At 64.7% G+C, this 54,464-nt stretch carries 60 protein-coding genes (1 of these 60 running past the window's edge); 34 read left to right on the forward strand and 26 right to left on the reverse strand.

What is annotated here, in order from left to right; all coding sequences use genetic code 11:
• Nucleotides 1-290 precede the first annotated feature (290 nt).
• Nucleotides 291-443: a hypothetical protein gene (locus YU3_RS40830; protein ID WP_198021726.1), complete on the forward strand. Its 153-nt coding sequence runs from the start codon at nt 291-293 to the stop codon at nt 441-443.
• 74 nt (nt 444-517) lie between these two features.
• Entirely contained in the window at nt 518-1,927 is a 1,410-nt protein-coding gene (gene leuC, locus YU3_RS0126635; protein ID WP_027169064.1) for a 3-isopropylmalate dehydratase large subunit, read from the forward strand.
• Between the two features lie 61 nt (nt 1,928-1,988).
• Here the strand turns inward: leuC and YU3_RS0126640 are convergent, their stop codons facing one another.
• Nucleotides 1,989-2,294 (reverse strand): hypothetical protein, encoded by a 306-nt coding sequence (locus YU3_RS0126640; protein ID WP_027169065.1) that lies wholly within the window; start codon nt 2,292-2,294, stop codon nt 1,989-1,991.
• 148 nt (nt 2,295-2,442) lie between these two features.
• On the opposite strand from YU3_RS0126640, the gene YU3_RS0126645 reads away from it, so the two are divergent.
• Nucleotides 2,443-3,639, forward strand: a complete 1,197-nt coding sequence (locus YU3_RS0126645; protein ID WP_027169066.1) for a diguanylate cyclase — start codon at nt 2,443-2,445, stop codon at nt 3,637-3,639.
• Nucleotides 3,640-3,726: 87 nt separating this feature from the next.
• The gene (locus YU3_RS0126650; protein WP_027169067.1) at nt 3,727-4,929 is read left to right on the forward strand and encodes a GGDEF domain-containing protein; all 1,203 of its coding nucleotides are present in this window, start codon (nt 3,727-3,729) and stop codon (nt 4,927-4,929) included.
• Here YU3_RS0126650 and YU3_RS0126655 read toward each other — a convergent pair.
• Nucleotides 4,913-5,269, reverse strand: coding sequence for a hypothetical protein (locus YU3_RS0126655; RefSeq protein ID WP_027169068.1), 357 nt, complete (start codon nt 5,267-5,269; stop codon nt 4,913-4,915). The genes YU3_RS0126650 and YU3_RS0126655 overlap by 17 nt on opposite strands.
• Nucleotides 5,270-5,646: 377 nt before the next feature.
• Here YU3_RS0126655 and YU3_RS0126660 point away from each other — a divergent pair, with 377 nt between their 5' ends.
• From YU3_RS0126660 to YU3_RS0126690, 7 genes are all read left to right on the forward strand, one after another.
• Nucleotides 5,647-6,132, forward strand: coding sequence for a hypothetical protein (locus tag YU3_RS0126660; RefSeq protein ID WP_027169069.1), 486 nt, complete (start codon nt 5,647-5,649; stop codon nt 6,130-6,132).
• 226 nt (nt 6,133-6,358) lie between these two features.
• The gene (sdhC, locus tag YU3_RS0126665; protein WP_027169070.1) at nt 6,359-6,784 is read left to right on the forward strand and encodes a succinate dehydrogenase, cytochrome b556 subunit; all 426 of its coding nucleotides are present in this window, start codon (nt 6,359-6,361) and stop codon (nt 6,782-6,784) included.
• Entirely contained in the window at nt 6,781-7,176 is a 396-nt protein-coding gene (gene sdhD / locus YU3_RS0126670; RefSeq protein ID WP_027169071.1) for a succinate dehydrogenase, hydrophobic membrane anchor protein, read from the forward strand. Before sdhC ends, sdhD begins: the two co-directional genes overlap by 4 nt.
• A gap of 4 nt (nt 7,177-7,180) precedes the next feature.
• On the forward strand, nt 7,181-9,016 hold the full coding sequence (gene sdhA, locus YU3_RS0126675; RefSeq protein ID WP_027169072.1) for a succinate dehydrogenase flavoprotein subunit: 1,836 nt from the start codon (nt 7,181-7,183) through the stop codon (nt 9,014-9,016).
• A 2-nt stretch (nt 9,017-9,018) separates the two neighbouring features.
• Nucleotides 9,019-9,453 carry a DUF3052 family protein gene (locus tag YU3_RS0126680; protein WP_027169073.1) on the forward strand — a complete coding sequence of 145 codons (435 nt, stop codon included), beginning with the start codon at nt 9,019-9,021 and terminating at the stop codon, nt 9,451-9,453.
• On the forward strand, nt 9,453-10,232 hold the full coding sequence (locus YU3_RS0126685; RefSeq protein ID WP_027169074.1) for a succinate dehydrogenase iron-sulfur subunit: 780 nt from the start codon (nt 9,453-9,455) through the stop codon (nt 10,230-10,232). Before YU3_RS0126680 ends, YU3_RS0126685 begins: the two co-directional genes overlap by 1 nt.
• A 344-nt stretch (nt 10,233-10,576) precedes the next feature.
• The gene (locus YU3_RS0126690; RefSeq protein WP_027169075.1) at nt 10,577-11,206 is read left to right on the forward strand and encodes a DUF480 domain-containing protein; all 630 of its coding nucleotides are present in this window, start codon (nt 10,577-10,579) and stop codon (nt 11,204-11,206) included.
• 204 nt (nt 11,207-11,410) lie between these two features.
• On the opposite strand, the gene YU3_RS0126695 is transcribed toward YU3_RS0126690, so the two are convergent.
• Nucleotides 11,411-11,836 (reverse strand): OsmC family protein, encoded by a 426-nt coding sequence (locus YU3_RS0126695; protein ID WP_027169076.1) that lies wholly within the window; start codon nt 11,834-11,836, stop codon nt 11,411-11,413.
• 216 nt (nt 11,837-12,052) lie between these two features.
• Here YU3_RS0126695 and YU3_RS0126700 point away from each other — a divergent pair, with 216 nt between their 5' ends.
• From YU3_RS0126700 to YU3_RS0126710, 3 genes are all read left to right on the forward strand, one after another.
• The gene (locus YU3_RS0126700) at nt 12,053-12,271 is read left to right on the forward strand and encodes a hypothetical protein (RefSeq protein WP_027169077.1); all 219 of its coding nucleotides are present in this window, start codon (nt 12,053-12,055) and stop codon (nt 12,269-12,271) included.
• Nucleotides 12,268-12,624, forward strand: a complete 357-nt coding sequence (locus tag YU3_RS0126705) for a YciI family protein (protein ID WP_027169078.1) — start codon at nt 12,268-12,270, stop codon at nt 12,622-12,624. The genes YU3_RS0126700 and YU3_RS0126705 overlap by 4 nt, the downstream gene beginning before the upstream one ends.
• 143 nt (nt 12,625-12,767) lie before the next feature.
• Complete coding sequence (locus YU3_RS0126710) at nt 12,768-13,298, forward strand: hypothetical protein (protein ID WP_027169079.1); 531 nt, start codon at nt 12,768-12,770, stop codon at nt 13,296-13,298.
• Nucleotides 13,299-13,507: 209 nt separating this feature from the next.
• Here YU3_RS0126710 and YU3_RS0126715 read toward each other — a convergent pair whose 3' ends face one another.
• Nucleotides 13,508-14,785, reverse strand: a complete 1,278-nt coding sequence (locus YU3_RS0126715) for a ubiquinone biosynthesis hydroxylase (RefSeq protein WP_027169080.1) — start codon at nt 14,783-14,785, stop codon at nt 13,508-13,510.
• A 103-nt stretch (nt 14,786-14,888) separates the two neighbouring features.
• Between YU3_RS0126715 and tesB the strand changes: the two genes are divergently transcribed.
• From tesB to xth, 7 genes are all read left to right on the forward strand, one after another.
• Nucleotides 14,889-15,752 (forward strand): acyl-CoA thioesterase II, encoded by an 864-nt coding sequence (tesB, locus tag YU3_RS0126720; RefSeq protein ID WP_027169081.1) that lies wholly within the window; start codon nt 14,889-14,891, stop codon nt 15,750-15,752.
• Between the two features lie 249 nt (nt 15,753-16,001).
• Nucleotides 16,002-16,340, forward strand: coding sequence for a P-II family nitrogen regulator (locus YU3_RS0126725; protein ID WP_027169082.1), 339 nt, complete (start codon nt 16,002-16,004; stop codon nt 16,338-16,340).
• Nucleotides 16,341-16,389: 49 nt separating this feature from the next.
• Nucleotides 16,390-17,715, forward strand: coding sequence for an ammonium transporter (locus tag YU3_RS0126730; protein WP_198021723.1), 1,326 nt, complete (start codon nt 16,390-16,392; stop codon nt 17,713-17,715).
• A 372-nt stretch (nt 17,716-18,087) separates the two neighbouring features.
• Nucleotides 18,088-18,366: a hypothetical protein gene (locus YU3_RS0126735; RefSeq protein ID WP_027169084.1), complete on the forward strand. Its 279-nt coding sequence runs from the start codon at nt 18,088-18,090 to the stop codon at nt 18,364-18,366.
• A 209-nt stretch (nt 18,367-18,575) separates the two neighbouring features.
• The gene (locus YU3_RS0126740) at nt 18,576-21,254 is read left to right on the forward strand and encodes a DNA translocase FtsK (RefSeq protein WP_027169085.1); all 2,679 of its coding nucleotides are present in this window, start codon (nt 18,576-18,578) and stop codon (nt 21,252-21,254) included.
• Nucleotides 21,255-21,444: 190 nt separating this feature from the next.
• On the forward strand, nt 21,445-22,113 hold the full coding sequence (locus YU3_RS0126745; RefSeq protein ID WP_027169086.1) for an outer membrane lipoprotein carrier protein LolA: 669 nt from the start codon (nt 21,445-21,447) through the stop codon (nt 22,111-22,113).
• Between the two features lie 121 nt (nt 22,114-22,234).
• Entirely contained in the window at nt 22,235-23,041 is an 807-nt protein-coding gene (gene xth / locus YU3_RS0126750; RefSeq protein ID WP_027169087.1) for an exodeoxyribonuclease III, read from the forward strand.
• Here the strand turns inward: xth and YU3_RS0126755 are convergent.
• Both YU3_RS0126755 and YU3_RS0126760 read right to left on the reverse strand, forming a co-directional pair.
• A complete protein-coding gene (locus tag YU3_RS0126755; RefSeq protein WP_027169088.1) occupies nt 23,038-23,493 on the reverse strand; it encodes a cyclic nucleotide-binding domain-containing protein in 456 nt (151 codons plus the stop codon). The two genes, xth and YU3_RS0126755, sit on opposite strands and share 4 nt — an antisense overlap.
• Nucleotides 23,494-23,767: 274 nt before the next feature.
• Nucleotides 23,768-24,451, reverse strand: coding sequence for a response regulator transcription factor (locus YU3_RS0126760; RefSeq protein ID WP_027169089.1), 684 nt, complete (start codon nt 24,449-24,451; stop codon nt 23,768-23,770).
• Nucleotides 24,452-24,625: 174 nt separating this feature from the next.
• Between YU3_RS0126760 and YU3_RS0126765 the strand changes: the two genes are divergently transcribed.
• Entirely contained in the window at nt 24,626-25,132 is a 507-nt protein-coding gene (locus tag YU3_RS0126765) for a L,D-transpeptidase (RefSeq protein ID WP_245273672.1), read from the forward strand.
• A gap of 54 nt (nt 25,133-25,186) precedes the next feature.
• Here the strand turns inward: YU3_RS0126765 and YU3_RS0126770 are convergent, their stop codons facing one another.
• Nucleotides 25,187-25,447 carry a hypothetical protein gene (locus YU3_RS0126770; RefSeq protein ID WP_027169091.1) on the reverse strand — a complete coding sequence of 87 codons (261 nt, stop codon included), beginning with the start codon at nt 25,445-25,447 and terminating at the stop codon, nt 25,187-25,189.
• A 130-nt stretch (nt 25,448-25,577) separates the two neighbouring features.
• Here YU3_RS0126770 and gcvA point away from each other — a divergent pair, with 130 nt between their 5' ends.
• Nucleotides 25,578-26,504, forward strand: coding sequence for a transcriptional regulator GcvA (gene gcvA, locus YU3_RS0126775; RefSeq protein ID WP_027169092.1), 927 nt, complete (start codon nt 25,578-25,580; stop codon nt 26,502-26,504).
• Between the two features lie 14 nt (nt 26,505-26,518).
• Here gcvA and YU3_RS0126780 read toward each other — a convergent pair whose 3' ends face one another.
• The 6 genes from YU3_RS0126780 to tsaD all read right to left on the reverse strand — a co-directional run bounded on the left by YU3_RS0126780 (nt 26,519) and on the right by tsaD (nt 30,593).
• Nucleotides 26,519-26,944 carry a DUF1761 domain-containing protein gene (locus YU3_RS0126780; protein WP_027169093.1) on the reverse strand — a complete coding sequence of 142 codons (426 nt, stop codon included), beginning with the start codon at nt 26,942-26,944 and terminating at the stop codon, nt 26,519-26,521.
• Nucleotides 26,945-26,995: 51 nt separating this feature from the next.
• Nucleotides 26,996-27,694: a methyltransferase gene (locus YU3_RS0126785; protein ID WP_198021722.1), complete on the reverse strand. Its 699-nt coding sequence runs from the start codon at nt 27,692-27,694 to the stop codon at nt 26,996-26,998.
• Entirely contained in the window at nt 27,649-28,074 is a 426-nt protein-coding gene (locus tag YU3_RS0126790) for an EVE domain-containing protein (protein ID WP_027169095.1), read from the reverse strand. Before YU3_RS0126790 ends, YU3_RS0126785 begins: the two co-directional genes overlap by 46 nt.
• A 96-nt stretch (nt 28,075-28,170) precedes the next feature.
• Nucleotides 28,171-28,467: a YciI-like protein gene (locus YU3_RS0126795; RefSeq protein WP_027169096.1), complete on the reverse strand. Its 297-nt coding sequence runs from the start codon at nt 28,465-28,467 to the stop codon at nt 28,171-28,173.
• Between the two features lie 18 nt (nt 28,468-28,485).
• Complete coding sequence (locus YU3_RS0126800) at nt 28,486-29,511, reverse strand: NAD(P)H-dependent glycerol-3-phosphate dehydrogenase (RefSeq protein WP_027169097.1); 1,026 nt, start codon at nt 29,509-29,511, stop codon at nt 28,486-28,488.
• Nucleotides 29,508-30,593, reverse strand: a complete 1,086-nt coding sequence (tsaD, locus tag YU3_RS0126805) for a tRNA (adenosine(37)-N6)-threonylcarbamoyltransferase complex transferase subunit TsaD (protein ID WP_198021724.1) — start codon at nt 30,591-30,593, stop codon at nt 29,508-29,510. The genes YU3_RS0126800 and tsaD overlap by 4 nt, the downstream gene beginning before the upstream one ends.
• Before the next feature lie 103 nt (nt 30,594-30,696).
• Here tsaD and hemC point away from each other — a divergent pair, with 103 nt between their 5' ends.
• The 6 genes from hemC to YU3_RS0126835 all read left to right on the forward strand — a co-directional run bounded on the left by hemC (nt 30,697) and on the right by YU3_RS0126835 (nt 36,765).
• Nucleotides 30,697-31,620, forward strand: a complete 924-nt coding sequence (gene hemC / locus YU3_RS0126810) for a hydroxymethylbilane synthase (protein WP_027169099.1) — start codon at nt 30,697-30,699, stop codon at nt 31,618-31,620.
• Nucleotide 31,621: 1 nt separating this feature from the next.
• A complete protein-coding gene (locus YU3_RS0126815; RefSeq protein ID WP_027169100.1) occupies nt 31,622-32,335 on the forward strand; it encodes a uroporphyrinogen-III synthase in 714 nt (237 codons plus the stop codon).
• Between the two features lie 99 nt (nt 32,336-32,434).
• Nucleotides 32,435-33,925, forward strand: a complete 1,491-nt coding sequence (locus tag YU3_RS0126820; RefSeq protein ID WP_027169101.1) for a COG4223 family protein — start codon at nt 32,435-32,437, stop codon at nt 33,923-33,925.
• Between the two features lie 10 nt (nt 33,926-33,935).
• On the forward strand, nt 33,936-35,504 hold the full coding sequence (locus YU3_RS0126825) for a heme biosynthesis protein HemY (protein ID WP_027169102.1): 1,569 nt from the start codon (nt 33,936-33,938) through the stop codon (nt 35,502-35,504).
• Nucleotides 35,505-35,550: 46 nt separating this feature from the next.
• Entirely contained in the window at nt 35,551-36,030 is a 480-nt protein-coding gene (locus YU3_RS0126830) for a TerB family tellurite resistance protein (RefSeq protein WP_027169103.1), read from the forward strand.
• 18 nt (nt 36,031-36,048) lie between these two features.
• Nucleotides 36,049-36,765 (forward strand): glutamine amidotransferase, encoded by a 717-nt coding sequence (locus tag YU3_RS0126835; RefSeq protein ID WP_027169104.1) that lies wholly within the window; start codon nt 36,049-36,051, stop codon nt 36,763-36,765.
• Nucleotides 36,766-36,779: 14 nt separating this feature from the next.
• On the opposite strand, the gene YU3_RS0126840 is transcribed toward YU3_RS0126835, so the two are convergent.
• Nucleotides 36,780-37,046, reverse strand: coding sequence for a hypothetical protein (locus YU3_RS0126840; RefSeq protein WP_156913610.1), 267 nt, complete (start codon nt 37,044-37,046; stop codon nt 36,780-36,782).
• 187 nt (nt 37,047-37,233) lie between these two features.
• On the opposite strand from YU3_RS0126840, the gene YU3_RS0126845 reads away from it, so the two are divergent.
• Nucleotides 37,234-37,464, forward strand: coding sequence for a hypothetical protein (locus YU3_RS0126845; protein ID WP_027169106.1), 231 nt, complete (start codon nt 37,234-37,236; stop codon nt 37,462-37,464).
• 82 nt (nt 37,465-37,546) lie between these two features.
• Here the strand turns inward: YU3_RS0126845 and YU3_RS0126850 are convergent, their stop codons facing one another.
• The 7 genes from YU3_RS0126850 to YU3_RS0126885 all read right to left on the reverse strand — a co-directional run bounded on the left by YU3_RS0126850 (nt 37,547) and on the right by YU3_RS0126885 (nt 46,415).
• A complete protein-coding gene (locus YU3_RS0126850) occupies nt 37,547-38,785 on the reverse strand; it encodes an MFS transporter (RefSeq protein WP_027169107.1) in 1,239 nt (412 codons plus the stop codon).
• A 156-nt stretch (nt 38,786-38,941) separates the two neighbouring features.
• Entirely contained in the window at nt 38,942-40,042 is a 1,101-nt protein-coding gene (locus YU3_RS0126855) for an aminotransferase class I/II-fold pyridoxal phosphate-dependent enzyme (RefSeq protein ID WP_027169108.1), read from the reverse strand.
• Between the two features lie 111 nt (nt 40,043-40,153).
• Entirely contained in the window at nt 40,154-40,615 is a 462-nt protein-coding gene (locus tag YU3_RS0126860) for a MucR family transcriptional regulator (RefSeq protein WP_027169109.1), read from the reverse strand.
• A gap of 210 nt (nt 40,616-40,825) precedes the next feature.
• Nucleotides 40,826-41,548 carry an ROK family protein gene (locus YU3_RS0126870; protein WP_027169110.1) on the reverse strand — a complete coding sequence of 241 codons (723 nt, stop codon included), beginning with the start codon at nt 41,546-41,548 and terminating at the stop codon, nt 40,826-40,828.
• A 15-nt stretch (nt 41,549-41,563) separates the two neighbouring features.
• Nucleotides 41,564-42,940, reverse strand: a complete 1,377-nt coding sequence (gene zwf / locus YU3_RS0126875) for a glucose-6-phosphate dehydrogenase (protein WP_027169111.1) — start codon at nt 42,938-42,940, stop codon at nt 41,564-41,566.
• 13 nt (nt 42,941-42,953) lie between these two features.
• Nucleotides 42,954-43,964, reverse strand: a complete 1,011-nt coding sequence (gene gnd / locus YU3_RS0126880) for a phosphogluconate dehydrogenase (NAD(+)-dependent, decarboxylating) (protein ID WP_027169112.1) — start codon at nt 43,962-43,964, stop codon at nt 42,954-42,956.
• Between the two features lie 33 nt (nt 43,965-43,997).
• Nucleotides 43,998-46,415, reverse strand: coding sequence for a glucan 1,4-alpha-glucosidase (locus YU3_RS0126885; protein ID WP_027169113.1), 2,418 nt, complete (start codon nt 46,413-46,415; stop codon nt 43,998-44,000).
• A 198-nt stretch (nt 46,416-46,613) separates the two neighbouring features.
• Between YU3_RS0126885 and YU3_RS0126890 the strand changes: the two genes are divergently transcribed.
• From YU3_RS0126890 to YU3_RS0126905, 4 genes are read left to right on the forward strand one after another with little or no spacing between them, the layout of a single operon-like run.
• Nucleotides 46,614-47,630, forward strand: a complete 1,017-nt coding sequence (locus YU3_RS0126890; protein WP_027169114.1) for an ABC transporter substrate-binding protein — start codon at nt 46,614-46,616, stop codon at nt 47,628-47,630.
• Between the two features lie 47 nt (nt 47,631-47,677).
• On the forward strand, nt 47,678-49,141 hold the full coding sequence (locus YU3_RS0126895; protein ID WP_027169115.1) for a sugar ABC transporter ATP-binding protein: 1,464 nt from the start codon (nt 47,678-47,680) through the stop codon (nt 49,139-49,141).
• Between the two features lies 1 nt (nt 49,142).
• Nucleotides 49,143-50,120, forward strand: a complete 978-nt coding sequence (locus YU3_RS0126900) for an ABC transporter permease (RefSeq protein ID WP_027169116.1) — start codon at nt 49,143-49,145, stop codon at nt 50,118-50,120.
• 2 nt (nt 50,121-50,122) lie between these two features.
• Nucleotides 50,123-51,070, forward strand: coding sequence for an ABC transporter permease (locus YU3_RS0126905; RefSeq protein ID WP_027169117.1), 948 nt, complete (start codon nt 50,123-50,125; stop codon nt 51,068-51,070).
• A 125-nt stretch (nt 51,071-51,195) separates the two neighbouring features.
• Here the strand turns inward: YU3_RS0126905 and ppa are convergent, their stop codons facing one another.
• The 5 genes from ppa to YU3_RS0126930 all read right to left on the reverse strand — a co-directional run.
• Nucleotides 51,196-51,729 carry an inorganic diphosphatase gene (gene ppa / locus YU3_RS0126910; RefSeq protein ID WP_027169118.1) on the reverse strand — a complete coding sequence of 178 codons (534 nt, stop codon included), beginning with the start codon at nt 51,727-51,729 and terminating at the stop codon, nt 51,196-51,198.
• A gap of 140 nt (nt 51,730-51,869) precedes the next feature.
• The gene (locus YU3_RS0126915) at nt 51,870-52,376 is read right to left on the reverse strand and encodes a GNAT family N-acetyltransferase (RefSeq protein ID WP_027169119.1); all 507 of its coding nucleotides are present in this window, start codon (nt 52,374-52,376) and stop codon (nt 51,870-51,872) included.
• Between the two features lie 98 nt (nt 52,377-52,474).
• Entirely contained in the window at nt 52,475-53,113 is a 639-nt protein-coding gene (locus YU3_RS0126920; RefSeq protein WP_027169120.1) for a TPM domain-containing protein, read from the reverse strand.
• Between the two features lie 6 nt (nt 53,114-53,119).
• Nucleotides 53,120-53,911 carry a YgcG family protein gene (locus YU3_RS0126925; protein ID WP_245273677.1) on the reverse strand — a complete coding sequence of 264 codons (792 nt, stop codon included), beginning with the start codon at nt 53,909-53,911 and terminating at the stop codon, nt 53,120-53,122.
• A 234-nt stretch (nt 53,912-54,145) separates the two neighbouring features.
• Nucleotides 54,146-54,464: the final stretch of a LemA family protein gene (locus tag YU3_RS0126930; protein ID WP_027169122.1), read on the reverse strand. Its footprint extends 326 nt past the window's final position; only the last 319 of its 645 coding nucleotides appear in the window; its start codon lies off the right edge, out of view; its stop codon occupies nt 54,146-54,148.

A 54,464-nucleotide genomic window follows, 5' to 3' on the forward strand; every position in this document is an offset into this window, starting at 1 on the left:
AGGTTCTGAGGGCGCTCCAGAGCGCGCCGTCAGTCCCGCCAAGGCAGGTCCCGGGCCAGGAGACGCAAAGCTACATCCCGCCACGTCCAGTGTGGCGCCGTGCTCAATCAGCGCAAGACCAAGCCGCTGCGCGGCGGCTGGACAGCCGGCCTTGCGCCGATCTGCGCGCGACGCTTTCGAGCGCCCTATGGTCGGGACGAACAGCTGCCCCACGATCAAACCAACAGCTAGCAGATCAACCTCTTGACCCAATGGCCCTCATGTGAGGGGAGAAGGGAGAGTCGCGCTAATTGCCGAAAAGCCAAAACATTGCTATTTACGCCGCCATGGAAAAGCTTTTCAGCGATCCGGCCTACAAGGGTTTCGTGCTGCAGGACAGAAAGCGCCTGCCGTCGCGCTTCTCGGCGCGCGTCTGCGGCGCGCTCACCAGCCGACTTAGCTAAAGCCGACTGATCGCAGTCGTCGCGCCGGATTGCCGGCGACCTATTCCTATTCTCATATCGACGGATTTACGCACATGAGCGCACCGCGCACCCTCTACGACAAGATCTTCGACGACCACACGGTCGACCGACAGGACGACGGCACCTGCTTGCTCTATATCGACCGCCACCTCGTCCACGAAGTCACCAGCCCGCAGGCCTTCGAAGGCCTGCGCATAAGCGGCCGAAAGGTTCGCCATCCGGAAAAGACGCTGGCCGTGGTCGACCACAACGTCTCGACCTCGCCCGACCGCAAGTTCGGCATCAAGAACGAGGAAAGCCGCATCCAGGTTGAGGCGCTGGCCAGGAACGCCAAGGATTTCGGCATCGAGTATTATTCCGAGAACGACATCCGCCAGGGCATCGTCCACATCATCGGCCCGGAGCAGGGCTTCACGCTGCCCGGCATGACCATCGTCTGCGGCGACAGCCACACCTCCACGCACGGCGCCTTCGGCGCGCTCGCGCACGGCATCGGCACGTCGGAGGTCGAGCATGTGCTCGCCACCCAGACGCTGATCCAGCGCAAGGCCAAGAACATGCTGGTGCGCGTCGACGGCCAGTTGCCGGAAGGCGTCACCGCCAAGGACATCATCCTTGCCATCATCGGCGAGATCGGCACCGCCGGCGGCACCGGCTACGTCATCGAATATGCCGGCGAAGCCATCCGCTCGCTGTCGATGGAAGGCCGCATGACGATCTGCAACATGTCGATCGAGGGCGGGGCGCGGGCCGGCCTGATCGCGCCGGACGAGACGACCTTCGCCTATGTCAAGGACAAGCCGCGCGCGCCGAAGGGCGCGGCGTGGGACGCGGCACTCGCCTATTGGCAGACACTGCAGTCCGACGAGGGCGCGCATTTCGACAAGGTGATCGTGCTCGACGCGGCAAAACTGCCGCCGATCGTTTCCTGGGGCTCGTCGCCCGAGGACGTCGTCTCGGTGCAAGGCATCGTGCCCAATCCGCAGGAGATCGCGGACGAGAACAAGCGCACGTCGAAGATCCGCGCGCTCGACTATATGGGGCTTACGCCGGGAACCAAGATCACCGACATTGAACTCGATCGCGTCTTCATCGGCTCCTGCACCAATGGCCGCATCGAGGACCTACGCGCCGCCGCCAAGGTGGTCGAAGGCAAAAAGGTCAATCCGCGCGTCAACGCCATGATCGTTCCGGGCTCCGGCCTGGTGAAGGAGCAGGCGGAAGCCGAAGGCCTCGACAAGATTTTCGTCGCCGCCGGTTTCGACTGGCGCGAGCCGGGCTGCTCGATGTGCCTGGCCATGAACGACGACCGGCTGAAGCCGCATGAACGCTGCGCCTCGACCTCGAACCGCAATTTCGAGGGCCGGCAGGGTTTCAAAGGCCGCACCCACCTGGTGTCGCCGGCGATGGCGGCGGCAGCGGCGATCGCCGGCCACTTCGTCGACATCCGCGACTGGAAGTAACACGTCAGCCGCAAATCTTAAGGCCCGGACACGTCGTCCGGGCCTTTCGCTTTTCAGCGATCTACCTTCGAATAATCTCGTGGAACTCCTCGCGCCGGCCGGGTTCGTCGGCGGCGACGACCAAGGCCAGCTTCCGCTCGTCGAAGATCTTGAACCATTCGTCCCATTCGACCAGCTCATAGCCGCCGGCATTGATCGTACGCTCAGGGCGGTCGGTGTCCTCATACGCGCTCTGGCCAAAAACCAGCCGCAGCATGGGCTGCGTTCCGGCCTCGGGCGACACGTCGACTATCGCCGGAAAGCCGGCGCGCGCTGCCGCCCAGGACCGGATTTCATCGTGGTCGGTCAAAGTGATCGTGCCAGCCATTTCAATCGTCTCCTGTCTGGCCGGACAACGTTGCTGCCGCGAGCCGGTTCCGCTCGTTTTTGTACTCTTATCGGTCGCCGCTTAACCGCTTGTTTGGGCTTACGCCCTAATATCTCTCCTCGGGTAAGTTGGGGAAAGTCGCAGTCCTTTGGACACCGGTCTGCTCATAGCGCTGCTTAATCCGACGATAGCGCTGGCGCTGGGCGCTGCGTTCCTCGTGCTGTGGTCCTATCAGCGCCATCGTCCGTATCTGGCCACGCTCGGCGCGAGCTATTGCCTGTCGGCGCCGGGTTTCCTGCTGCAATATTTCACGCTTCCGGTCGGCGTGGCGGCGACCAAGCTCGTTTCCAACATCTGTTTCACGATAGCGGCCTGCTGCCTCTCCGGCGCGATCGTCGCGCGTTACGGGCGGCGCGTGCCTTATGTCGGCATCGGTTTCGTGACCGGCGGCGGGCTCGCCGCCTTTATCTGGTTCATGTTCGTCCAGCCGGACCTTACCTGGCGCGTGCTTGGGATGAATTTCGGCTTCGGCGCGCTCAGCCTGCTGGTCGCCGCCGAGCTTAGGACCGTGCGCAACAACGGTCCGACCGAAAAGATTCTCTTCGTGCTGTCGCTGCTTTCGGGCCTGAACTTCATCGCCCGCACGCTGGTCGTCGTCATCGCGCATGGGCCGTTTCCAAGCTATGACGGCTTTTACGGCTCGTCCTACTGGACGACGGCGCTGCTTTCGCATGCGCTCCTGTCGCTGCTGATCGCGCTTTGCCTGTTCACCGCCGCGGCGCTCGATGTGATGCGGGCGCTGAAGGCTGAAACCCACACCGACCCGCTCTCGGGCATCCTCAACCGCCGCGGCTTCGAGGAGCGGTCCGCCCTGCTGCTCGATCAGTGCGGCAAGGCCGGATTTCCCGTCGCCCTGGTGCTGGCGGACCTCGATCACTTCAAGGCGCTGAACGACAGGTACGGGCATGAGGCCGGCGACCGGGTGATTGCGGATTTCGCCGCCAGGCTGCGCTCCGCCACCGGCGCGCGCGGAGCCGCCGGCCGCATCGGCGGCGAAGAGTTCGCCGTGCTTTTGCCGCTTAGCGACCTCGCTTCGGCTCGGCTCTTTGCCGAGGCGATCCGCAGCTTCTACTCGGCCGGCGCGATCGATGGCCTGCCGCCCGGCGCCAGGGTCACCGCAAGCTTCGGCGTTGCCGCCCGCTCCGGCACGGAAGGGCTGGCGCCATTGATGCGACGCGCTGACGAGGCGCTCTACAAGGCCAAGAAGAACGGCCGCGACAGCGTCCGTCTCTCCTACGAGCGGCCCGAGACAACTTTCGTCGCCGAGCCGCTCGCCGTCGGCTGACACAAGCTGAGCGGGCCTCCCACCATACGCGGCGTTAACGCGATTTTCGTCGGTCGATGGTTTGCTGTCCGCCGGGACAAGGGACACATGGGCAGCGCCGATTTCATCCTGATGATCAACTTGCTCGTCGCCGGGCTGCTGGCGGCGGCGTTCATGACGATTGCCGTCTATGATACCGGGCGCGTGTCGGCACGCTGGCTTGCCTTCAGCTACCTGCTCGGCATGGCCTATTTCGCCATCGAATTCAGCATCCCCGCCTTCGCGGACGCCCGGCTGCCGGTCGTTGCGGCCTTTGCCGTGTTCCTCGGCGCGACCATCGCCTTCAATGGCGGGCTGGCGCACAAATATGGCGTGCGGCCGCCCTGGCCGCCGATGCTGTGCTTCCTGGTCGTCGCTTCGGTCGCCGTCTATCTGGTGCAGGACCTGCCGCGCCATTCGCTGACGCGCATGATGGCCTACCAGCTTCCTTACGCCGCCATGCAGTTCGCCGCTCTCGGCATCGTGCTCTCCTCCCGGCAAAGGCTTGCGCGGCTCGACCATGTGCTTGCGCTGGTGCTCGGCGCCAGCGCCGTGCAGTTTGCCTCCAAGCCGTTCATCGCGGGTGCGCTGGGCGGCTGGGGCGCCAACCCTCAGGCCTATGTGCAGACCAGCTACGCGCTGGTGTCGCAATCGCTGGGCACCGTGTTCGGGCTGGCGCTGGCGCTGCTTGCTTTAGCCGTCCTGGTGCGCGACGTGCTGGCCGAGGCGACCTCGAAGTCGGAGACCGACGCATTGTCGGGGCTCTTCAACCGCGGCGGCTTCGAGCGTCACGCCGACCTTGCCATGCGCGACGCCGTTCGGCGCGGAGTGCCGGTGGCGCTGGTGATCGCCGATCTCGACTATTTCAAGAGCATCAACGACAGCTATGGCCATGCCTGCGGCGACCGCGTCATCGAGACGTTCGCCGGTTTCCTGCGCGAAGCCGCCGCCGAACACCATGTCGCCGGCCGCATCGGCGGCGAGGAGTTCGCCATTATCCTGCCCGGCACCAATCTTGCGGCCGCCCGGCTGTTTGCCGAGGGCGCGCGCAACGCATTTGGAGCCTTGCCGATCGATGGCCTGCCGGCCGACCATCGCTGCAGCGCGAGCTTCGGCGTGGCGGAGCTGACCGCGGACGAAGGTTTTGCCGCTCTTTTGCGGCGCGCCGACGCCGCGCTCTACGAAGCCAAGAATGCCGGCCGCGACTGCGTGCGCGTATCAGGCGTGGCGCGGCGCCGCGCCACGCCGACGGTTTTCAACGGCAAGGGCTGAGATTGGGCATCTCGCCATCGGAAAGTCCGTACATATAGGAGCGGCCCTTCACCAGCACCGGCGGCTGGTAGCAGCCGGGCGCGCCGGGCTCGTCCGATTCGTCATAGACCACGGCAGGCTGGCCGGCGCTGGTGTAATCGGAAAGTTGTTTGGCAAGCTTGCCCTCGCCGACGATGATGCGCTTGTAGCCGGCGGCGCTGTCGATGACGAGATTGCCGAAGGAATCGGCATAGACACGGTCGTGATGGCGCAAGCCGGCTTCGGCCGGCGCGGCGATTGCAACCGAGAACGCCACCAGCGATGCGGCCGCAAGCACTATCCGCACTGAATTCAAACGCATGTCGCTCTCCCTTGATCGACGCGACGGATCGCGCCCGGAATCCGGTTCGAATCAGAAATTAACTCTTTCTTAACCTTTGTTAAGAGGCGGAAGCCCTCCGGCGCCGGTTCTTAAGGAACATGGTTAATTTCCGGGGCCGGTTGTGCTCGCCGCGGGGCCGTCGTGACGACCGGACCGTCCGCCCTGACTCAGCGTGAGCTTGATCTTCAGGCGCCACGTGGTTAGAGCAGTTCACCGTTTCACTGAGAACGGCAAACCGCCCTATCTCTTTGTTTTGATGCAATTCCGGACGGAAGCTACGGCGAAGGCGCCGAACCTGACCGGGCCACACTTTTCCTGGAATTGCCGTAGCGTGCCGCGCACGAAAGGGGCAGCGCATGAGCTTTGGTCACACGGTTCGGGTGTCGATCGCGATCCCGCTGCTTCTCGCGGCCGCGGCCTGTGTGCCGCAGGACAACGCGCCGAAGGCGGCGAGTGCCACAACGCCTGCGGCGTCGCCTGCGCCGGCCCAGCCGTCCGCCGCGCCGCCAGTGCCGGCAACGTCTCCGGTAGTTGCAACTGCCAAGACGCCCGCAACGCCGGCACCACCTCCAACCAAGATCATCACCGACCTTACCGTGCCGCGATCCGGCGTCGGCACGGCCACCTACAGGTGCGGCAATGGCGGTATGATCACCATCCAGAATCTCGGCTCGTCGCTGCGCGTGGTCCGGCCGGATGGCACGACCGAGGAGTTTGCGGCCTCGCCCGCCAACCAGAGCAGCCGCTACCAGGAAGCGGCGACGCATGACGCAATCGTGATCGACGGGCGCGAGGCGCTGGTGATGAAGCGGGGATCCACCCCGCAGACCTGCAAAAGATAGTGCTGCTTGTTGCACTGCAGCGAACGCTGCGCCGGCTTCGAAACAGCCGCTAATCGATTGAAGCGCTGGGCCGGCAATTTGTCAGACTAAATGATGTTTCCAAAACGATTTTCCGGCTTTGACGCGGTGCAAAAAGAGCATTAGAAACCGGCTGTCCGGAGCCATATATGAAGGCCGCAATGCCGCATTCCCAAAGCGGCTTCCCGGATGCCGAACTGGGGGAGCCATGAGCAAATCACCAGCCACCCGCGCAGTTGCCAGACGTGAACGGCCGCTCTCGCCGCACCTGTCGATCTACCGGCCGCCGATCACGATGACGATGTCGATCATCCATCGCATCACCGGCGGCGCGCTTTATTTCGGCACGCTGCTGGTGGCGGCGTGGCTGATCGCGGCTTCGAGCTCGCAGGCGGCTTTCGACTGGGTCAACTGGGCCTTCGGTTCCTGGCTCGGCCGGCTGGTCCTCTTCGGCTACACCTGGGCGCTGATGCACCACATGCTGGGCGGGTTGCGCCACCTCGTCTGGGACACCGGGGCGGGATTGGAAAAAACCACCGCGTCGAAGATCGCCTGGGCGACGCTCGCCGGCTCGATCGTGCTGACGCTCTTGATCTGGATCGCCGGCTACATGGCGCGGGGGGGCCTGGCATGAGCGGTTACAACAACGACATGCGCACGCCGCTCGGCAAGGTGCGCGGCCTGGGTTCCGCCCGTGAGGGCACGCAGCATTTCTGGCGCCAGCGGCTGACGGCGATCGCCAATATACCGCTGCTCCTGTTCTTCGTCGGCTTCCTGATCGCGGTCAACGGCCACGGCTATACGGAAGTGCGGGCAGCGCTCGCCAATCCCTTCGTGGCGCTGGTGCTGGCGCTAGTGCTGATTTCCGGCCTCTACCACATGCGGCTCGGCATGCAGGTCATCATCGAGGACTATGTGCATGGCGAAGGCATGAAACTGGCGCTGATCGCTCTCAACACCTTCTTCGCAGTGGCAGTCGGCGTCGCGTCGCTCTTCGCCCTGCTCAAACTTGCATTCGGAGGCTGACGTCTTGGCCAATCCAAACACCGCTGACGCGGCTTCCGCCTACACCTTTGTCGACCACAAGTTCGATGTCGTGATCGTCGGCGCCGGCGGCGCCGGCCTGCGCGCCACGCTCGGCATGGCCGAGCAGGGATTGCGCACCGCCTGCATCACCAAGGTGTTCCCGACGCGCTCGCACACCGTTGCCGCGCAGGGCGGCATCGCCGCCTCGCTCGCCAATATGGGCCCGGACAACTGGCAGTGGCACCTGTTCGACACCGTCAAGGGGTCGGACTGGCTGGGCGATATCGATGCGCAGGAATACATGGTGCGCGAGGCCCCTGCGGCGGTCTACGAGCTCGAGCACTACGGCGTGCCGTTCTCGCGCACGGAAGAAGGCAAGATCTACCAGCGGCCCTTCGGCGGCATGATGATGAATTTCGGCGAAGGCCCACCGGTGCAGCGCACCTGCGCCGCCGCCGACCGTACCGGCCATGCCATGCTGCACACGCTCTATGGCCAGTCGCTGAAGAACAACGCTCAGTTCTTCATCGAATATTTCGCGCTCGACCTGATCACCGAGCCGGACGGCACCTGCACCGGGGTCGTGGCCTGGAACCTCGACGACGGCACCATCCACCGTTTCTCGGCCAAGATGGTCGTGCTGGCGACCGGCGGCTATGGCCGCGCCTATTTCTCCGCTACCTCGGCGCATACCTGCACCGGCGACGGCGGCGGCATGGCCGCGCGCGCAGGGCTCGCGCTGCAGGACATGGAGTTCGTGCAGTTCCACCCGACCGGCATCTATGGCGCCGGCTGCCTGATCACCGAAGGCGCGCGCGGCGAGGGCGGCTATCTCGTCAACTCCGAAGGCGAGCGCTTCATGGAGCGCTATGCGCCGTCGGCCAAGGACCTTGCCTCGCGCGACGTTGTCTCACGCTGCATGACGATGGAGATCCGCGAAGGCCGTGGCGTCGGTCCGAAGAAGGATCACATCTTCCTGCATCTCGACCATCTCGACCCGGCGGTGCTGCACGAGCGGCTGCCGGGTATTTCGGAATCGGCGAAGATCTTCGCCGGCGTCGACCTCACCAAGGAGCCTATCCCGGTGCTGCCGACCGTGCACTACAACATGGGAGGCGTGCCGACCAATTATTGGGGCGAAGTGCTCAGCCCGACGGCCAAGGCCCCGGATCGCGTATTGCCTGGCCTGATGGCGGTGGGCGAAGCCGGCTGCGCGTCGGTGCACGGCGCCAATCGGCTGGGCTCCAACTCGCTCATCGACCTCGTCGTCTTCGGCCGCGCGGCGGCGCTGCGCGCCGGCCAGGTGATCGACCGCAAGTCGGCGATCCCGTCGCCCAATCAGCAATCGGTCGACAAGATCATGGACCGCTTCGACAGGCTGCGTCACGCCAACGGCTCGACGCCGACGGCGGTGCTGCGCGAGAAGATGCAGCGCGCGATGCAGGAGGACGCCGCCGTGTTCCGCACGCAGGAATCGCTCGAGAAGGGCTGCAAGCGCGTCTCGGAAATCTGGGGTGAGCTCAAGGACATCAAGGTCTTCGACCGCTCGATGATCTGGAATTCCGACCTCGTCGAGACGCTGGAGCTGGAAAACCTGATGGCCAACGCCATCACCACGGTCTACGGCGCCGAGGCGCGCAAGGAGAGCCGCGGCGCGCATGCGCGGGAAGATTTCGCGGCCCGCGACGACGCCAACTGGCGCAAGCACACGCTGGCCCGCGTCAGCGAGGACGGCAAGGTGACGCTGACTTACCGGCCGGTGCATACCGAGACGCTGCTGGCGGAAAAGGATGGCGGCATCAACCTGGCCAAGATCGCGCCGAAGGCCAGGGTGTATTGACCATGGCATTGGCGGCCACGGGATATTCCGGCACGCCCCTTCCGGCCAAGCTCGGCCTGAGGGACGGCATGGTCGCCGCCTTCATCGCGCTACCGCCGGAACTCGATGAGCTGACCGAGGCCGTGTCCTTCGCCGCCGTCGATCGGCTGTTCGACTGGTCGGCGATCTCGGGCAGCCAGAAATACGATGCCGTGCACGCCTTCACGCGGCAGCGCGCGGAGATCGAGGATGGCCTCGCCGGCATCGAGACCGCGATCAAGCGCGACGGCATGGTCTGGGTCTCCTGGCCGAAGAAGGCCTCGAAGGTGCTGACCGACGTCACCGAGGACGTGATCCGCGCCGAGGCGCTGAAGCGCGATCTGGTCGACGTCAAGGTCGCCGCCGTCAACGAAATCTGGTCCGGGCTGAAGCTCGTCATCCGAAAGGACCGCAGGTAATGGTCGAACTCACGCTTCCCAAGAATTCCAAGGTCCAGCAGGGCAAGACCTGGCCGAAGCCGGAGGGTGCGACCAATCTGCGCGAATACCGCGTCTATCGCTGGTCGCCGGACGACGGCGGCAACCCGCGCATGGACACCTATTTCGTCGACATGGACGATTGCGGGCCGATGGTGCTCGACGCGCTGCTGTGGATCAAGAACAAGATCGACCCGACGCTGACGCTGCGCCGCTCCTGCCGCGAGGGCATCTGCGGCTCCTGCGCCATGAACATCGACGGCTCTAACACGCTGGCCTGCACCAAGGGCGCCGAGGACATTTCGGGCGCGGTGAAGATTTATCCGCTGCCGCATATGCCGGTGATCAAGGACTTGGTGCCCGACCTCACCAATTTCTATGCCCAGCACGCTTCGATCGAGCCGTGGCTGAAGACGGTTTCGCCGACGCCGGCCAAGGAATGGCTGCAGAGCCATGAGGATCGCGAGAAGCTCGACGGTCTTTACGAATGCATCCTGTGCGCCTGCTGCTCGACGTCGTGCCCGAGCTATTGGTGGAACGGCGATCGCTATCTCGGCCCGGCGACGCTGCTGCAGGCCTATCGCTGGCTGATCGACAGCCGCGACGAGGCGACAGGCGAGCGGCTCGACAATCTGGAAGACCCGTTCCGGCTCTATCGCTGCCACACCATCATGAACTGCGCGCAGACCTGTCCCAAGGGTCTGAACCCCGCGAAGGCGATCGCCGAGATCAAGAAGATGATGGTGGAGAGAAGGGTTTAGGGCCAGAGGTGACTGCGTAAAATCGCCTGGATAGCGATCCGTCACACCCCCCTCTGTCCTGCCGGACATCTCCCCCGCAAGGGGGGAGATTGGCTGTCATTCCCGCTTTCGCCAATCTTCAACGTTGCAAGAATGGACGACGGCGCAGAAGCTGCTGATGTCCCTCCTTGCGAGGGAGATGGCCGGTTCACCCTCCGAAGCTGCAGCGCAGCTGCTGCGAAGGAAGGGCAGGCCAGAGGAGGGCGCTGTCCCGCCGACCTCTCCAAGGTTCTGCCTTGTCGCAGCGGTCCGATGTCTGTCAAAATCGATACTCAGAGAACCGACTTTATCGAAAAGCCAAGCCCATGACCGATCTCCCAATCCTCTCTCCCGCCGAAGCGCGCGTGCTCGGTTCCCTGATCGAGAAGAAGGAGCTGACGCCGGACGTCTATCCGCTGACGCTGAATGGCGCGCACCAGGCCGCCAACCAGAAGACGGCGCGCGAGCCGGTGATGACGCTGGAGCTGACCGAGATCAGGCGGGCGCTGAGCTCGCTCGAGCAGAAAGGGCTGGTGCGCCAGGCCTTCGCCTCGCGCGTCGAGCGCTACGAGCATCTGACGGCGCAGCGCTTTTCGCTGACCACGCCGCAGATCGCGGTCATCGGTCTCTTGCTTCTGCGCGGCGCGCAGACGGCGCATGAACTGCTTGCCCGTTCGGAACGGATGGCGCGCTTTGCCTCGATCGAGGAGCTTCGCGACAATCTCGACCTGATGATCGGCCGCAGGCCGCCGCTTATCCAACTGCTCGAACGCGCGCCCGGGCAGCGCGAGGAGCGCTATGTCCATCTGCTGAGCGGACCGGTCGAGGCGAGCGCGGCAACGGCCCCGCAGCAGCCGGCGGCGGCGTCATCGGAGACGGATCTCGAAACGCGCGTGAAGGTGCTGGAGGACGAGGTCGCGGCGTTGCGCGCGAGGATCGAGGCGCTGGGCGGCTAGCTCATACCAGAGACGTTAGCGCGAGGCCCCCTCTCTGTCCTGCCGGTCCCCATCAAGGGGGAGATTGGATGTCACGCCGGCTTTCGCCAATCACCGACGTTGCAGAGGGAGCGAGGCGCCCAAGCTGCTGATCTCCCCCCTTGAGGGGGAGATGTCCGGTAGGGCAGAGAGGGGGGCGAAGGATCGCTGCCCTCCCAAAACTAGTCACCCCAGCTTGGCGTCGAGCGAAACCTTTATAGCCCCGAGCGCTTTCGAGACCGGGCATTCCGCCTTGGCCTTCTCGGCCAGTTCCTTGAACTTTGCGGCGTCGATACCCGGCACCTTGCCGACCAGCGTGATGGCGCTGCCGGTGATGCCGGTGCCGGGGACCAGCGTCACCACCGCCTTGGCGTCGAGCTCGGCGGCGGGGGTGCCGTTCTCGGCCAGGAAATGCGACAGCTGCATGGCGTAGCAGCCGGCATGGGCGGCGGCGATCAGCTCTTCCGGATTGGTGCCGGATTTGCCGCTTTCATCCTCGAAGCGAGCCTTGAAGGAATAGGGCGTGCCCTTCAACGTTCCGCTCTGCGTGTCCAGCGTGCCCTTGCCTTCCTTCAGATTGCCTGTCCAGACGGCGTTTGCGGTGCGGTCCATGAAGTCCTCCTGCCTTGTCGAGGTTTCTCGCCGGCGGGCGCCGACGTTCCACTGAACTATAGCGCAGGCGCGGCGGAAGGCTATCCATGCTCCGGCACGTCCGCCGCGGTGGCTTTGAAAAAAATCTCAAAAATGCGGATGCAAAAATGTCGACCTCGCCGTGGCTCGTGCGTCCTTCGGTCGGCCAAGGATTTTCACGGCCGGATGGAGGTTCACATGGACAATCTGTTTTTCGCCTTTTGGAAGCGTCCGGGACGAACAGTCCGACAGCGGCAGGATTTTTGGCTTGATCCGCCGGCATCCGGATTCGGCCGACTGCTCACGGCCGTCGCCGTCATCGGCATAGGCGCATGCGTTCTCGACCGCGCCGCGAACCCGGCTGACACGCCCGTCATCGCCTCTTATGGTTCATCGCAGGAAGGGAGCTCGAAATGAAATATGTGTGTCTGGTCTATGGCGAGGAGAAAGACCTCTACGCCATGACACCCGAGCGGCTGGCCAAGCTCGATGCCGATTCGATCGCCTATGACAAGTCGGTGGAGCGGAGTGGGAAGCTGATCATCGCGCAAGCGCTGCAATCGGTGGCGACGTCGAAGTCAGTGCGGCGGCGCAACGGCAAGCGGCTTGTCACCGACGGTCCGTTCGCCGAAACCAAGGAGCAGTTGCTCGGTTTTGTCATGATCGAGGCCGAGAACCTCGACGAAGCGCTGGAGATTGCTGGCAATATTCCGTTGGCCGAAATCGGCACAATCGAAGTCAGGGCGATCTACAACGTGCCGGGATCGTAGTCTCTGCGCGCGTGGCGGGCTTGCGGCGGCTTCGGCATCCGTCACTGCCCGGAGCGGGCTATTTTTCGCCTGCCGCAACTGTCGCGTGTTGAAGCGATGCCGCTCTTCTTCTATCGTCGCCGAGATTTCGGGGGATTTTCGGCATGCCTTTCCTGATTGCTATCCTCGGCGTGCTAGGAGCGGCGGCCATCTGGTGGTACCGGATGAAGGCGATGAACGAGGCCGCGCGTGACGTTGCCGATGTAATCGGTCGGGTCCAGGGTTCCGTGCGCCGCAAGAAGCTGCGCAAACAGGCGGCGCTCTCGCCGCTGACCGCGATCGACGACCCGGTTGTGGCGGCCGCGACGCTGATCACCGCGATCGTTTCGGAACAAGGCCCTGTCCTGCCGAAGCGCGAAGCGGTCATCCGCGATGTGATCTCGCAGATCTCGGAGAGCCCAAAGAAGACCGACGAGGCCGTGGTCTACGCCAAATGGGCGGCCGCGCAGGTCGACGACACGACGATCGTCATCGACAAGTTGGCACCGTTCCTGCGCGAGCGCCTCGATCCCCATGAGCGGGACGATCTGCTCAGGATGCTGAGCCGTGCCGCGCAAGGCGGCGAGCAGAGCCTCAAGATCGCCGACCAGCGGATGCTGAGGCTTCGGCAGAAGCTGGGGTTTGAGGTGAATTAGAATTCAGGTGAGGCCGGCCTGCAAACGCCGGCTTCCTGCGCTTCCGGCCTTCGCCGGCCGAAGCACTGATGAGCGGCGTGGCAGCTGAATTAAGGCTACGGCCGGCGTAGGCCGGTGCTCACCTACGAAAGTACGCTCCGCTCCGGTTCTCGGAATCCGCCATTTTCGACACGGCCTGACCTGAATTTTCGGCGCCACTGCAATACAGTTTAGATCGCCTCGCCCTTCAACAGCCTTGGCGTATCTCCCGACAGGCCCGAGGCCTGGCGGATGAAGAACTCTTTCAGCCTGGGCATGCGCTCGACGAGGCCGAGGCCCAGGTCGCGCGCGGCGCGCAGCGGGCCGATGTCGTTGGAGAACAGCCGGTTCAGCACGTCGGTGGTGACGCCCATCTGCAGCGTGTCGAAACGGCGCCACTGCTGGTAGCGCTCGAGCACGTCGAGGGCGCCGATATCCTGGCCGAGCCGGTCGGCCTCGACCAGGACTTCGGCCAATGCCGCGACATCCTTGAAGCCGAGATTGAGGCCCTGGCCGGCGATCGGGTGGATGCCGTGCGCGGCGTCGCCGGCTAGCGCGATGCGGGGCGCGACGAAGGCGCGGGCGAGCGTCAGGGCAAGCGGCCAGGCGCGCGGCTTGTCGGCCACGCGGATCTCGCCGAGTTTCAGGCCGAAGCGCTGCTCCAGATCGTGCTCGAAGACGAACTCGTCGCCCTCGACCAGCGCCTTGGCGTCTTCCGTGCGCTCCACCCACACGATCGACGAGCGGTTGGTTCCATCCTTGTCCGGCTTCAGCGGCAGTGTCGCGAACGGGCCGGCCGGCAGGAAATGCTCCTCGGCGCGGCCGTTGTGCGGGCGCTCATGCGCCACCGTGCAGACGATGCCGGACTGGCCGTATTCCCATTTGACGGTCTTGATGCCGGCCATGTCGCGCAGCCTGGAGTTGACGCCGTCGGCGGCGACGAGCAGCCGCGCCTTCAGCGTCGCGCCGTCGGCCAGGTGCACCGTGATGCTGGCGCCGTTCACGTCGAAGGCACTGACCGCCATGCCTTCGATGATGTCGATGCCAAGCTTCGCCGCGCGCCGGCGCAGCGCGCCGTTGAGATCCCGGTTGGCGACCATGTGGGCGAAAGGCTCGCCAGGCGCCACCTCGCCGTCGAAGGTCAAGAACACCGGGCGCACCGGGTCGGCGGCGCGCGAGTCGGTGATGATCATTTCGGTGATCGCCTGTGCTTGCGGCGCGATCTCTTTCCAGACGCCGAGCTGTTCCAGCATGCGGCTGGCGGCCGCCGCGATGGCCGAGGCGCGGCCGTCGCGCTGCCAGACGCCGGCAGGAGCGGCATCGACGACGGCGACGGCGAGGCCCGGACGCGCCTGCTTCAGCGACACCGCGGCGGTGAGGCCGACATAGCCGGCGCCGGCGATGAGCACGTCGAGCGGCGCCTCGCGGTTCCCATTGGTCCCTGCTCCTTCCGGCTTGCGGTCGACCATGGCATCATCCTTTCGCGGTTTCGGCCGGCTGCCGTTTGCGGCCTTGACTGCCTGCACGTCCTGTCCGAAACCGGCCATGGCACATCTTTGAAGGATTTCAAACATGACGGCGGCCATGGACGAGCTTCTCGATATTCTCGACCTCGAACAGCTCGAACACAATCTGTATCGTGGTCGCAGCCCCAAGGTCGACTGGCAACGTGTCTTCGGCGGCCAGACCATCGCCCAGGCGCTGGTGGCCGCGCAGCGTACGGTCGAGCCGGAGCGGCACGTGCATTCGCTGCACGGCTATTTCATGCGGCCGGGCGACACCCAACTGCCGATCGTCTACGAGGTCGACCGCATCCGCGACGGCGGCTCGTTCACCACGCGCCGGGTGGTGGCGATCCAGCATGGCCAGGCGATCTTCTCGCTGGAGGCTTCCTTCCAGCAGGACGAGGTGGGCCTCGAGCATCAGTTGCCGATGCCACGCGATGTGCCGGCGCCCGATACGTTGCTCTCGCAGCGCGAGCTTCTGGGAAAATTCGGCGAGGCGGTGCCGGAAGGCATCAGGCGCTACTGGGAGCGCGACCGGCCGATCGAGATGAAGCCGGTGATGCTCAAGCACTATACGAGCCGCGAGAAGCTGGAGCCGCAGCAGAACATCTGGATCCGCACCACCGGCCCGGTGCCGGAAAACCGCGCCATTCAGGCGGCGGTGCTCGCCTATCTCTCGGACATGACGCTTCTCGACACCTCGACCTTCGCGCATGGCCGCGCCATCTTCGACCGCGACATCCAGGCGGCCAGCCTCGACCACGCGATGTGGTTCCACCGCAGCCACTCGCTGGACGACTGGATCCTCTACAATCAGGACAGTCCCTCGACGCAAGGCTCGCGCGGCTTCACCCGCGGCTCGCTGTTCGCGCGCGACGGCACGCTCATCGCCTCGGTCGCCCAGGAAGGCCTTATCCGGCTGAAACGCTGAGCCGGCTTCCGGCTAGAGCCTGTTAAGTAGGCATTTCCGATTTTTTGCCTATTTTTTAAGCCGCGAGAGCGATGCGCCTGCGCACAAAGAATGTGCGCGGGCCGCCTGTTCCCTTTGTTTACAAGAGGTTAACACCCTGCCTCGGCAATTGGCACGGAGCTTGAATCCTGTCGGGCACTCTCCGGCTCTCCTCGGGATCGGTGAAGGTGTGCAAACGCGGGGGACCGCAACAGCAAAGGGTGAAACCTTATGAAAATCGTGATGGCAATCATCAAGCCGTTCAAGCTCGACGAGGTGCGCGAAGCGCTCACCGCCGTCGGCATCCAGGGCCTGACCGTCACCGAAGTCAAAGGCTACGGGCGTCAGAAAGGGCACACGGAAATCTATCGCGGCGCGGAATACGCGGTCAGCTTCCTGCCCAAGATCAAGATCGAGGTCGCGGTCGGGGCCGACATGGTCGACAAGGCCGTCGAAGCCATCACTTCGGCCGCCAAGACCGGCCAGATCGGCGACGGCAAGATCTTCGTCTTCGGCATCGACCAGGCGGTGCGCATCCGCACCGGCGAAACAGACACCGACGCGCTCTGAGCCGCGATCAGCCATTCCAACGGAGAGTTAAATGAATATTCCTTCCACCTTGAAGACGACGGGACGCGCGGCCGCTTCGCTCGCGCTCGTGGCGATGAGCACCGTCGCAGCTTTCGCGCAGGAAGCTGCCCCGGCAGCCACCGCCGCGGCGCCGGCGCCCGCGCTCGACACCGGCAACACCGCCTGGATGCTGACCTCGACGGCGCTGGTGCTGATGATGACCATTCCGGGCCTGGCGCTGTTCTATGGCGGCATGGTGCGCAAGAAGAACGTGCTCGCCACCATCATGCAGAGCTTCGCCATCACCTGCCTGGTGACGGTGCTGTGGTTCATGTTCGGCTATTCGCTCGCCTTCACCACCAATGAATCGGCGTCGATGAATGCCTATATCGGCGGCTTCTCGAGGTTCTTCCACCACGGCATCACCGTCTCGACGCTGTGGTTGCCGGGCGTGGCGAACATTCCCGAATTCGTCTTCTCGATGTTCCAGATGACCTTCGCCATCATCACGCCGGCGCTGATCGCCGGCGCCTTCGCCGAACGCATGAAATTCTCGGCGCTGCTCATCTTCATGGGCCTGTGGTTGGTCTTCGTCTACGCGCCGATCGCGCATTGGGTGTGGGGCGGCGGCTTCCTCGGCACAGCCGGCGTGCTCGACTTCGCCGGCGGCACGGTCGTCCATATCAATGCCGGTGTCGCGGGCCTGGTCTGCGCGCTCGTTCTCGGCAAGCGTGAGGGCTACGGCACCACCAACATGGCACCGCACAACCTCGTCTATTCGGTCATCGGCGCTTCGCTGCTGTGGGTCGGCTGGTTCGGCTTCAACGCCGGCTCGGAACTGGCCGCCGACGGCCTTGCGGGCGCGGCGATGATGAACACCCAGGTCGCCACCGCCGCGGCGGCGCTGGCCTGGATGTTCGCCGAATGGATCGTCGCCAAGAAGCCTTCGGTTCTCGGCATCATCTCGGGCGCCGTCGCCGGCCTCGTCGCGGTGACGCCGGCTTCCGGCTTCGTCAATCCGACCGGCGCGTTCATTATCGGCATTCTTGCCGGCGTCATCTGCTACCTGTCGGCGGTCAAGCTCAAGCATGCGTTCGGCTATGACGACTCTCTCGATGCCTTCGGCGTTCATGGCGTCGGCGGCATCGTCGGCGCGCTGCTCACCGGCGCGCTCGCCGATCCGGCGATCAACGCGCTCGGCAAGGACGCTTCGGTGGCCAAGCAGCTCTACGGCATCGCCTTCACCATCCTGTGGACGGCGATCGCCACCTTCGTGATCCTCTACATCGTCAAGGCGCTGGTCGGCCTGCGTCCGTCCACCCAGGAAGAGGTCGAAGGCCTCGACGTCACCCAGCACGGCGAAGTGGTGCCGTAAGGGCCTACCAGTGCATGTCGCCCAGAAGTGTGCAGCGGTTCTGGGACAACGACATGCATCAAAACAAAGACTTAAAGTGCGTCGCCTGAATCCATTTCAGCGCGACGCGCTTTAAGCCAAGGGCCGGCGGAACCCTCCTCCCGCCGGCCCGAATTCCTCCCAAGATCCCGTCGTGACGCTCCCGAAAAGGGCTCACGCCTTGAGGCCCGGAACAACCTTCCGGGCCTCTTTTTTGTCAGGCTGCGGCCCCATTCAGGCCTTCGATCACATTCACTTGATCGCGCCAGCTTGAAACGTTGGGGCCCCTGGTTTCGTACCTGGATTGCGACCGTCAATCTGGCGCTCGCCAAACAAGAGGGAAGGAACCACCTGATGAACTTCAAGAACATCTTTCTGGGAGCAATGGCTCTTTCGATGGTCAGCGGCGTTGCACTTGCCGGTGCCCTCGATGAGCCGACCAACATGGCCCCGTTCTTCACCGATTCCAGCATGAAGACCATGAAGCCGGAAGCCGATTTCAAGGCGGCCTGGGCTTCGATGCCGAAGGACAAGCAGGACATGATGATGAAGGAATGCCAGGACGCGGCGATGAGCAAGCCTCACGCCGAATTCTGCGCCAACCTGATGGCTCTTGGCGGCGCCAACAAGTGAATGCTCAAGATCGGGTCCGGATGGACCTGATCTTATTGGCGTTTCAAGACAAGAGGTGGCGGGCTGCGAAGCCTGCCACCTCTGTTTGTGCAACATGCGGGTAAAGGCCCATGGTTAATGCGGCCTTAACCTTCCCCCCGATAGTCTGGCGTCCGAATCTGCCGGAGTGCGCCATGCGCCCGGCCAGGCAACGATCACGGGGAAGAGGCATGCGTTCAGGCGCTTCAGCACCGCTCGCGCTGACCGATACGGGGCACGGCATCCAGGCATTCGCGCGGCGTCAGGTCGGGCGGCTGGTCGGCGCCGGCCTGTTCCTGTTCACCGCCTTCGGCGTCGCAGCTTTAGCCACATGGAATGTCGCCGACCCGAGTTTCTCGCACGCCACCAGCAACGTCGTCACCAACGCCATGGGCTATACCGGCGCGGTGTTCTCCGACCTCGCCATGCAGTTCTTTGGCCTTGCCGCGGTCGCGGGCCTAGTGCCGGCGGTGATCTGGGGCTTCCTGTTGTTTTCGGCGCGCGGCGTCGACAAATTGCCGAAGCGCGGCTTCGCCTGGTTCGGCTTTGCGCTCACTGCCGCGGCCATCGCCGGCTGCGTGACGCCGCCCAACACCTGGCCGCTGCCCACCGGCCTCGGCGGCGTCTTTGGCGACATGGTGCTGAAAATCCCCGGCATCGCGGTCGGCGGTTACCCGAAAGGCCTTTTCGCGACGATCATAGCGGTTATCCTCGCCGCTCCCGCCTTGTGGCTGTTCGGCTATGGCTCGGCGCTGCTCGCGCGCAAGAACGGCTTTGCCGTCATGGAGCGCACCGCCCGGCCCGATCCGCGTGAGCAGGACGAGATGCTGTTCGACGAGGATGAGGACGAAGGCGACGAGGGAATCCTCGCGCTCGGCGCGATCACCCATTGGTGGCTGTCGTTCCGCGCCTGGATGCACCGCCGCGCCGCGCGCCGCAGGCAAGAGCGCGACGAGTTCGAGCCGCCGATGGAGCCACGGCCCAGCGCCTGGCGGCGCGCCGCCGAGCGGGTCGAATCGGCCGAGTTCGCCGAGGCCCGCATGAGCCCCGGCGGCCGTGCCCGCGTCGAGCCGGAATTCTTCGCCGCAATGGTCAACGACCGCAGCGTCTCGGTCGATCCGGCTGACCAGGATATCTTCGACGACGAGCAGGACGAAGACGTCGGCCTTGACGACTTCGACGACGAGGCGCCTGTCCAGCGCCGCGGCGCGCCGACCGCCAGGGTGCAGAATTTCCGTTCCGATGCCGCCACCCGCGTCGCGGCGCCGGCGGCGCGCCCCGTGCCGGGCGCCCGCGTCCAGCGCGAAGCGCAGACCTCGCTGATCGGTTCCGACACGTTCGAGATGCCGTCCCTGCATTTCCTGTCCGAGCCGAAGAACGTCGCCAAGGATCCAAGCCTGTCGAAGGACGCGCTGGAGCAGAACGCGCGCCTGCTGGAAGGCGTGCTGGAGGATTTCGGCGTCAAGGGCGAGATCATCCATGTCCGTCCCGGCCCGGTCGTCACGCTTTACGAGCTGGAGCCGGCGCCCGGCATCAAATCCTCGCGCGTCATCGGCCTCTCGGATGACATCGCCCGCTCGATGAGCGCGATCGCCTGCCGCGTCGCCGTCGTGCCCGGCCGCAACGCCATCGGCATCGAGCTGCCCAACGCCAAACGCGAGACGGTCTATCTGCGCGAGATCATGGCCAGCCGCGACTTCGAGACGACCAAGGCCAAGCTGGCGCTGGCGCTTGGCAAGACCATCAATGGCGAGGCCGTCATCGTCGACATCGCCAAGATGCCGCACGTGCTCGTCGCCGGCACCACCGGCTCGGGCAAGTCGGTCGCCATCAACACCATGATCCTGTCGCTGCTCTACCGGCTGACGCCACAGGAATGCCGGCTGATCATGATCGACCCGAAGATGCTCGAGCTCTCGGTCTATGACGGCATCCCGCATCTTTTGACGCCGGTCGTCACCGATCCGAAGAAGGCGGTCGTCGCGCTGAAGTGGACGGTGCGCGAGATGGAGGACCGCTACCGCAAGATGTCCAAGGTCGGCGTGCGCAACATCGACGGCTTCAACGCGCGCGTCCAACAGGCAGAGAAGAAGGGCGAAAGGATTTCCCGCACGGTGCAGACCGGCTTCGACCGCCAGACCGGCGAGGCGATCTACGAGACGGAAAACCTCGATCTCGAGCCGATGCCCTATATCGTCGTCATCATCGACGAGATGGCCGACCTGATGATGGTGGCCGGCAAGGACATCGAGGGCGCAGTGCAGCGCCTGGCGCAGATGGCGCGCGCGGCGGGCATCCATGTCATCATGGCGACGCAGCGCCCCTCGGTCGATGTCATCACCGGCACCATCAAGGCCAATTTCCCCACCCGCATCTCCTTCCAGGTGACGTCGAAGATCGACAGCCGCACGATCCTTGGCGAGCAAGGCGCCGAGCAGCTGCTCGGCATGGGCGATATGCTCTACATGGCCGGCGGCGGTCGCATCCAGCGCGTCCACGGTCCGTTCGTCTCGGACGACGAGGTCGAGAGGATCGTCGCGCATCTCAAGCTGCAGGGCGTGCCGGAATATCTCGACGCCATCACCGAGGATGACGACGAAGACGAGGAAGAAGGCTCGGGCGGCCGTGGCGGCTCGGGCGGCGGCGGCAGCGGCAATTTCGAGGATTCCGACGATCCCTACGACCAGGCGGTGGCGGTGGTGCTGCGCGACGGCAAGGCTTCGACCAGCTACATCCAGCGCCGGCTGGGCATCGGCTACAACCGCGCCGCCTCGATCATCGAGAAGATGGAGAAGGAAGGCATTGTCGGCCCGGCCAATCATGCCGGCAAGCGCGAGATCCTGGTGCCGACCGAAGAGGACAAATTCTAGCCTGCAGGCTTGGACGCGGGCGGCAGGCAACCGGAAATCGCTTGGCGCGTTTGTGCGACGGGCCGCCGCCCGCGTTTGTGCGACGGGCTTGTCGCCGCGCATATCCGACGGGCTGTCGCGCACCCGCCAAACTTAAGCCCTAGTGGGAGTCCAGATACTGCCACCATACGAATCACAGGAAGTGACCGGCATGAAGACCAAGACCGAACTCGCCCTCACCCGCCGCCAGCTCCTCGGCCTCGGCCTGATGCTTGGCGGGGCTGCCGCTCTCAACCTCGTGCCGGGCTACCAGCTCGTGGCCGCGGCGCAGGCCGCCGTGCCGCCGGCGGCGCAGAAGATCGCCGACCATTTCTCCTCGGTGAAGTCGATGAGCGGCGAGTTCGTCCAGTTCGGCCCGAAAGGCGAGCAGACCGGCGGCAAGTTCTTCCTCGAGCGCCCGGGCAAGATCCGCTTCAATTATGACGGCTCCTCGAACTTCCGCGTGATTTCCGACGGCAAGTCGGTAGTGATCCTCAACAAGAGGCTCAACACCTCCGACCTCTACCCATTGTCGAAGACACCGTTGAAATTGCTGCTCGACGAGCGGATCGACCTCTCCGGCGGACGCGTCAAGGCCATCAAGGAAGAGGACGACCTCACCACCATCAAGCTTTCCGACAAGTCGGTCTTCGGCAACGCGATGATCACCATGATGTTCGATCCGAAGACCTACGAACTGCGCCAGTGGACGATCACCGACGCGCAAGGCAAAGACACGACGGTGATGATCTTCAACGTCAAGGAAGGCGGCAGCTTCCCGGCCGACACTTTTGCGATCGACTACACGGCGAACCGCGAGATCAACACCAAGACGCGGTAGGTCTCCCACCGCTTCCGGAGCTCTGTCGGGCGGCGCTGACCTACGCGATTATCCATAGCTTGTGTTTCCGCTGCGCGGCTGGCACTAGTTCGGCGACCTTAGCCGTCCCGGACCTCGCCGCATGCCCTTCACCATCGCCACCTGGAACATCAACTCCGTGCGCCTGCGCATGCCGATCGTCGAGCGGCTCCTGAAAGAGCACGCGCCCGATGTGCTCTGCCTGCAGGAAACCAAGGTTCCCGACGAGCTCTTCCCGGAAAAGGCCTTCCGCAAGGCGGGCTACGAGCACATCCTGTTCCACGGCCAGAAGGGATATCATGGCGTCGCCACCGTCGCCCGCCGACCGATCGAGCTGGTCGAAAAGCGGCGGTTCTGCGAGATCGAGGACAGCCGGCATCTGTCGGTCAGGGTGCGGGCGGGCGGCAAATCGGTGCTGGTGCATAATTTCTATGTGCCGGCCGGCGGCGACGAGCCGGATCCGGAAATCAACCGCAAATTCAGGCACAAGCTCGACTTCGTCCATGAGATGAACGGCATGCCGGCGAGCCAGGACGAGCTATCCGCGTCGATCCTGGTCGGCGACTTGAACATCGCGCCGCAGGAGCATGACGTCTGGTCGCACAAGCAATTGCTCAACGTCGTCAGCCACACGCCGGTCGAGACGGAAAACTTCGAGGCGATGCGCAATGCCGGCGGCTGGGTCGACCTGATGCGGCTCAACGTGCCGGCCGAGCAAAAACTCTACACCTGGTGGAGTTATCGCGCGAAGGATTGGGAAGCTTCCAACCGTGGCCGTCGCCTCGATCATGTCTGGTCATCCGCCAACCTGGTGCCGAATTTCGCCGGCTACGAGATCCTGCAGGCTGCGCGCGGCTGGGAGAAGCCCTCCGACCATGTGCCGGTGATCGCGCGGTTCAACCTCGATTAACCCGTAAACCGCGGCGCCAGCGCCTCGATGCGGGCGATCATCTGCTGGAATTCTTCCAGGATGCGATCGTGCAACAGCACGGCGATCTCCGGATATTCTTCCAGGATGCGGTGGAACATCTTGCGGCTCAAGCGGATCACTTCCGAATCGGCCGCGGCTGAGGCGCTGGTCAGCCGGTTGGTATCGGCGATCAGCGCCAGCTCGCTCAGCATGGTGCCCGGGCCTGCCGTACCGATCGGGACGCGTTCGCCGCCTTGTTCCCGATAGAGCGCGATCAAGCCGCTGACCACGATATAGGCGGAGTCGGCAACGTCGTCCTCACGGTAGAGCTTATGGTCGGCCTGCAGGAACGTGGTCTCGGCGCCGAAGGCGAGCAGGCGCAGCTGTTCCTGCGTGAAGCCCTGGAAAAGCTTCACGCCGGACAGGATGCGGATGTCATCATCCAGCGCCATCCTAGCTGTGTCCCCGAGCGGTCAGTCCAGTCCCTCCTTTGGAGCGGCGCGTTCTTAAAGGACGCGCAAGAAACGCTCCAACACTAGCAACCTGCACACCGTGCTAGGCATTCATCGAGCCGATCCAATACCCTCCAGCACCAGAATCGTACCCGAAACGGCCCCGCCCGACCGCTCTATCTCTTTTGGCTCAATTCCGGACGGAAGGCTACGGCGAAGCCGCCGAGCCCAACCGTTTCGCACTTTTCCCGGAATTCTCTAGATCATGAAATGTTTAAGGAACCAGCTTGTAGCCGCCGCTTTCTGTCACAAGAATTTCGGCATTGGAAGGATCGCGCTCGATCTTCTGGCGCAACCGGTAGACATGGGTCTCCAGCGTGTGCGTGGTGACGCCGGAATTGTAGCCCCATACCTCCTCCAAAAGCACGTCGCGCGTCACCACTTTCTGGTCGGCGCGGTAGAGGTACTTGATGATCGAAGCCTCCTTTTCGGTCAGCCGTACCTTGGCGCCGCGCGGATCGATAAGCAGCTTCTGGCTGGGCTTGAACGTATAGTGGCCGACCGAGAAGGTCGCGTCCTCGCTCTGCTCATGCTGGCGAAGCTGGGCGCGGATGCGCGCCAGCAGCACGGCGAAGCGGAAAGGCTTGGTCACATAATCGTTGGCGCCGGCCTCAAGGCCCAGGATCGTGTCGGAATCGGTGTCGTGGCCGGTCAGCATGATGATCGGCGCCTTGTAGCCGCCCTTGCGCAGGATTTTCACTGCCTCGCGGCCGTCCATGTCGGGCAGGCCCACGTCCATGATGAGCAGATCGACAACGCCACCGCGCGCCGCGGCGACGCCTTTTGCGGCGGTCGATTCCTGCTGGACGTCGAATTCTTCGTAAAGCGCCAGCTGCTCAACCAGGGTAGCGCGCAGGTCGTCGTCGTCGTCGACAATCAGAATGGTGCGTGATGTCATGGATCAATCCGTTGTTTTAAAAAGAATATTCAGTTGACCTCCCCCCATTTATGCGGAAGCTCACCGGCGCAACAGCCGATCACAGTGATTTGTTCCGTGACACAATCATACAAGAAAAAACGCGCGCGCAATGAGGCGGGCGCATTTTTGCCGAAAGCCTTAGGTGTTTTGGTCGTGCGCGCACGACCCGGCAACCCCGCGCAGGGGTTCCTGCAAGCCGGCAAAACGGTGTTTCCCTGCGCGCTGGGGCGCGGTGGCATCTCCGCCAACAAGCATGAGGGAGACGGCGCGACGCCGCTGGCGTCGATGCGCATCCTGTCGGGTTATTTCCGCAACGATCACTTTGCCGGCGGGCGCAGGACAAGGGTGCCGATGGCGCCGATCGGTCCGGATCTCGGCTGGTGCGAGGTGCCGGACGACCGCAATTACAATCGTCCGGTGAATATCCCCTACGGGGCGAGCCATGAGCGGATGCGGCGCGACGACCGGCTCTACGATGTCTGCCTGGTGCTCGACTGGAACATCGCGCCGCGCCGGCGCGGGCGCGGCAGCGCGATCTTCTTCCATCTGGCCCGACCTGGCTTCACGCCGACGCAAGGGTGTGTGGCGGTGACGGCGCGTACCATGGCAAGGCTGCTTCCGTTGTTGTCGGACAGGACGGTGGTGAAGGTGCTCAGGTAGGCGGTAGGCAGTAGGCAGTAGGTGTCTCCTTGCCTATTGCCTACTGCCTAATCCCTACTGCCTCTTTCCCGGCTCCTGCCAACCCGTGCCGAGCAGCCCTATCTCCCGAAGCTCCCGGTCCATCGCCTTTGAGATGTCCCGGCGCGCGGCGCCGATGTCACGCAACTGGCTGTCGGAGAGGTCTTCGACCGACTCGTTGGGGAGCCAGGCGGCGACCCGGGCTTGGCGCAGCCAATCGCGTGCTGAACGCAGCCAAAGAGCGAGGCTGGAAGGCGATTCCGGGGTGGTGCAGGACTTCAGAACGATCTCAGACATGGCTCTATCCGTGTTCTCCGGATGTCAAATCCGGTTTTATGGTGTTTCGATGGAGCCATCATGAAGGATTGAAAAACCAACGGGAAACGAGTAGTTCTTTTCTGATTATCAAGTTTTATTTGGAGATCATATGTCCAAGCTGCTGCCTGGGACGCGCGCGCTGCGGACGTTCGAAGCGGCTGCCAGGCACCTCAACTTCACCCGCGCCGCCGACGAGCTCGGCCTGACGCCGGCGGCGGTCAGCCACCAGATCAAGGAAATCGAGGATCAGCTCGGTCTGGTGCTGTTCACGCGCACCAGCCGCACCATCCGGCTGACGGAGGCAGGCAACGTGCTGCTGGAGGCCTCGGTCGATGCGCTCGACCTGCTCAACCGTGCCGTTACCCGCGCCCGCAAGATGACGCGCGGCACGTCGCTTCTGAAAGTCACGCTCGACGCGCAGTTCGCTACCAAATGGCTTATGCGGCGCGTCGATGATTTTCGTAAGCAGCGGCCGGGCATCGAACTTCGCTTCGACATCACCTCCAAGCTGCGCGAGTTCGATCGCGAAGATGTCGATGTCGGCATCCGTTTCGGCGCCGGCAAATATCCGGGACTATGCGCGGATCGGCTGTTCGATAACGTCATCATTCCCGTTTGCAGCCCTGCATTGCTGCGGGCCGGACCGCCGCTGAAGGAGCCCCGCGACCTCTTCCACCACACGCTCGCCCATATCGAATGGTCCCGCCTGGGCATCACATGGCCGAACTGGCGCATGTGGATGGCGGCGGCCGGCGTCGACGATTTCGACGACAGCCGGACCATCGTGTTCGATACTTCGACGGATGTCGTCCAGGCGGCGCTCGACGGCATTGCCGTTGCCCTCGCCGATTTCGCCATGGTCGCCAACGATCTATCCGAGGGCAGGCTCATCCGGCCGTTCGAGCTTGGCATCAAGGTCGCACCCGAATTCGCCTATTTCCTGGTTTACCCCGAAGCTGTGAAGGACGACGAGCGCGTCATCGCCTTCCGCGAGTGGCTTCTCGACGAGGTGGCGAAAGACGCGGACGCAGGGTAGCGCTGTCTATCGCTTCAGCCCGCCGGCGCCGCCGGCGCGCCGAACCAACCGATCACGGCGCCGATGATCAGCATCACGCCCAGCCAATGACCGGCATCGATCAGCGTCAGGGCCCAGCCGAAGCCTTCGTAGCGATGATTGACGGCAAGCGTGGTGGCGATGAAGCCTAGCCAAAGCACGAAGCCGAACAGCAAGCCCGCGATCGGGTTCGGCTCGCCGCCGGTTATCGCGCCCACCACCAGCGTCAGGACAAGCGCCATGATCAGCTCGGCGACGAAGCTGACGATGAACGGAGCAGCCGAGCGCTTCATGGTGGCCGGGTCGAGCTTCGCCGCCTTCAGCCAGGGCTTGCTCAAGCCCATGTACCAGGCGGCGCCGAACAACCACGCAACGACCGCGGCGGCGATCACCGCCAGCCAGTTCACGACCGAAAAATCCATGCTTTTCCCCTCCAGATCGAAATGCGATGGAACGCTTGTTCGATCATCGCGTCAAGCAAGGCGCCAGACAGTCGTGCGCTTGACCTCGGCATCCTCCAGCACGCGCGTCACCGGAACCTGGTAGACGGCAAGCGATCGCAGTCCGGTCTTGGGCAGGTAGGCGCGGCCGGGATCGCCGACGAAGATTTCGGCGCCGCGCGCCCGCAAGTCCGCGAACCACGGCAGCAGCCTGTCGGCGAAGGCCTTGTCGTAGAAGACGTCGCCGGCAAGCACGACATCCCAGCCATCGTCGGAGCCGATACAATCCGTGCCGAGGAATTGCGCGTCAACGGTGTTGGCTTTGAGGTTCAGCGCGATGGCCGTCTCGCAAAACGGGTCGATGTCGGCGGCTATCACCGCCGCCGCGCCGGCTTTCACCGCGGCGATGGCGACGAGGCCGGAGCCGGAGGCGAAGTCGAGCACCCCCTTGCCGCGCACCGTTCCGGGATGGTCGAGGACATAGCGGGCGAGGCCCTGGCCGCCGGCCCAGGCAAAGGCCCAGAAAGGCGGCGGCAGGCCGATCTCGGCCAGTTCCTCCTCGGTGCGCAGCCATAGATCATGCGCCTCGTCGGCAAGATGCAGCAGCACTTCCGGCACATGCGGCGGCGCCATCAGCGCCGTGTTGTCGAGGATGAATGTCTCAGCGCTCTTCGGCGTAAGCCTGGTCACGGCGCCAGGCTGAGCTCGGCCATGCGGCAAACCTCTTTCCATTCGGCCGGCGTCACCGGCTGCACGGAAAGCCGGCCGAGCCGGACCAGCGCCATCTCGGCGAGCTTGGGATTGGCCTTGACCTGTTCCAGCGTCACCGGCTTCGGCACGTCCTTGAACGCGCGGATGTCGACGCATTCCCAGCGCGGATCGTCGGTCGTGGTGTCCGGATGCGCCAGCGCGCAGACCTCGGCGATACCGACGATGTCGAGGCCTTCATTGGAGTGGTAGAAGAAGCCAAGATCGCCGATCTGCATCGCCTTCATGTTGTTGCGGGCGGCGTAGTTGCGCACGCCGTCCCACTGCGTGCCGGCCTTGCCTTTGGCCTTCAGCGCCTCGAAGGAAAAGACCGAGGGTTCGGACTTGAACAGCCAATAGTTCATCTCAGTTGTCCCATCGCCATTATCGGATCGCCAAGCACGGCGTCCCAATCGACTCTACCCTTACCCTCTCCCCGTTCCTACGGCGAGAGCACTGAATCATGCGCCGGCGGGCTTCTGGAAGACCCAGTTCCATGCGCGGATTTCGACGCTTTCGAACAGTCCGGCCTTGGCATAGGGATCGGCGGCAGCCAGGGCCTGAGCTCCGGCCATGTCCGGCGCCTCGATCATCACCAGGCTGCCGTCCGGCTTGCCGTCGGCGCCGAGGAAGGGGCCTGCAAAGGCAAGCCTGCCTTCGCCGATCAGGTCTTCCAGGAACGCCGCATGCGCGGGCCGCGTGTCGATCCGCAGCTGCAGGCTGCCTGGCTTGTCTTTGCAAATCAACGCAAACAGCATCTTTCAAACTCCGGTGGTTCAGATGTCGGTTTCGGTCTTGAGAGGCCTCGTCATCAGCGCGGTCACCGCCTGGCCGATGGTCACCTTGCCATCGAGGATTGCGGCGACGGCCGAAATGATCGGCGCCTCGATGCCGCGCTCGGCGGCGATGCGGGCGGCGATGCCCGCCGTCGGCACGCCTTCGGCGAGCGGCAGGCCGGCAAGCGGCTTGCCCTGGCCGAGCGCCAGGCCATAGGCGAAGTTGCGCGACTGCGCCGAGGAACAGGTGAGCAAGAGGTCGCCGAGGCCGGAAAGCCCCATCAGCGTCTCCGGCCTGGCGCCGAAAGCGGCGCCGATGCGGCGCAGCTCTACGAAGCCGCGCGTCACCATGGCGGCCTGGGCGCTGGCGCCGAGCCCGGCGCCGGTGACGGCGCCGGCCGCGATGGCGAAGACGTTCTTCAGCGCGCCGCCGATCTCGACGCCGATCAGGTCGTCGCTGGAATAGCAGCGCAGGTTTTGCGCCGAGAAGCGGGCGGCAAGCTCGGCCGCCAATTCGGCCTCGCAAGCGGCAACCACCACGGCGGTCGGCAGGCCGCGCGCGACATCGCTGGCGAAGCTCGGGCCGGACAGCGCGGCCACAGGATTGCCGGGCAGGCTTTCCGCGACGATCGCCGACAGCAAAGCGCCGGTGTCGCGCTCGATGCCCTTGGCGCAAAGCACCAGCGGCACGCCCTTCGGCACGTGGCTGGAGGCGGAAGCCAACATGGCCCGCAACGACTGCGCCGGCGTCACCGCCAGCACGCAGTCGGCGCCGTCGAGCGCGGCCTCTACATCGTTCGTTGCCACAATGCCGGCCTGCAACGCTACGCCCGGCAGATAGCGCGGGTTTTCGCCGCGGTCGATCGCGGCGACGGTCTCCGGATCGCGCGCATAGAGGCGGACGAAATGGCCGGCGCGGAGCATCGCGAGCGCCAGCGCCGTACCCCAGGCACCGCCGCCCAGCACCGCGACGCGCCAGCCGCTTGGCGTTTTGACCTCTCCACCGCTCGTGACCGCCTCGCTCATGCCTTGGCACCGCGCCGGCCCGAGCCGATCATGGGCGCGGAAACACTGTCGAGCGGCCAGCGTGAACGCGGCACGAAGTCGGCAGCGTTTTCGTCTGCGATGCCGGCGCGCAGGCGCTCGATGCCGGCCCAGGCGATCATCGCCGCGTTGTCGGTGCAAAGTTTTAGTGGCGGCGCGACAAAGGCGAAGCCGGCGTCGGAACAAAGCGCTTCAAGCGTTGCCTTGATCGTGCGGTTGGCGGCAACGCCGCCGGCGACGACCAGCGCAGGCTTTGCCTGGTCGGGGAATTCCTGGCGGAAGCGGGCAAGCGCACGCGCCACGCGATCGCCCAGCGCGTCGGCCACCGCCGTTTGAAAGGAAGCGCAGATGTCGGAGACGTCCTGGTCGCTCAACGGCGCGATCGCCGTTGCCGCCTGGCGCACCGCTGTCTTCAGCCCGGAGAAGGAAAAATCCGGCTGCGCCGAACCCTTCATGGGGCGCGGGAACGCAAAGCGGCTGGCGTCGCCGCCGGCAGCGGCCTTCTCGACATTCGGGCCGCCGGGATAGGGCAGGCCAAGCATCTTGGCGGTCTTGTCGAAGGCTTCGCCGAGCGCATCGTCGATGGTTGTCGCCCAGCGCTGGTAATCGCCGACGCCGCGCACCGCGACGATCTGGGTGTGGCCGCCGGAGACGAGCAGGAGAAGGTAGGGGAAGTCGAGACCGTCGGTCAGCCGCGCCGTCAGCGCGTGGCCTTCGAGGTGATTGATGGCAATCAGCGGCTTGTTGGCGGCGGCGGCGATTGCCTTGGCCGTCATCAGGCCAACGATCAGCCCGCCGACCAGGCCAGGCCCGGCCGTCGCGGCGATCGCGTCGATCTCATCGAGCGACACGGCCGAGTCCGCCAGTGCGGCCTCGACGATGCCGTCCAGCGCCTCGACATGGGCCCGCGCGGCAATCTCGGGCACGACGCCGCCAAAGGCGGCATGTTCCTCGATCTGGCTCAGCACCACGTTCGAGAGGATTTCGGGCGCACAGCCGCCGTCCAGCGCCACCACGCTGGCCGCCGTCTCGTCGCAGCTCGTCTCAATGCCCAGAACGCGGATCAATTCGTCGCTGTCCTCGAAGATTGTATCGCCGGCTATTCCCCATTAGGAAAAGGCCGACAAGACCTCGAAACTATCCGGGGGTTATCACGGACCGCGCGCCATGCAAACTTTGAAAATCGGAACACGCGGCAGCCCGCTGGCACTCGCCCAGGCGCATGAGACGCGCGCTCGGCTGATGAAGGCTCATGGCTTGCCTGAGCAGGCGTTCGAAGTGGTGCCCATCTCGACCAGCGGCGACCGCATCCAGGACCGGCCGCTGTCGGAAGCCGGCGGCAAGGGCCTGTTCACCAAGGAAATCGAGGAAGCGCTGATTGACGGCCGCATCGACATCGCCGTGCATTCGTCGAAGGACATGCCGACCGTGCTGCCAGGCGGATTGGAGCTTGCCACTTTCCTGCCGCGCGAGGACGCGCGCGACGCCTTCATCGGCAAGAGGGTAAAGCGGCTCGCCGACCTGCCGCATGGCGCGACGATCGGATCGTCATCGCTGCGCCGCCAGGCGCTGATCCGCCGGATGCGGCCGGATTTCCAGGTGGTGATGTTCCGCGGCAATGTGCAGACCAGGCTGCGCAAGCTGGACGAAGGCATCGCCGAGGGCACCATCCTTGCCTATGCCGGGCTGAAGCGGCTGGGGCTCGAAGATGTCGTCACCGACCTGATGCCGCTGGACGCTTTCCCGCCGGCGCCGGGGCAAGGCGCGATTGGCGTCGAATCGCGCATCGGCGACAGCGATGTCGAGAACATGCTTGCGGCGATCCATCACGTGCCGACGGGTCAGGCCCTGGCCTGCGAGCGCGCCTTCCTCGCGGCGCTCGACGGCTCATGCCGCACGCCGATCGCCGGCCATGCGACGATATCGGGCGAAAAACTGTCCTTTGCCGGGCTGATCATATCGCCTGACGGCACGGAATCTCATGAGGTCCGGCTGGAGGGCGCGGCCGCTGACGCGGCGGAAATCGGCACGAACGCCGCGCGGACGGTCCGCGCCAGGGCCGGCGCGAAATTCTTCGACGGCTGGGCCTGACATGGTCCGGGTTCTGGTGACGAGGCCGGAGCCTGGCGCATCGCGCACGGCACGACGCCTCGAAATCCAGGGATTTCAGCCTGTCCCGTTGCCGTTGACCGAGACCAGCGCATTGCCGGTCGAAGCGACCATCGACGCCGGTAGCGCCGCGGTCGCCGTCACCAGCGCCAATGCGGTGCGGCACGCATCGAAAGAATTGGTCGCAGCGCTTGCGGGCCTGCCCTGCCATGCGGTTGGGAAAAGGACGGCCGAGGCCTGCCGCATCGCGGGGTTCCTCTCGGTCAGGGAAGGTCCAGGCGATGCCGAAGCGCTGGCTGACGCCATCGCCGGCGGCCTTGCCGGCAAAGCGATCGTCTATTTGTGCGGCCGCGTTCGCTTCCCGCTGTTCGAACAGCGGCTGGCGGCGGCGAGCGTGCATGTCCAGACGATCGAGACTTACGACACGATAGATGTCGACTATGGCGATGCCGATGTGCTCGCCCGGCTGTCGGGCCGGCCGGTCGAGGCAGTGCTGCTTTATTCGGCCAGGGCCAGCGCCGCACTGGCCGGCCTGATAGCGCGGCCAGCCCTGCGGCATCTCTTTGAAAAGACCGAATTCCTGGCACTTTCGGCCCGCGTCGCCAAGCCGCTGGACGGGGTTGCCGGTCAAACGATCCGCATCGCGCAGCGGCCCGAGGAAGATGCGTTGCTGGCGCTTTTGTCGCTGCCCGGCTGAGCCGCGTCATCACACCGCCCCTTTTCACCGCTTGGTGATGTGCTAGAGCATCCCCTGGACCCTTTGAACCATCCTCAAGCCAGTTCGCGGAGCCCAAGCATGGTCAAGACGCCGAAGATGCGACATTCGAAGACCCGGCGCGAGCCGGTGACCATCGAACTCGAGCCCGGCGCCGTGTCGCGAATCAAGGACGAGGATGCCGCCGGGGCCAAGGCCGAGCAGACCGCCGGGGCCAAGGCCGAGCAGACCGACGAGGCAAAGGCGGAGGAAGCCGCCGCCGCTTCGCAGCCGGAAGCTCCGGAAGAGCCGATCCATGCCGAGCAGGCCGACATCGAGCCGTGGGAGCATAGCGACGCCGCAGAGGCAGCGGCGGACAAATCCAACGCTGGCAAATCCGAGGCTGGCAAGGACGAGCCGGAGGCGCCGTATCCCGGCGGATCCGATGCCCCGAAAAGCCAGCCCAAGGGCTTCGAATATAATTTCGAGGACGCGTCCGCGGCCAGCGCGAGCGCCGCGACATCGAAGTCAAGCGAGACAAGGAGCGAGGATCGCGTGCCGCAGCCACCGCGCAAATCCGGCGTCAACGCCATCGCCGCCGGCCTCATCGGCGGTGTGATCGCGCTTGCCGGCGGCGGCCTGCTGCAGGCGGTCGGCCTGCTTGGCGCGCCGGGGTCGAGCGGCGGATCGCTCGACGGCGTCAATGTCGAGATCGCCGCCCTGAAGAGCGAGATCGCGGGATTGAAGGAAAGCGGCGACACCGGCGCCAAGGTCGATGGTCTTTCGTCGGCGCTCGCGCAGGTCAAGACCGATGTCGCCGCGCTTAAGTCGTCCGCCGGGCAAGGCGGCGACGGCACCGAGATCAAGGCGCTCAGCGACAAGGTCGGCCAGCTCGAGACAAATGTCGCCGAGCTGCAGAAGAATGGAAACGCGGCGCCCGTCGATCTCGGTCCGCTCAATGAGAAGCTCGCCGGGCTCGACGCGCTGGTGAAGTCGACCGCCGACGCAGCCAAGGCCGAGGACGGCCGGGTCGCGGCACTGGAGCAGTCCGTGTCTCAGCTCTCCGGCAAGGTCGAGGCGCAGGCCTCGCAGCCCAAGATCGCGCTGGCGATCGCTGCCTCGGCGCTGAAGGCGGCGCTCGATCGCGGCGCGCCGTTTGCCACCGAGCTCGACACGTTCGCGGCGATCGCGCCGGATGCGCCCGAGCTTTCGGTGCTGCGGTCCTATGCCGAGAAGGGCGTGCCGACCCGCGCCACAATCGCTTCCGAGGTCGATGCGGCCGCCAATGCCATGGTCGAGGCGGCGACGCCTGTCGACCAGAATGCCGGCTTCTTCCAGAGCCTGGTGTCGAGCGCGGAATCGCTGGTCCAGGTGCGGCCGGTTGGCGCCATCGAGGGCAAGGGCGCGCCCGAAACCGTGGCCCGCTTGGAAGTGGCGGTCAACCAGGGCGACTACGCCAAGGCGCTCAGCGAGTATGACACGCTGCCCGACGCCGCGAAGGCGGCTGGCGCTGATTTTGCCGGCAAACTGAAGGCGCGGCTGGAGGTCGAAAAGCAGCTCGAAGCGCTGATTGCCGGCGCGATGAAGGCATGAGGACCGCTCTATGATCCGCATCCTCGTCTTCCTCGCCGTCGTCTTCGCGCTGGGGCTCGGTTTTGCCTGGCTGGCCGATCGCCCGGGCGAGATGCTCGTCACCTTCAACGGCTACCAGTACCAGGTCACGCTGATGGTGGCTGCGGTGGCGATCGTCGCCGTGGTCGCCGCGGTGATGATCGTCTGGTGGCTGATCAAGTCGCTGTGGAACAGCCCCTATACGATCTCGCGCTATTTCCGGGTACGCCGCCGCGACCGCGGCTATCAGGCGTTGTCGACCGGCATGATCGCCGCAGGCGCCGGCGATGGCGCGCTGGCGCGCAAGAAGACCAAGGAAGCCGCGAAGCTGATCAACTCCGACCAGGAGCCGCTAATCAACCTGCTCGACGCGCAGGCCTCGCTGCTCGAAGGCGACCATGAAGGCGCGCGCGAGAAATTCGAGCGCATGCTAGACGATCCCGAGATGCGGCTGCTCGGTCTGCGCGGGCTCTATCTCGAGGCGGAGCGCCTCGGCGACCGCAATGCCGCGCGCCACTATGCCGGCCGCGCGGCGGCGGTTGCGCCGCAGCTTGCCTGGGCGGCGGAATCGACGCTCGAGGAGCTGACCGAACGTGGCGACTGGGACGGCGCGCTTAAGCTGGTCGAGGCGCAGAAGTCGACGAGGCAGATCGAGCGCGACGCAGCCAACCGCCGCCGCGCCGTGCTGCTCACCGCCAAGGCGCAGGCGCTGGTCGACAGCGACCCGAACACGGCCCGCACAGCGGCGCTCGAAGCCAACAAGCTGGCGCCCGATTTCGCGCCGGCGGCGGTTGTCGCCGCCGATATGGTTTTCCGGCAAAACGACGTGCGCAAGGGCTCCAGGATCCTGGAGGCCGCCTGGAAGGCCGAGCCGCATCCCGACATCGCCCAGCTCTACACCCATGCAAGGCCGGGCGACGCCGTGCTCGATCGCCTCAACCGGGCGAAGAAGCTGCAGGAATTGAAGAAGAACCACGCCGAGTCGTCCATGGCCGTGGCGCGCGCCGCGCTCGACGCGCAGGACTTCGCCACCGCCCGGCGCGAGGCCGAGGCCGCGATCCGCATGGATCGCCGCGAGGGCGCCTATCTTCTGCTCGCCGATGTCGAGGAAGCGGAGACCGGCGACCAGGGCAAGGTGCGGCAGTTGCTGTCGAAGGCCGTGCGCGCGCCGCGCGATCCGGCCTGGGTGGCGGACGGCGTCATCTCCGAGCGCTGGGCGCCGGTATCGCCGGTCACCGGCAAGCTGGACGCCTTCAGCTGGCGCGCGCCGATGGAGCGGCTTGGCCATCTGATTGAGAGTGACTCCGACGTCGCGGCGGTGCCGGCGATCGCAGCCGCGCCCGCGGTCGAGGAAAAGGCCATCGACATATCCGACGTCCCGGCCGAGAAGCCGGCGCCGGCTGGCTCGAATGGCGGCGAAAAGGACATGGCGGCTGCCGAAGCAGCCGGCGAAGCGGAAACCACCGGGCAGGGTGCGGAGCTGCCGCGCCTGCCCGACGATCCGGGCGTCGCACCGGACGAGGAAGCGGATAAATCGCCGCGTCGGTTTCGTTTGTTCTAAGATTGTGTTCTGGGAGCCGGATTTGGCGGGCAGGGAAAAAACATCGATGCTCGAGCGCGTGTTGTCCTTCCTGAGGGATCTGCCGGCTGGCGGCGAGACCAAGCCGAGCGCCGACGATCCGCGCGTCGCGGCTTCCGCGCTGCTCTACCATGTGATGAACGCCGACGGCGTGCGCCAGGATGTCGAATGGGAGCGGTTCAAGCAGATCCTGGCCGAGACCTATTCGGTGAGCGGCGAGGATCTCGACGCGCTGGTCGCGGCCGGCGAGCGCGCCGACAATGAGGCGATCGACCTCTATGCCTTCACCAGCGTGCTCAAGCGCGAACTCGACGCGGAAGCGCGCAAGGCCTTCATTGGCCTGATGTGGGAAATCGTCTATGCCGACGGCGAGTTGGACGAGCTTGAGGACAACACCGTCTGGCGGGTCGCCGAACTGATCGGCGTCGAGCGCCGGGACCGTATCGAGGCCCGCCGCAAGGCCGCGGCCGAGGCGCCCGGCGCGCGCGGAACGTCGAGCGACGAATAACGGGACCTATCGCCTGCCATGCCACCCAGACCGAGGCCGAGACCTAAAATCCTGATCGTGCTGCATCAGGAGACTTCTAGCCCCGGCCGCGTCGGCCATATGCTTCTGGAAGAGGGTTTCGATCTCGACATCCGCCGGCCGCCGCTTGGCGAAGAGCTGCCTTGCACGCTGGACGACCATGCCGGCGCGGTTATCTTCGGCGGCCCGATGAGCGCCAATGACGAGGACGATTTCGTCCGCCGCGAGACCGACTGGCTGGAAATCCCGCTCAAGGAGAACCGCCCCGTTCTCGGCATCTGCCTTGGCGCCCAGATGCTCGCCAACCATCTCGGCGGCAAGGTCGAGGGCCATGGCGAGGGGCTGGTCGAGATCGGCTGGTATCCGCTCAAGGCAACCGATGCCGGCAAGAAACTGCTGCACTGGCCGGAGATGGTCTACCAGTTCCATCGCGAGGGCTTTTCGCTGCCGAAGGAGGCGACGCTGCTGGCGACGGCCGAGACCTATCCCAACCAGGCGTTCCGCTATGGCGACAATGCCTGGGGCATCCAGTTCCATGGCGAGCTGACCAGGGTCATGATGCAGCGCTGGGTGGTGCGCGGCGCGCATCGCTTCGAGCTGCCCGGCGCCCAGCCCGGCCGCGACCACCTCGGCGGCCGGCTGATCTGGGACATGCACCTCAAGCGCTGGCTGGGCGAGTTTCTGGAGCTGATTTTTGGGAAGCCGGCTGAGGGGTAGGGTAAAAACGAGCTTCAAGAACCTCGTTCGCGGGTAAGTTCCTGTATTTTCTCGAGGAGGTTCTTGACGAGCAGCTGGTAGATCTGCGTGAGCTCGCTTGGCGATAATTCAACTCTGATGTCGTACTTGCCGGAATAGTTCACCTGCAAATCAACGGTCCCGAACAGCGTCGTAGCGCCATCGCGAATGTCAGTCGCTACGATCATGTTCGGCAGCGGCTGATCTAGCAAAATGACGCCCGGTTCGCCGGGGTGATTGTGCGTTGTCGTGCGAATCCTCACAGCGTCAAACCTCCTTGCGAGACGAGAGCCGCCTCTCTCCACATCAGCATCGTCTGGTTTCGGAACTCTCCGGCTCTGTCCAAAATAGAAGCGATCCCCTCAAAACGCGAGGAACAAAAAACGGTGGTATCGGCGGAGCGGCGAATCTGTGCTAAGCGGCCGCCCAACCAACCAAAGGATTACACCCGTGAACGAACCGACCGTCGCCGAGGCGACCGAGAATATCTATGCCTCGTTGCGAGCGGACAATGCCGACATCGACGCCTATATCGCGACACTCAAGGCGGCGCTGGCGCGGGAGGGGAAGAAGCAGGCGGTGTTCGATCCGACCAGGTTGGTGCAGAACAACCGCGCGGGCCGCAAGTTGATGCAGGCCTATTTTCGGCAGCGCGGCGTTAGCGTGACGTTCTCGGAGTAGTAGCGCTCCGGGCCTGTCTCATCGGTCGACGGCGCAGCCTGTCAGCGCGAGGTCGGATCAAGCGGCTTAGATCCGGCGCCCATCAATTCCGGCTATTCAGATGCCGCACCTGCCGCAGCGCCGGGAACAGATAGGCCCATAGGCCGGCGACGGCGACGGCGCCGATGCCGCCGACCACCACCGCGGGAACCGTGCCGATCAGCGCCGCCATGGTGCCGGCGCGGAATTCGCCGACCTCGTTCGAGGCGCCGACGAAGACCTGGTTGACGGCGTTGACGCGGCCGCGCACCTCGTCCGGCGTCCAGAGCTGGATCAGCGTCTCTCGGATGTAGACGCTGAACATGTCGGTGGCGCCAAGCAGGGCGAGCGCCACGATCGACAGCCAGGTGATGGTCGACACGCCGAACAGCACCGTGAAGGCGCCGAACAGGGCGACGAAGCTGAGCATGATCTTGCCGGCATGGTTGCGGATCGGGTGGCCGGCGAGCCAGACGGCGACGCAGATGGCGCCGATGCCCGGCGCCGAGCGCAGCAGGCCGAGACCCCAGGGGCCGAGTTCCAGGATATCGCGGGCATAGACCGGCAGCAGCGCCGAGGCGCCCGACAGGAGCACGGCGAACAGGTCGAGCGAGATCGCGCCGAGCACGATCTTCTCGCCCCAGATATAGCCGAAGCCGGCAAACAGCGTATGCATCGTCGGCTTGTCCGTGGCCGTCTGCTGCGCGGGCTTCGGAATGGTGAAGATGAGCACTGCCGCGGCGAGCATCAGCATGGCGGCGGTGGCGTAAGCCACTTCAGCCGAAACGCCGTAGAGCAGGCCGCCGGCGACCGGGCCGACGATGGTCGCCGTCTGCCATGCCGACGAGTTCCAGGCGATCGCGTTGGCGAAATCCTCCTGCGGCACCAGGTTGGCGAACAGCGAGGACGAGGCCGGACCGTAGAAGGCACGGGCGATGCCGAACATCACCAGCACGACGAAGATCGGCAGCGGGCTGGTAAGGCCGTGCAGGGTCAAGAGCAGCAGACCCAAGGCGCAGCCGGCCTCGACCAGCGTCGCCAGCGTCATGATCAGCCGGCGGCCAAAGCGGTCGGCGACGACGCCTGTGACCAGCACCAGGAGCAGCGAAGGCAGGAACTGGACGATGCCGACAATGCCGAGGTCGAACGGATCGCGGGTCAGGTCATAGACCTGCCAGCCGACGGCGACCGACACGATCATGGTCGCGAAAGTCGTGAGGAAGCGAGCCGTCCAGTAGCTGAGGAACGGGCGGTGCCGGAACGCGGCGTAACGCTGGTCTGGTGAAGTTGCTTCGACGATCATGATCTGAGGCCCCGTTGCGACGATGGCCGGCGGGGCACTTCCACGGGTGGGCGCTGGTCCGGCCGGAACCCTTTAGCCCAGTTCGTTTGGCCATGCGCGCAAAAAATCCGCGCTGGATCAAGGAAAATCGGAATTCTCTGCTCCGATATAAGGGGTTCAGCCCCTCAAAGCGGCCGAGATGGCCGCCAGCCCACCGCGCAACTCTGCTTCCGTCGGCCAGCCGTAGCCGAGACGGAAGAAACGTTTCGGCATCTCGAACCAGTGACCCGGACCGACATAGGCGCCGTGCTTCTCCAGCAGCCTTGCATAGAAGTTGTCGAGGTCGAAGCCGGCATCGACATTGAGCCGCGGGAAGCCGACGACGCCGCCTTGCGGCCGCACCCAGTCGACCAGCTTCTCGCCGTCGATCCAGGCCTGGACGATGTCGCGCCGCCCGGTCATTTCCGGCAGCAGCGACGCCAGGAAGCTGTTGCGGCGCTCAAGCACGGTGCGGGCGATCGCCTCGTCGATGACACTGCCGCAGATGCCGATCTGCTCCTTGGCGGCGAGGAATGTTTCCTGCAATTCCGGATCCCGGGTGGCCAGCCAGCCGATGCGGATGCCCGGGATGCCGAAGGCCTTGGACAGCGAGCAGACGCTGATGGCGCTGGGGCTCAGCGATCCCGCAGCGGGCAGGCGTTCGCCATAGGAAAGATCGCGATAGGTCTCGTCGACCAGGAGGCGGCATTGGTGATTTTCGGCAAGCGCGATCAGCGCGTCGAGGTCGGCGCGTGACATCATCGTGCCGGTCGGGTTGTGCGGGCAGGTGACGCTGATCAGTTTGGTGTTCGGCCGCATCTCGGCTTTCACGCGTCCGATGTCGATGGCAAAGCCTTCGTCGAAATCAAGATCGACATAGGAGATGGCACAGCCGATCGCCCTGGGCGTCTCGATATTGGTGGCGTAGTTCGGCCGCACGACCACGAGATGGTCACTGGGCGACAGCAGCGAGGTGGCGATGATGAACAGCGCGCCGGCCGCTCCCGCTGTCACCAGCACGTCGTCAGGGGAAAGGCCCTTATCCTGCCCGGCGATCAGCGCGCGCAGTTCCTTGTCGCCGCGATGCTCGCCATAGAACAAGGTGAGGTCGGGCAGCGATAAGCCGATATCGGAGAGCTTCTGGTCGGCGATCGAGCTTTCGGAAAGATTATAGCGGATGCGGTCGTAGCCGTATTCCTCCGGCGCTTCCTTCTCGATCACCATCCTGGCGTAGTTCATGGCCATGCTCCCCAGATGCCTGGTGGTATCCAAGCCATAAAAGCAGGAAGCCTGCCAAGGCGGATTCGCCGGCAGGCTTCGCGAAATGATTGGTGCAGGCGGATGCCCGTCTCAGACGGTAGCCTTGGCCTTCCTGCCTCTGGCGGGTTTCACCGGCTCGGGTTCCGCCTTGCGGCCAAGGCCGATCGACTTGGCGAGTAGCGAGCGCGACGCCGCATAGTTGGGAGCAACCATCGGGTAGTCCACGGGGAGACCCCATTTGGTCCGGTAAGCCTCGGGGGTCAGGCCGAAGTGCACGCCGATATGGCGCTTCAGCGATTTGAACTTCTTCCCGTCCTCGAGACAGATGATGTAGTCCGGCGTCACGGAGCGCCTGGGATTGACGGCGGGGGTCGGCGGGGGTGCCGCGGGCTCCGCCGGCTGGCTTATCCCGCTGATCGACGAGGCGACGCTGGCGATCAGCTCGCCCAGGCCCGAGGCGGGCAAACGGTTTTTTGCCACATAGGCCGATACGATGTGAGCGGTGATCTCGAGCAGGTCGATTTCCTTGGCTGTGCTGGTGTCCTCGTCCACGTAGTCCCTCCATTTCTGCCGCAAGGTCGCGAAAACGATCCGGTTTTCGCGGTGTGTAATGTCAAAGCGCCGCGAGCGTTGTTTTGCGAATTCGAAAAAGGCGAATGGCGCCGCGCGCCGGCGAATTCCTAGTCGGCAAATCTGTCCGGCGCAATGATCTTCGGCGTCATTACACGCTGTTTTGAACAATTATACTGAAATGTAACAATATCAGACGATCAGCGCCTTGTCGCGCCATAGACGAAATCCACCCGCGAAAGCGCGAGTGTTGTCGCCGCGTCGGGATTTTTCAGGCAATTCATCGAGCTTGTCGACATTGCCGCCGCCGATCACGACATAGTCCGGCTGCAAGGCGGCGCGAAGCCTGTCGACGACATCGAAAACGTATTTGCGCCACTTCTTCTTCCCGTGTTTTACCAGGCCGCGCTCGCCGACATAATCCTCGAAACTCGCCCCCTTTTTGTAGGGAAGATGGGCAAGCTCCATCGGCTGGCCGACATTCTTGATGATCATGGCGGCGCCCAGGCCGGTGCCGAGGCCGAGGAACAGCATGCGGCCGCCGTCATAGCTGCCGATCGCCTGCATCAGCGCGTCGTTGACGAGCTTCACCGGCTTGCCGAAGGCGGCGCTGAAATCGTAGCCGTTCCAGCCCTTGCCGAGATTGAAGGGATCGAGCGAGGGCTTGTTGTCCTCCACGGGGCCGGGATAACCCATAGAGATGACGTCGTAGTCCAGGTCCTCGGCAAGCTTCCTCACCGAAGCGACGACCTGGTCCGGGGTCAGGTTCGGCCCGGACGCGACGCGGCGCATCTCGCCGCCGGCGCTGGTGAGGATCTTCACATGCGAGCCGCCGACATCTATGGCGAGCACGATCGGATCGCTGCCCGCGATCGGATCGCTGCCCGCCGCGGCCGTCTTTGCTGCCTTCGCCATCTTGTCCTCCCGAAGCTACTTCGTCGGATTGATCCAGCCGTCCGGCGGGCCGAAGCCTTTGATGGCGTCGGCCGGTCCCCAGGTCTTGGGCCCATAGATTGCCGGCGCCGTGGTATCGCCGAGCACCGGGCCGACGATGCGCCAGGCAAGTTCGGCCGCGTCCTGGCGCGTGAACAGCTGGCCGTTGCCGTTCATGGCGTCGCCGATCAGCCGCTCATAGGGCGGCATGTCGCCCTTGGAGTCGTCGAGCGCGGTCAGCTCCACCTGCTCGCCGACCATGTCGTCGCCGGCCCTCTTGCGCTGCGCACCGATCGAGATCGCCACCTGCGGATCGATACGGAAGCGCACATAATTGGCGTCGGCCGGCTTGATCGGATCGAAGACGTCGAGCGGCGGCCGCTTCAGCCGCACGATCACCTCGGTGGCGTGCACCGGCATGTTCTTGCCGGCGCGGATGAAGAAAGGCACGTCCCGCCAGCGCCAGGTGTCGACGAAGAAGCGCACCGCGGCAAAAGTCTCGACCGGTGAGTTCGGCCTGACGCCGGGCTCGGCGAGATAGCCGTCGAACTGGCCGCGCACGACATCGTCCCTGGTCAACGTGCGGATGGCGCGCAGCACCTGCACCTTCTCGTCGATCAGGTCGTCGGCAGAGCGGCCGACCGGCGGCTCCATGGCCAGCAGCAACAGGATGTTGAGCAGGTGGTTCTCGATCACGTCGCGGATGCAGCCGACCTCGTCATAGAAGCGGCCGCGGCCCTCGACGCCGAAATCCTCGGCCATGGTGATCTGGACGCTTTCGACGAAGTTGCGGTTCCAGATCGGCTCGAGGAAGGAATTGGCGAAGCGGAAATAGAGCAGGTTCTGGATCGCTTCCTTGCCGAGATAGTGGTCGATGCGAAAGATCGACTGTTCGTCGAACACCAGATGCAGCACACGGTTGAGCCAGCGCGCCGACTGCAGGTCGTGGCCGAAGGGTTTTTCGACCATCAGCCGCGCGCCATGCGCGGTGCCGGATTGTTCCAACCCTTGCACGACCGTCTCGAACATGTTCGGAGGGACGGCCATGTAGTGCAGCGGCCGCTGCGCCGAGCCCAGCGCCGTCTTCAGCTTCTCGAAGGTGGCGCCATCACGGTAGTCGCCGCTGACATAGCGCAGCAGCGAAGCGAACTCGCTGAAAACCTTGTCGTCGATGCTGCCCAGCGCGCTGGCGACGCCGTCGCGGGCGCGGTCCACCAATTTCGAGAGATCCCAAGGGTCGAAGGCGACGCCGATCACCGGCTCGGTCAGCGTCCCCTTGGCGACCATCTGGTAGAGTGCCGGGAAAATCTTCTTATGCGCAAGGTCGCCGGTCGCTCCGAAAAGCACCAGCGTGTCCGACCTCTCCTGGCTCATGCCGTCTCTCCCCTCACGCCTTCGGCTTCTCGATATGGCCGCCAAAGGCATAGCGCATGGCGGACAGGAGCTTGTCGGCGAATTGGGATTCGCCTTGCGAGGAGAAGCGGTCGAACAGCGCCGAGGACAAGACCGGCGCCGGGACGCCGGTGTCGATCGCCGCCTTCAGCGTCCAGCGTCCCTCGCCGGAATCGGAGACACGGCCGCCGAACTGGGCGAGCGCCGGATCGCTCTTCAACGCGCCGGCGGTGAGATCGAGCAGCCACGAGCCGATGACGCTGCCATGCCGCCAGACTTCGGCGACCTGGGGCAGGTCGATATCGAACTGGTAATATTGCGGGTTTTCCAGCGGGCTGGTTTCCGCGTCCGCCGTCCGACCGCGTTTGCCGGCATTGGCCGATTTCAGGATGTTCATGCCCTCGGCGTAAGCGGCCATGACGCCGTATTCGATGCCGTTATGCACCATCTTGACGAAATGGCCGGCGCCGCTCGGGCCGCAATGCAGATAGCCGAAGGGTGCTGTTCCGGCGCTCTTGTCGGGAGCCGGCGCGCCCGCATCGGCGCCCGGCGCCAGCGTGGCGAAGACCGCATCGAGATGTTGCACCGCCTCGTCCGGGCCACCGATCATCAGGCAGTAGCCGCGCTCCAGGCCCCAGACGCCGCCGCTGGTGCCGACATCGACAAAATTGATGCCCTTGACCGCAAGCTTCGCCGCCTGGTCGACGGCACCATGGTAATAGGAATTGCCGCCGTCGATGATGATGTCGCCCGGCTCCATCAGCGCCGCCACCTGGTCGACGATCCTGCCGGTGATCGCCGCCGGCAGCATCAGCCAGGCGCAGCGCGGCTTGGCGAGCTTGCCGACGAACTCTTCCAGAGAGGCGGCACCAACGGCGCCGTCCTTGACCATGCCGGCGACGCTTGCCGAATTGATGTCATAGACGACGCATTCATGGCCGTCACGCATCAGGCGCCGCACCATGTTGGCGCCCATCCTGCCCAGTCCCATCATCCCGATCTGCATGGTGTCATCCCGATTGCTTGAGGAAGGAAGAATCTACTGGCCGTTCGGTTGGTCGATCCCGACGCTGAAGTCGACATTCTCCCAACGCATCGCTTCGGGCCAGAAAAAAGTGAAGACGATGGTGGCTCCCGGCTGCAGGCGGCTGACGGGCAAATCCACCAGATGGATGCCGAACGCATTTTCGACAGTCTTGCTATCCTGCACCGTCAGCCATTTGTCGCTGCTCCAGTGGACGACGCCGGGCGCCGACAGTTCGACGCGCAGCGCCTTGCCGGCGGGGATGGAGCGGATCTTGTTGTTGAAGCGCCATATTCGGAAGGGCGAGACCATCTTTCGTTTGATGTAGCGCGCGACGCCTTGCGGCGGCATGTCGAAGACGGCGCCGTCGCGCAGCGAGCGCAACAGCTTGATGTGCTCGGCATGCGCCCAGACCAGCGGCATGGCGCTGCCAGACGGAGCGCCCAGACGCAGTTCACGGTCGGGCAGGTCGGGGCGATCCCAGACCTGCTCCGGCAGCAGGCCGCCCACGCCCGCCGAGCGTTCCAGGGTTTCCAGCAGTTGCGCCGCCTTGTCCTTGCGGCCGGCGGCCAGCTCGTAATGGGCGCGCTCGCCGGCGAGCAGCGGCCATGGCCGTCCACGGCCGGTGCCGTCGAAAGGCGCGCCGTCCTCGTGCTCGCCATAGCCGTCGCCGGTATAGCGGTACCAGAGCGGACCTTGCGGCAGCTCGCTGCGTAAAATCGCATCGATGGCCTTGACGGTGTTGAGGATGCGCGGATCGTCCGCCGCTCTCAGGCCGAAACGGACCAGCGCCAGCGCATCGGGACTGATGATCGCCTCCGCCGGCTTGTCGGTGTCGGCCGGCGGCCGGTTCTTGATCGGCACGAAGCCGTCCTTCGGCGAAGCGGCGCCGCCATCGTCGGGCGGGGCGATGCGGACATAATAGCCGGCAACGCCTTCGCCTGCATAGAGTCCGGCGCCGGTGACATAGGTCCAGCGCTCGACCTGGTCGTTCCAGCAATCGGCGATCTCACGCAGATAGTTTGCCGGCTCATGTTTGTCGCAAACATCGAGCATGTCGGCGGCGGCGAGCAGCGCGGCTATTTCCACGGCCAGCGTGAACGGACTGTAGCCGGCATCCTCTTCCCAGCGATCCTCGCCGGTGACCGGACCGTTGCGCACGACATAGGCGGCGGCGCTTTCGATCATGGCCAGGAAATCGCCGAGACTGGCGCGCGGTAGATGACCGGCGCGGCGCAAGGCATCGGCAAGCAGCAGCGGAAAGGCGCATTCGTCCATCTGGATACCGGGCCAATAGGCGGTGCCGTCGGACCAGCAGTTTTGCGGCCAGTGGCCGTCCGGTTGCTGGATCGAGCGCAGATAGGCGAGGATCTGCAGCGCCTGCCTGGCGTCGCCGGCAGCCAGGAATCCGCCCGCCGTCTCGACCAGGTCGCGCGGCCAGACGAGGTGATAGCCGCCGAGATCGTCGTCGCCCTTGTTGAAGCCCCAGGGGATCGACAGGCTGGCGACGGCGGCGCCGGGTCTCGTGACCGACAGATGCGAAGCCAGCACAGCGGTGCTGGCGCGGTAGGTGTTCAAACCGGAGGCGGCATGGCGGTCGAGTTTTTCCAGCCCTGCCTGGAATTTCCGCCAGTTTTCGACATAGGCTTTCGCGGCCGGCTCGAAACCCTGCTGCAAGCTCGCCAAGGCGAGGTCGGCTGCTTCTTCCGGCGAAGCGCCGAAGCCGAGCGCGAGCAAGGCAATTGTCTTGCCCGCCGAAAAGCCGATCTCGCCGGTCAGCGCGACATTGCCGTCTTCCGCCCGCTGGCAGGAAGGATCGAGCGCGCCGTTGTCGTGCAATTGCTGCCAGTCATCGGAAAAGCCGACATAGCCGGCCGCGCAAGCGCCCCAGGGCAGAGAAGAGGCGAGCGCGAGCGAGACGCCCCGTCCGGTGGCGAAGAGAATGCGCTGCCCCTTGCGCTCGCCGATCCAGGCGGTGTTGCCCATGCCGGCGTTGACGAGATGCGGCGCTAACAGCGCGTAGACACGATAGTCGGCGGCCGGTTCCTTGAGCGCGGTGAAACTGGTTTCCTGCAGCAGGACCGGTCGTTTCGAATCCGTAACGATGCGCTTTTCAATCCGGTAAGCGCCGTTGGACGCGGTGTTGGTCAGCCTATAGCCGGGTACCCCGTCCTCGAACGGTTCGATGGCATGGACCGCACCGCGCTTTTCCTCGGAAAAAGAGCCGCCAGGGCCGGTCACGACCAGCCCCATGTCTCGCGTGCAGGCGCTGTCGAGGCGGGGATAATAGATTTCGTTCAAAATGCCGTGACTGATGGTGAACCAGAGCGGGCTTTTTGCCGAAAGCGCGGTGCCGACGCCGCTCTTGGCGCTCGACGTCCAGCGCGCTTCTATTCCTGGGGCGCCCCGAGCAACGGTCGGCGTCACTGCCATCAAATTCACTCTCCTGCCGCGTTCCTAGACCAGGAGCCGCCGTCTTATCAATCGCTGCACCGCAAGTTGATCGGGGCAGTGCCAATGCTTTGCAGTTGACAAGCTTGCGGTTCCTCTGAATTTGTCTGACAATAGATAAAAAACAAGGAATTCGCGTAACCACCATCCGTTAAGACAGCCACCTCGGGAGGAACCGACATGAAGAAACTGCTCGTATTGAGTGCATTTGCGGCGATGCTCGCCTCGGGCACCGCGCTTGCCGACACCAGCGGCAAGAAGATCGCCTTCTCCAACAATTATGCCGGCAATTCATGGCGCCAGGCGATGCTCGACAGCTACGGCATCGTCACCAAGAAGGCGGTCGACGACAAGATCGTCGGCGCCGCCGACGTCTTCACCACCGCAGACAAGGAAGTGCCGACCCAGGCCGCCCAGGTGCAGAACCTGATCCTGCAGGGCTATGACGCCATCGTCATCAACGCCGCTTCACCCGATGCGCTCAACGGCGCCATCAAGCAGGCCTGCGACGCCGGCATCGTTGTCGTCTCCTTCGACGGCACGGTCACCGAGCCTTGCGCCTACCGCGTCGTCGTCGACTTCAAGGACATGGGCAAGCAGGAAGTCGAGCAGATGGCCAAGTTCCAGCCCAAGGGCGGCAATCTGCTGGAAATCCGCGGTCTCGCCGGCACCTCGATCGACGATGCCATCCATGCCGGCATTCTCGAAGGCGTCGCCGCTCATCCCGAATTCAAGATCGTCGGCTCGGTAACCGGCGACTGGGACCAGACCACGGCGCAGAAGGCGGTGGCGACCATCCTGCCGTCGTTGCCGGATGTCATCGGCATCGTCGACCAGGGTGGTGACGGCTATGGCGCCGCGCAAGCCTTCGCCGCCGCCGGCAAGCCGCGCCCGACCATCATTATGGGCAATCGCCAGGACGAGCTGAAGTGGTGGAAGGAGCAAAAGGAGAAGGACGGCTACAAGACCTGGTCGGCCTCGATCGCGCCCGGCGTGTCGACGCTGGCCTTCTGGGTGGCGCAGCAGGTGCTCGACGGCCGCAAGGACATCCCGCACGACCTGCTGGTGCCCTATCTCGCCTTCACCCAGGACGATTTCGAGGCCGCGCTGCCGAAGATCAAGGAAGGCGGCGTCGCCACCCACGAATACACGCAGGAAGACGCCATCGCGGCGATCAAGGCCAACATCAAGCAATAGCGGTGGGCAGGTTGCTGCCCGCATCGCCAACCGGATAAAAGTTGAGGATGCTCCAGGCTATTGCAGACATCGTCAGGCTGAACGGCGCCGAAAAACATTTCGGCGCCGTTCGCGCGCTCAATGGCGTCGACTTCCATGTCGGCGCCGGCGAATGCGTTGGGCTGGTCGGCCACAACGGCGCCGGCAAGTCGACGCTCATGCATATGGTCGCCGGCACGCTGCGGCCGGATGGCGGCCAGATCGCGGTGCGCGGCAATACGGAGGCGAGCTATTCGGTGGCGCGCGCGCTCGAGCTTGGCATACGCTGCGTCTTCCAGGAGCTGTCGCTCTGCCCCAATCTCAGCGTCGCCGAGAACACCCGCATCAACCATCCCTCGCTCACCGGTTTCGGCTGGCGGCGCAGGGCTGCCGACCTCATCCGCGCCAAGCTCGATGAAATCTTCCCGGATCACGGCATTTCGGCGGACGACATTGCCGGCGACCTGTCGATCGGAAGGCGGCAGATGGTCGAGGTGGCGCGCGCCTTCACGCTGACCAGCCAGCCGCTGCATCTGGTCATCCTCGACGAGCCAACCTCCTCGCTCGATGCGCACGCTGCGGGCCAGCTGCTTTCGTTCGTTCGCCGTTTCGTCGCCGCGGGTGGCAGCTGCATCCTGATCTCGCACGTGCTGGGCGAGGTGCTGCAGAACGCCGACCGCATCGTGGTGATGCGCGATGGCAAGGTGGTCGCGGCCGACGCCGCTGATGTCTTCGACCGCGACAAGCTGGTCGCCGCCATGGGCGGAGCCGAAGGACATCAGAAGGCCGTGACCAAAGCCCGAACGACCGAAGGTGGCGTGCTCAGGGTTCGCGCGCGCCCGGCGAGGCAGCAGGACGGTAAGGAGCTTGTCGCCCGCGCGGGCGAGATCATTGGGCTTGCCGGGCTTGCCGGCCACGGCCAGACCGACCTTTTGCTGGCGATCTTCTCGGCCGCCGCCCGCGCCAGGGCCGGCATCGAGGTGACGGCGCCGGTGGCGCTGGTCGCGGGCGACCGCCAGTCGGACGGCATCTTTTCGCAATGGTCGATCGCGCAGAACATCGGCATCCGTTCGCTGGCCCGCCTGCGCAACGGCCTGCTGATCTCGCCGCAGCGCGAGGCCGAGCTCGCCGAATTCTGGAAAAACAAGATCGGCATCCGCACGCCGGACATGAACAACAACATCTTTTCGCTGTCGGGCGGCAACCAGCAGAAGGCGCTGTTCGCCCGTGCGCTCGGCTCGGACGCACAGATCGTGCTGATGGACGACCCGATGCGCGGCGTCGATATCGGCACCAAGCTCGAAGTCTACGATCTCCTGCGCGAGGAGGCCGCCAAGGGCCGCACCTTCCTCTGGTACACCACCGAGACCGAGGAACTCGACAATTGCGACCATGTCTATGTGTTCAAGAACGGCCGCATCGTCGCCAATCTGCGGCGCGACGAGCTGACGGAGGAAAAGATCATCCAGTCCTCGTTCGGCGATGCGGCCTGACATGACCGCGATCGCTCCCGGCACCGTCCCGAAAGCCTCGCCGCGCGGCGGCGCGGCCCGGGCGCGCATGCTGCGCGGCCTTCTGCCGGCTTTGTCGCTGGCGCTGGTGCTGATGGGGATTGCCTGGCTCAACCCGCGCGCCATCAGCTATTTCGGCTTCAACCTGATGCTCAACCTGGCGATCCCGATCGCGCTGGCGACGATCGCGCAGATGTTCGTCATCGCCGGCAACGAGCTCGATCTGTCGATCGGCACCTTCGTCGGCTTCGTCGGCTGCGTCACGGCGACTTGGCTGAGGGATGCGCCGCTACTCGGCATTGTCGTGCTGCTCGGCTCGATCGGCGTCTATGCGCTGCTCGGGGCGCTGATCCATCTGCGCAACCTGCCGTCGATCGTGGTGACGCTCGGCATGAGCTTCGTCTGGCAGGGGCTTGCCATCCTCGTCCTGCCCAAGCCAGGCGGCAAGGCGCCGGATTGGCTGCTTTCGATCATGTCCTTCAAGCCGCCTTACATCCCGTTCCCGATCCTTGCCGCGCTGTTGATCGCCGCTGTCGTCCATTTCGGCCTGATGCGCACCTCCTATGGCGTCATCCTGCGTGGCTCCGGCGGCAACGCCGCGGCGCTGCGACGCGCCGGCTGGTCGCTGCTCCGCACCAAGGTGGTGCTTTTCGCGCTGACCGGGCTGTTCGGCGTGCTTTCCGGCATGGCGCTGATCGGCATCACCACCTCGGCCGATGCCAATATCGGCAATGGCTACACGCTGCTGTCGATCGCCGGCGTCATTCTCGGCGGCGGCGAGTTCGTCGGCGGGCGCGTGTCGCCGATCGGCGCTGTGCTCGGCGCGCTGACGCTGGCCTTGGCCGCTTCGCCGCTGTTGACCTTCATGCACATTCCGCCCGACTGGCAGGTCGCCGCCAATGGCGCGATCCTGATCATCGTGCTGGCTGCGCGGGTGCTGATCAGCCGCAAGGAGAGATGAGCATGGCCTCGCTGCGGACATTGCTTGAGAAGCCCTGGATCTGGTCGTTCGTCGGCGCCCTCGTCGTCTGGCTGGCGACCATCGCCTTCACCGGCGGCTATGGCGGCGGCGGCATGGTTACCGCGGCGCTTTCGCTCGCCGTCTTCACCGTCATCGTCGGCGTCGGCCAGATGTTCGTCATCACGCTTGGGCCGGGCAATGTCGATCTGTCGCTGCCGGCCAATATCGGGCTGGCCAGCGCCGTTGCCATGAAGGTGATGGGCGGCAGCGATGCCATGATCGTAGTCGGGCTGCTTGCCGCGCTTGCCTGCGGGGCGGCGATCGGCGCCATCAACTACCTGCTGATCTGGGCGCTGCGCATCCCGCCGATCATCGCGACGCTGTCGGCGAGCTTCATCATCCAGTCGGTCGACATCAGCTACGGCCGCGGCCTGCAGATCAAGCCGCCGCCGGGCTTCGCCGATTTCACCAACTGGCAGGTGCTGGGCATTCCGGTGCTGGCGATGCTGACGGTGGTCTTCACCGTCGGCGCCGCACTGGCGCTGCAGCGCATGATCTATGGCCGTTCGGTGCTGGCCATCGGCCAGAATATCCGCGCCGCCTGGCTGGCCGGCGTCAATGTCGGCCGCATCCGCTTCCTCACCTACACGCTGTGCGGCGCGCTGGGCGGCATCGACGGCGCATTGCTGGCAGGCTATTTCCGCGGCGCCAATGTCGACATCGGCAACGAATACCTGCTCGCCTCGATCGCGGTCGTGGTCATCGGCGGCACCTCGGTCGCCGGCGGCAAGGCCAACGTGCCCGGCGTCTGGGGCGCCGGCCTGTTCCTGGTGCTGCTCCTCACCATGCTCAACACCTTCGGCGTCAGCGCCGGCGTACGACTGTTACTGACGGGGCTGATCATCGTCGGGGTGATCACGGCGGCCGGCGGCGAGAAGGCGGTGCGGTGAGGGCTTCCGCCCTAGCTCTTTGATTTGACGCAATTCCGGACGGAAGGTTACGGCGAAGATGCCGAACTTAACCGCTCACACTTTTCCTGGAATTGCTCTATTCCCGATAAGGCGAGAGCTCCGCGCTATTTAGCCGCCTTGGCCCGCGCGATCGCGTCGACGATCATCTTCTTGGCGTATTTGGAATCGTGCCAGCCCTCGATCTTGACCCATTTGCCGGGCTCGAGATCCTTGTAGTGCTCGAAGAAGTGCTGCACCTGCTGGCGGGTGATGTCGGGCAGTTGGGTGTATTCGGTGACGTTCTCGTAGCGCAGCGTCAGCTTCGGTGACGGCACGGCGATGATCTTTTCGTCCTGGCCGGCATTGTCTTCCATGATCAGCACGCCGATCGGCCGCACATTGATGACGCAGCCCGGTACCAGGGCGCGGGTGTTGCAGACCAGCACGTCGATCGGGTCGCCGTCGCCCGACAGCGTGTGCGGCACGAAGCCATAATTGCCGGGATAGCGCATCGAGGTGTGCAGGAAGCGGTCGACGAACAGCGTGCCGGCCTCCTTGTCCATCTCGTACTTGATCGGCTCGCCGCCGATCGGCACCTCGATGATGACGTTGACGTCGTCGGGCGGGTTCTTTCCGGTGGCTATCGCTTCGATACGCATGGCGTGATCCCTCTCTCGATTTTGGAAACCGATAGCGGGCGGCGCGCCATGGTGCAATGCGGCGAATAGCACTGAGCGCTAACGGAAGCGCACAGTTTGTGATGGGTTGTAACCTGATGGATATCGCCCGGGCGATCCGATCATTCCCAGACGAAGGCAACCTTCTTCAGCGCTCTCTGCTCGAAGATCTCGACGCCTTCGGCGATATCGCGGCCGCCATTGCCGGCATAGAAGGCCAAAGCGTTTTGGTTGTCTTCAAGCGCCCATACAACCATACCACGCAGGCCATGGTCGGCGAGCCGGGCCTTCGCCGCCTTGAACAGGCGGCTTCCGAGCCCGATGCCTTGATATTCGGGACGCAGATAGAGCTCGTAGATCTCGCCCTGCTGCCTGAGCTCGCGGGCTCGGTTCTTGCCGATCGTCGCATAGCCGGCGATGGTGCCGCCGATCTCGACCACCAGCACGGTGGCCGCTTTGCGGATAGCGTTGGCCCACCAGTCGGGGCCGCGACGGTTGATCATCGAGGTCAGCGTGCGGTGCGGGATGATGCCCGAATAGGCGCCACGCCACGCTTCCTGATGCACTTCGGCAATGGCGCTCGCGTCGCGCGGTTCGGCTTTGCGGATGTCGATGGTCAGCGTGTTCATGATTGGTTAACCATAAACCGACGTCGTGCGCTTGCAAAGAGTCCGGTATGGGCGGGCGGCGATTTCGCACAGGCGAAACTTGCGCGAGCGACAGCGGTTCAGATTTCGACGAGGTGATCGTCCAGCTCGTTGGTGTCGCCGGCGGTGACCGGGAAATGCTCGGCAAGCACCAAGCCGACCGTACCGATCGCCTTGACGAAGCCGTCTGCCAGCCGGTCGTCGCCGGCATGTTTGGTCAGGTCGCCCACAACGCCGTCCCAGACATGCTGGCCAACCTTGGTATTGATGCCTGCGTCGGCGACGACCTCGGCATAACGCTCGGCAATGGAGACGAAGACGAGCACGCCGGTGCGCGCCTGGGTGCGATGGACATTGCGCGCCAGGAACTGCTTCATCGCATTGGCGTGCGCCGCCTGGTAGCGCAGCCGTCTCGGCACGAAATGAATGCGCAGGCCCGGCCACAGCCGGAGCAGGACGAACACCGAGGCCAGCGCCAGCAACTGCGCCAGCACGAAATGCGGCAGGCGGATGGCCAGCCACCAGGCCTCCAGTCCGTACGCGACGGCGAGGCTGGCGATGAACAAGCCGATCGTCGCGGTGAACGCGGCCGGGAAGAAGTAGCCGTCGCTCGAATGGGCGACGACGCAGTAGATTTCGCCATCGGTCTTCAACTCGGCCGCACGGATCGCCTCGGCGATGCGGTCATGATCCTCGGCGCTGATCGATCGCGTTGCCATGATGCCTCACCAGCTTCCCGAAGAGCCGCCGCCGCCCGACGAGCCGCCGCCGCCGGAAAACCCGCCACCGCCGCCGCCCGAGGACCAGCCTCCACCGCCACCCGACGACCAGCCGCCACTTGACGAGGAGGATCGCCGTCCAGGCTCGAAGGTCATGCCGAGCCAGCGATAGCGGCCGGGTCCGAGCTTCTGGCCGAAGATCGGCGGCAGCACCGTCATCGCGATGCCCCCGAAGAAGATCAGCGCCCAGATGGTGATGAAGATGGCGAAGAAGAGGTCATCGGAGTTGAATGGCGCCTGCTCGTTTCGCTTGCCGCGCGCCTCCAGCTCCTCCGGATTGCCCTCCAGCACCATGATCATGTCGTCGACGGCCTTGGTGATGCCGCCGGAGAAATCGCCGGCGCGGAAAGCCGGCACCATGTCGTTCTCGATGATCAACTTGGTGTGCAGGTCGGTCAGCGTGCCTTCCAGCCCGTAGCCGACCTCGATGCGCATCTTGCGGTCGTTGGGCGCGACCAAGAGCAGCGCGCCGTTGTTTTCCTTGGCCTGGCCGAGCTTCCAGAAGCGGAACAGCCGGTTGGCGTAAGGCTCGATCTCCTCGCCGCCGAGGCTGGGAATAGTGGCGACCACGATCTGGTCCGAGCCCTTGGTCTCGAAGTCCGCGAGTTTCCGGGTCAGCGCGGCTCTGGTGCTTGCGTCGATGATGCCGGCATTGTCGACGACGCGGCCGGTGAGGGCGGGCAGATCGGCCGCGAGCGCGGCGAGGGGGAGAAAAATTAGGCTGGCAAGAAGGCCCAGAACGGAGAGGTAGGTGCGAGGCGCCCCCCTCTGTCCTGCCGGACATCTCCCCCTCAAGTGGGGAGATTGGCAGCTTCCTTGCCTGTCCTCACTTTGAGAGGTTGAAAATTGGCGAAAGCCTGGACCACGGCTGATCTCCCCCCTTGAGGGGGAGATGTCCGGAAGGACAGAGGGGGGTGTTTGCACGCCAGCAGTCCGTCTTTTCGCAAGATGCATTCCGACGACAGCCGACGCTCACCCGCCCTGCTTCGTGCTCGTGCCGAAATCGACCTTCGGCACCTGCAGCTTGTCCTCTTCGACGGTGAAGTTCGCGAACGGCTCGTTGCCGCGGAACCAGAAGGTCGCCCACAGCACCGACGGGAAGGTCTTCAGCGTCAGATTGTAGTCCCTGACAGCCTGGATGTAGTCGCGGCGGGAGACGGCGATACGGTTCTCGGTGCCTTCGAGCTGCGCTTGCAGCGCCAGGAAGTTCTGGTTCGCCTTGAGGTCGGGGTAGGCTTCCGACACCGCGATCAGCCGCGACAGCGCGCTGGTCAGGCCGGCCTGGGCATCC

The organism is Mesorhizobium sp. WSM3224 (assembly GCF_000427725.1).
Taxonomy (GTDB): domain Bacteria; phylum Pseudomonadota; class Alphaproteobacteria; order Rhizobiales; family Rhizobiaceae; genus Mesorhizobium.

Excerpts from the sequence above, each read along its gene's own strand:
- leuC (WP_027169064.1), top strand. The coding sequence starts at position 518 with ATGAGCGCACCGCGCACCCTCTACGACAAGATCTTCGACGACCACACG.
- YU3_RS0126640 (WP_027169065.1), bottom strand. The coding sequence starts at position 2,294 with ATGGCTGGCACGATCACTTTGACCGACCACGATGAAATCCGGTCCTGG.
- YU3_RS0126650 (WP_027169067.1), top strand. The coding sequence starts at position 3,727 with ATGGGCAGCGCCGATTTCATCCTGATGATCAACTTGCTCGTCGCCGGG.
- YU3_RS0126655 (WP_027169068.1), bottom strand. The coding sequence starts at position 5,269 with ATGCGTTTGAATTCAGTGCGGATAGTGCTTGCGGCCGCATCGCTGGTG.
- YU3_RS0126660 (WP_027169069.1), top strand. The coding sequence starts at position 5,647 with ATGAGCTTTGGTCACACGGTTCGGGTGTCGATCGCGATCCCGCTGCTT.
- sdhC (WP_027169070.1), top strand. The coding sequence starts at position 6,359 with ATGAGCAAATCACCAGCCACCCGCGCAGTTGCCAGACGTGAACGGCCG.
- sdhD (WP_027169071.1), top strand. The coding sequence starts at position 6,781 with ATGAGCGGTTACAACAACGACATGCGCACGCCGCTCGGCAAGGTGCGC.
- YU3_RS0126680 (WP_027169073.1), top strand. The coding sequence starts at position 9,019 with ATGGCATTGGCGGCCACGGGATATTCCGGCACGCCCCTTCCGGCCAAG.
- YU3_RS0126685 (WP_027169074.1), top strand. The coding sequence starts at position 9,453 with ATGGTCGAACTCACGCTTCCCAAGAATTCCAAGGTCCAGCAGGGCAAG.
- YU3_RS0126690 (WP_027169075.1), top strand. The coding sequence starts at position 10,577 with ATGACCGATCTCCCAATCCTCTCTCCCGCCGAAGCGCGCGTGCTCGGT.
- YU3_RS0126695 (WP_027169076.1), bottom strand. The coding sequence starts at position 11,836 with ATGGACCGCACCGCAAACGCCGTCTGGACAGGCAATCTGAAGGAAGGC.
- YU3_RS0126700 (WP_027169077.1), top strand. The coding sequence starts at position 12,053 with ATGGACAATCTGTTTTTCGCCTTTTGGAAGCGTCCGGGACGAACAGTC.
- YU3_RS0126705 (WP_027169078.1), top strand. The coding sequence starts at position 12,268 with ATGAAATATGTGTGTCTGGTCTATGGCGAGGAGAAAGACCTCTACGCC.
- YU3_RS0126710 (WP_027169079.1), top strand. The coding sequence starts at position 12,768 with ATGCCTTTCCTGATTGCTATCCTCGGCGTGCTAGGAGCGGCGGCCATC.
- YU3_RS0126715 (WP_027169080.1), bottom strand. The coding sequence starts at position 14,785 with ATGGTCGACCGCAAGCCGGAAGGAGCAGGGACCAATGGGAACCGCGAG.
- tesB (WP_027169081.1), top strand. The coding sequence starts at position 14,889 with ATGACGGCGGCCATGGACGAGCTTCTCGATATTCTCGACCTCGAACAG.
- YU3_RS0126725 (WP_027169082.1), top strand. The coding sequence starts at position 16,002 with ATGAAAATCGTGATGGCAATCATCAAGCCGTTCAAGCTCGACGAGGTG.
- YU3_RS0126735 (WP_027169084.1), top strand. The coding sequence starts at position 18,088 with ATGAACTTCAAGAACATCTTTCTGGGAGCAATGGCTCTTTCGATGGTC.
- YU3_RS0126740 (WP_027169085.1), top strand. The coding sequence starts at position 18,576 with ATGCGTTCAGGCGCTTCAGCACCGCTCGCGCTGACCGATACGGGGCAC.
- YU3_RS0126745 (WP_027169086.1), top strand. The coding sequence starts at position 21,445 with ATGAAGACCAAGACCGAACTCGCCCTCACCCGCCGCCAGCTCCTCGGC.
- xth (WP_027169087.1), top strand. The coding sequence starts at position 22,235 with ATGCCCTTCACCATCGCCACCTGGAACATCAACTCCGTGCGCCTGCGC.
- YU3_RS0126755 (WP_027169088.1), bottom strand. The coding sequence starts at position 23,493 with ATGGCGCTGGATGATGACATCCGCATCCTGTCCGGCGTGAAGCTTTTC.
- YU3_RS0126760 (WP_027169089.1), bottom strand. The coding sequence starts at position 24,451 with ATGACATCACGCACCATTCTGATTGTCGACGACGACGACGACCTGCGC.
- YU3_RS0126770 (WP_027169091.1), bottom strand. The coding sequence starts at position 25,447 with ATGTCTGAGATCGTTCTGAAGTCCTGCACCACCCCGGAATCGCCTTCC.
- gcvA (WP_027169092.1), top strand. The coding sequence starts at position 25,578 with ATGTCCAAGCTGCTGCCTGGGACGCGCGCGCTGCGGACGTTCGAAGCG.
- YU3_RS0126780 (WP_027169093.1), bottom strand. The coding sequence starts at position 26,944 with ATGGATTTTTCGGTCGTGAACTGGCTGGCGGTGATCGCCGCCGCGGTC.
- YU3_RS0126785 (WP_198021722.1), bottom strand. The coding sequence starts at position 27,694 with ATGGAAAGAGGTTTGCCGCATGGCCGAGCTCAGCCTGGCGCCGTGACC.
- YU3_RS0126790 (WP_027169095.1), bottom strand. The coding sequence starts at position 28,074 with ATGAACTATTGGCTGTTCAAGTCCGAACCCTCGGTCTTTTCCTTCGAG.
- YU3_RS0126795 (WP_027169096.1), bottom strand. The coding sequence starts at position 28,467 with ATGCTGTTTGCGTTGATTTGCAAAGACAAGCCAGGCAGCCTGCAGCTG.
- YU3_RS0126800 (WP_027169097.1), bottom strand. The coding sequence starts at position 29,511 with ATGAGCGAGGCGGTCACGAGCGGTGGAGAGGTCAAAACGCCAAGCGGC.
- hemC (WP_027169099.1), top strand. The coding sequence starts at position 30,697 with ATGCAAACTTTGAAAATCGGAACACGCGGCAGCCCGCTGGCACTCGCC.
- YU3_RS0126815 (WP_027169100.1), top strand. The coding sequence starts at position 31,622 with ATGGTCCGGGTTCTGGTGACGAGGCCGGAGCCTGGCGCATCGCGCACG.
- YU3_RS0126820 (WP_027169101.1), top strand. The coding sequence starts at position 32,435 with ATGGTCAAGACGCCGAAGATGCGACATTCGAAGACCCGGCGCGAGCCG.
- YU3_RS0126825 (WP_027169102.1), top strand. The coding sequence starts at position 33,936 with ATGATCCGCATCCTCGTCTTCCTCGCCGTCGTCTTCGCGCTGGGGCTC.
- YU3_RS0126830 (WP_027169103.1), top strand. The coding sequence starts at position 35,551 with ATGCTCGAGCGCGTGTTGTCCTTCCTGAGGGATCTGCCGGCTGGCGGC.
- YU3_RS0126835 (WP_027169104.1), top strand. The coding sequence starts at position 36,049 with ATGCCACCCAGACCGAGGCCGAGACCTAAAATCCTGATCGTGCTGCAT.
- YU3_RS0126850 (WP_027169107.1), bottom strand. The coding sequence starts at position 38,785 with ATGATCGTCGAAGCAACTTCACCAGACCAGCGTTACGCCGCGTTCCGG.
- YU3_RS0126855 (WP_027169108.1), bottom strand. The coding sequence starts at position 40,042 with ATGAACTACGCCAGGATGGTGATCGAGAAGGAAGCGCCGGAGGAATAC.
- YU3_RS0126870 (WP_027169110.1), bottom strand. The coding sequence starts at position 41,548 with ATGGCGAAGGCAGCAAAGACGGCCGCGGCGGGCAGCGATCCGATCGCG.
- zwf (WP_027169111.1), bottom strand. The coding sequence starts at position 42,940 with ATGAGCCAGGAGAGGTCGGACACGCTGGTGCTTTTCGGAGCGACCGGC.
- gnd (WP_027169112.1), bottom strand. The coding sequence starts at position 43,964 with ATGCAGATCGGGATGATGGGACTGGGCAGGATGGGCGCCAACATGGTG.
- YU3_RS0126885 (WP_027169113.1), bottom strand. The coding sequence starts at position 46,415 with ATGGCAGTGACGCCGACCGTTGCTCGGGGCGCCCCAGGAATAGAAGCG.
- YU3_RS0126890 (WP_027169114.1), top strand. The coding sequence starts at position 46,614 with ATGAAGAAACTGCTCGTATTGAGTGCATTTGCGGCGATGCTCGCCTCG.
- YU3_RS0126895 (WP_027169115.1), top strand. The coding sequence starts at position 47,678 with ATGCTCCAGGCTATTGCAGACATCGTCAGGCTGAACGGCGCCGAAAAA.
- YU3_RS0126900 (WP_027169116.1), top strand. The coding sequence starts at position 49,143 with ATGACCGCGATCGCTCCCGGCACCGTCCCGAAAGCCTCGCCGCGCGGC.
- YU3_RS0126905 (WP_027169117.1), top strand. The coding sequence starts at position 50,123 with ATGGCCTCGCTGCGGACATTGCTTGAGAAGCCCTGGATCTGGTCGTTC.
- ppa (WP_027169118.1), bottom strand. The coding sequence starts at position 51,729 with ATGCGTATCGAAGCGATAGCCACCGGAAAGAACCCGCCCGACGACGTC.
- YU3_RS0126915 (WP_027169119.1), bottom strand. The coding sequence starts at position 52,376 with ATGAACACGCTGACCATCGACATCCGCAAAGCCGAACCGCGCGACGCG.
- YU3_RS0126920 (WP_027169120.1), bottom strand. The coding sequence starts at position 53,113 with ATGGCAACGCGATCGATCAGCGCCGAGGATCATGACCGCATCGCCGAG.